This is a genomic window from Arthrobacter sp. K410C (assembly GCF_059090105.1).
The window spans coordinates 57,113-112,086 of the sequence record NZ_JBNHFJ010000005.1 but is presented as its reverse complement, the minus strand read 5'-3'; the positions used below and the strand labels follow the sequence as shown (position 1 = coordinate 112,086).

At 67.4% G+C, this 54,974-nt stretch carries 49 protein-coding genes (2 of these 49 running past the window's edge); 23 read left to right on the top strand and 26 right to left on the bottom strand.

Annotated features, from left to right (window positions below):
* Positions 1-1,102, top strand: partial view of an ROK family transcriptional regulator gene (locus AC5RU7_RS09985; protein ID WP_494052088.1) — the 3' portion only. Its footprint begins 119 nt before the window's first position; the window shows 1,102 of its 1,221 coding nt (coding positions 120-1,221); its start codon lies off the left edge, out of view; the stop codon is at positions 1,100-1,102.
* A gap of 146 nt (positions 1,103-1,248) precedes the next feature.
* Here AC5RU7_RS09985 and AC5RU7_RS09980 read toward each other — a convergent pair whose 3' ends face one another.
* Positions 1,249-2,208: a D-2-hydroxyacid dehydrogenase family protein gene (locus tag AC5RU7_RS09980; protein ID WP_494052087.1), complete on the bottom strand. Its 960-nt coding sequence runs from the start codon at positions 2,206-2,208 to the stop codon at positions 1,249-1,251.
* Between the two features lie 141 nt (positions 2,209-2,349).
* Between AC5RU7_RS09980 and AC5RU7_RS09975 the strand changes: the two genes are divergently transcribed.
* The gene (locus AC5RU7_RS09975; RefSeq protein ID WP_494052086.1) at positions 2,350-3,543 is read left to right on the top strand and encodes an MFS transporter; all 1,194 of its coding nucleotides are present in this window, start codon (positions 2,350-2,352) and stop codon (positions 3,541-3,543) included.
* 260 nt (positions 3,544-3,803) lie between these two features.
* Here AC5RU7_RS09975 and aceB read toward each other — a convergent pair whose 3' ends face one another.
* Positions 3,804-5,456: a malate synthase A gene (gene aceB / locus AC5RU7_RS09970; protein WP_494052085.1), complete on the bottom strand. Its 1,653-nt coding sequence runs from the start codon at positions 5,454-5,456 to the stop codon at positions 3,804-3,806.
* 225 nt (positions 5,457-5,681) lie between these two features.
* Positions 5,682-7,013 carry an isocitrate lyase gene (gene aceA / locus AC5RU7_RS09965; protein ID WP_494052201.1) on the bottom strand — a complete coding sequence of 444 codons (1,332 nt, stop codon included), beginning with the start codon at positions 7,011-7,013 and terminating at the stop codon, positions 5,682-5,684.
* A 148-nt stretch (positions 7,014-7,161) separates the two neighbouring features.
* On the opposite strand from aceA, the gene AC5RU7_RS09960 reads away from it, so the two are divergent.
* On the top strand, positions 7,162-8,673 hold the full coding sequence (locus tag AC5RU7_RS09960) for a helix-turn-helix domain-containing protein (protein ID WP_494052084.1): 1,512 nt from the start codon (positions 7,162-7,164) through the stop codon (positions 8,671-8,673).
* A gap of 9 nt (positions 8,674-8,682) precedes the next feature.
* Here the strand turns inward: AC5RU7_RS09960 and AC5RU7_RS09955 are convergent, their stop codons facing one another.
* From AC5RU7_RS09955 to AC5RU7_RS09945, 3 genes are read right to left on the bottom strand one after another with little or no spacing between them, the layout of a single operon-like run.
* Positions 8,683-9,687: a TAXI family TRAP transporter solute-binding subunit gene (locus AC5RU7_RS09955; RefSeq protein ID WP_494052083.1), complete on the bottom strand. Its 1,005-nt coding sequence runs from the start codon at positions 9,685-9,687 to the stop codon at positions 8,683-8,685.
* On the bottom strand, positions 9,680-11,134 hold the full coding sequence (locus AC5RU7_RS09950; RefSeq protein WP_494052082.1) for a HAMP domain-containing sensor histidine kinase: 1,455 nt from the start codon (positions 11,132-11,134) through the stop codon (positions 9,680-9,682). The genes AC5RU7_RS09955 and AC5RU7_RS09950 overlap by 8 nt, the downstream gene beginning before the upstream one ends.
* Complete coding sequence (locus tag AC5RU7_RS09945) at positions 11,131-11,799, bottom strand: response regulator transcription factor (RefSeq protein WP_494010825.1); 669 nt, start codon at positions 11,797-11,799, stop codon at positions 11,131-11,133. Before AC5RU7_RS09945 ends, AC5RU7_RS09950 begins: the two co-directional genes overlap by 4 nt.
* 205 nt (positions 11,800-12,004) lie before the next feature.
* Between AC5RU7_RS09945 and AC5RU7_RS09940 the strand changes: the two genes are divergently transcribed.
* Both AC5RU7_RS09940 and AC5RU7_RS09935 read left to right on the top strand, forming a co-directional pair.
* The gene (locus tag AC5RU7_RS09940) at positions 12,005-13,426 is read left to right on the top strand and encodes an MFS transporter (RefSeq protein ID WP_494010824.1); all 1,422 of its coding nucleotides are present in this window, start codon (positions 12,005-12,007) and stop codon (positions 13,424-13,426) included.
* A gap of 231 nt (positions 13,427-13,657) precedes the next feature.
* Positions 13,658-14,929 (top strand): serpin family protein, encoded by a 1,272-nt coding sequence (locus tag AC5RU7_RS09935; RefSeq protein WP_494052081.1) that lies wholly within the window; start codon positions 13,658-13,660, stop codon positions 14,927-14,929.
* Positions 14,930-14,946: 17 nt separating this feature from the next.
* Here the strand turns inward: AC5RU7_RS09935 and AC5RU7_RS09930 are convergent, their stop codons facing one another.
* Positions 14,947-15,804, bottom strand: a complete 858-nt coding sequence (locus AC5RU7_RS09930) for a hydroxymethylpyrimidine/phosphomethylpyrimidine kinase (protein ID WP_494052080.1) — start codon at positions 15,802-15,804, stop codon at positions 14,947-14,949.
* A gap of 235 nt (positions 15,805-16,039) precedes the next feature.
* Between AC5RU7_RS09930 and AC5RU7_RS09925 the strand changes: the two genes are divergently transcribed.
* Positions 16,040-16,771, top strand: coding sequence for a queuosine precursor transporter (locus AC5RU7_RS09925; RefSeq protein WP_494052079.1), 732 nt, complete (start codon positions 16,040-16,042; stop codon positions 16,769-16,771).
* A 94-nt stretch (positions 16,772-16,865) separates the two neighbouring features.
* On the opposite strand, the gene AC5RU7_RS09920 is transcribed toward AC5RU7_RS09925, so the two are convergent.
* The 6 genes from AC5RU7_RS09920 to AC5RU7_RS09895 form a co-directional block, all read right to left on the bottom strand.
* On the bottom strand, positions 16,866-17,753 hold the full coding sequence (locus tag AC5RU7_RS09920; RefSeq protein ID WP_494052078.1) for a type IV toxin-antitoxin system AbiEi family antitoxin domain-containing protein: 888 nt from the start codon (positions 17,751-17,753) through the stop codon (positions 16,866-16,868).
* A 224-nt stretch (positions 17,754-17,977) separates the two neighbouring features.
* Positions 17,978-19,294, bottom strand: coding sequence for a tRNA guanosine(34) transglycosylase Tgt (tgt, locus tag AC5RU7_RS09915; RefSeq protein ID WP_494052077.1), 1,317 nt, complete (start codon positions 19,292-19,294; stop codon positions 17,978-17,980).
* A 106-nt stretch (positions 19,295-19,400) separates the two neighbouring features.
* On the bottom strand, positions 19,401-20,129 hold the full coding sequence (locus tag AC5RU7_RS09910) for an SRPBCC family protein (protein ID WP_494052076.1): 729 nt from the start codon (positions 20,127-20,129) through the stop codon (positions 19,401-19,403).
* Between the two features lie 48 nt (positions 20,130-20,177).
* Positions 20,178-21,239, bottom strand: a complete 1,062-nt coding sequence (locus AC5RU7_RS09905) for a DUF6707 family protein (protein ID WP_494052075.1) — start codon at positions 21,237-21,239, stop codon at positions 20,178-20,180.
* A gap of 88 nt (positions 21,240-21,327) precedes the next feature.
* Complete coding sequence (locus AC5RU7_RS09900; protein WP_459793545.1) at positions 21,328-21,867, bottom strand: NUDIX hydrolase family protein; 540 nt, start codon at positions 21,865-21,867, stop codon at positions 21,328-21,330.
* A 9-nt stretch (positions 21,868-21,876) separates the two neighbouring features.
* A complete protein-coding gene (locus AC5RU7_RS09895; RefSeq protein WP_494052200.1) occupies positions 21,877-22,614 on the bottom strand; it encodes a VOC family protein in 738 nt (245 codons plus the stop codon).
* Positions 22,615-22,722: 108 nt separating this feature from the next.
* On the opposite strand from AC5RU7_RS09895, the gene AC5RU7_RS09890 reads away from it, so the two are divergent.
* Together AC5RU7_RS09890 and AC5RU7_RS09885 are read left to right on the top strand one after the other, a co-directional pair.
* Positions 22,723-23,325, top strand: a complete 603-nt coding sequence (locus AC5RU7_RS09890) for a YdeI/OmpD-associated family protein (RefSeq protein ID WP_494052074.1) — start codon at positions 22,723-22,725, stop codon at positions 23,323-23,325.
* A gap of 208 nt (positions 23,326-23,533) precedes the next feature.
* Entirely contained in the window at positions 23,534-25,531 is a 1,998-nt protein-coding gene (locus AC5RU7_RS09885; RefSeq protein ID WP_494052073.1) for a glycoside hydrolase family 32 protein, read from the top strand.
* Here AC5RU7_RS09885 and AC5RU7_RS09880 read toward each other — a convergent pair.
* Positions 25,528-26,763, bottom strand: coding sequence for a glycoside hydrolase family 76 protein (locus tag AC5RU7_RS09880; protein WP_494052072.1), 1,236 nt, complete (start codon positions 26,761-26,763; stop codon positions 25,528-25,530). The genes AC5RU7_RS09885 and AC5RU7_RS09880 overlap by 4 nt on opposite strands.
* Positions 26,764-26,901: 138 nt before the next feature.
* Here AC5RU7_RS09880 and AC5RU7_RS09875 point away from each other — a divergent pair, with 138 nt between their 5' ends.
* Positions 26,902-27,762 carry an SDR family NAD(P)-dependent oxidoreductase gene (locus AC5RU7_RS09875; protein ID WP_494052071.1) on the top strand — a complete coding sequence of 287 codons (861 nt, stop codon included), beginning with the start codon at positions 26,902-26,904 and terminating at the stop codon, positions 27,760-27,762.
* Positions 27,759-28,970 (top strand): acyl-CoA dehydrogenase family protein, encoded by a 1,212-nt coding sequence (locus AC5RU7_RS09870; protein ID WP_494052070.1) that lies wholly within the window; start codon positions 27,759-27,761, stop codon positions 28,968-28,970. The genes AC5RU7_RS09875 and AC5RU7_RS09870 overlap by 4 nt, the downstream gene beginning before the upstream one ends.
* Here the strand turns inward: AC5RU7_RS09870 and AC5RU7_RS09865 are convergent.
* On the bottom strand, positions 28,967-29,809 hold the full coding sequence (locus AC5RU7_RS09865) for a DUF1684 domain-containing protein (RefSeq protein WP_494052069.1): 843 nt from the start codon (positions 29,807-29,809) through the stop codon (positions 28,967-28,969). The genes AC5RU7_RS09870 and AC5RU7_RS09865 overlap by 4 nt on opposite strands.
* 170 nt (positions 29,810-29,979) lie before the next feature.
* On the opposite strand from AC5RU7_RS09865, the gene AC5RU7_RS09860 reads away from it, so the two are divergent.
* The 4 genes from AC5RU7_RS09860 to AC5RU7_RS09845 all read left to right on the top strand — a co-directional run bounded on the left by AC5RU7_RS09860 (position 29,980) and on the right by AC5RU7_RS09845 (position 34,602).
* Entirely contained in the window at positions 29,980-30,669 is a 690-nt protein-coding gene (locus tag AC5RU7_RS09860) for an NADPH-dependent F420 reductase (RefSeq protein ID WP_494052068.1), read from the top strand.
* 5 nt (positions 30,670-30,674) lie between these two features.
* On the top strand, positions 30,675-31,220 hold the full coding sequence (locus tag AC5RU7_RS09855; protein ID WP_494052067.1) for a hypothetical protein: 546 nt from the start codon (positions 30,675-30,677) through the stop codon (positions 31,218-31,220).
* Positions 31,221-31,333: 113 nt separating this feature from the next.
* Complete coding sequence (ppc, locus tag AC5RU7_RS09850; protein WP_494052066.1) at positions 31,334-34,144, top strand: phosphoenolpyruvate carboxylase; 2,811 nt, start codon at positions 31,334-31,336, stop codon at positions 34,142-34,144.
* A gap of 152 nt (positions 34,145-34,296) precedes the next feature.
* Positions 34,297-34,602 carry a hypothetical protein gene (locus AC5RU7_RS09845; protein WP_494010806.1) on the top strand — a complete coding sequence of 102 codons (306 nt, stop codon included), beginning with the start codon at positions 34,297-34,299 and terminating at the stop codon, positions 34,600-34,602.
* Between the two features lie 18 nt (positions 34,603-34,620).
* Here the strand turns inward: AC5RU7_RS09845 and AC5RU7_RS09840 are convergent, their stop codons facing one another.
* The 3 genes from AC5RU7_RS09840 to AC5RU7_RS09830 form a co-directional block, all read right to left on the bottom strand.
* Positions 34,621-35,238 carry a DedA family protein gene (locus AC5RU7_RS09840; RefSeq protein ID WP_494052065.1) on the bottom strand — a complete coding sequence of 206 codons (618 nt, stop codon included), beginning with the start codon at positions 35,236-35,238 and terminating at the stop codon, positions 34,621-34,623.
* 238 nt (positions 35,239-35,476) lie between these two features.
* Complete coding sequence (locus tag AC5RU7_RS09835) at positions 35,477-36,190, bottom strand: AfsR/SARP family transcriptional regulator (protein WP_494052064.1); 714 nt, start codon at positions 36,188-36,190, stop codon at positions 35,477-35,479.
* 186 nt (positions 36,191-36,376) lie between these two features.
* A complete protein-coding gene (locus tag AC5RU7_RS09830) occupies positions 36,377-36,580 on the bottom strand; it encodes a hypothetical protein (protein ID WP_494052063.1) in 204 nt (67 codons plus the stop codon).
* A gap of 210 nt (positions 36,581-36,790) precedes the next feature.
* Between AC5RU7_RS09830 and AC5RU7_RS09825 the strand changes: the two genes are divergently transcribed.
* From AC5RU7_RS09825 to AC5RU7_RS09815, 3 genes are all read left to right on the top strand, one after another.
* On the top strand, positions 36,791-36,994 hold the full coding sequence (locus AC5RU7_RS09825; RefSeq protein WP_494010802.1) for a hypothetical protein: 204 nt from the start codon (positions 36,791-36,793) through the stop codon (positions 36,992-36,994).
* Positions 36,995-37,053: 59 nt separating this feature from the next.
* Positions 37,054-37,254 carry a hypothetical protein gene (locus AC5RU7_RS09820; RefSeq protein WP_494052062.1) on the top strand — a complete coding sequence of 67 codons (201 nt, stop codon included), beginning with the start codon at positions 37,054-37,056 and terminating at the stop codon, positions 37,252-37,254.
* An 85-nt stretch (positions 37,255-37,339) separates the two neighbouring features.
* Positions 37,340-39,682, top strand: coding sequence for a MinD/ParA family ATP-binding protein (locus AC5RU7_RS09815; RefSeq protein WP_494052061.1), 2,343 nt, complete (start codon positions 37,340-37,342; stop codon positions 39,680-39,682).
* A 43-nt stretch (positions 39,683-39,725) separates the two neighbouring features.
* On the opposite strand, the gene AC5RU7_RS09810 is transcribed toward AC5RU7_RS09815, so the two are convergent.
* Entirely contained in the window at positions 39,726-40,694 is a 969-nt protein-coding gene (locus AC5RU7_RS09810; RefSeq protein ID WP_494052199.1) for an RluA family pseudouridine synthase, read from the bottom strand.
* A 96-nt stretch (positions 40,695-40,790) separates the two neighbouring features.
* Between AC5RU7_RS09810 and AC5RU7_RS09805 the strand changes: the two genes are divergently transcribed.
* Positions 40,791-41,414, top strand: a complete 624-nt coding sequence (locus AC5RU7_RS09805; RefSeq protein WP_494052060.1) for an ArsR/SmtB family transcription factor — start codon at positions 40,791-40,793, stop codon at positions 41,412-41,414.
* Complete coding sequence (locus tag AC5RU7_RS09800; RefSeq protein ID WP_494052059.1) at positions 41,407-42,099, top strand: SRPBCC family protein; 693 nt, start codon at positions 41,407-41,409, stop codon at positions 42,097-42,099. The genes AC5RU7_RS09805 and AC5RU7_RS09800 overlap by 8 nt, the downstream gene beginning before the upstream one ends.
* Before the next feature lie 131 nt (positions 42,100-42,230).
* Here the strand turns inward: AC5RU7_RS09800 and AC5RU7_RS09795 are convergent, their stop codons facing one another.
* Entirely contained in the window at positions 42,231-42,806 is a 576-nt protein-coding gene (locus AC5RU7_RS09795) for a TetR-like C-terminal domain-containing protein (RefSeq protein ID WP_494052058.1), read from the bottom strand.
* Between the two features lie 94 nt (positions 42,807-42,900).
* Here AC5RU7_RS09795 and AC5RU7_RS09790 point away from each other — a divergent pair, with 94 nt between their 5' ends.
* Positions 42,901-43,449: a DUF4188 domain-containing protein gene (locus tag AC5RU7_RS09790; protein WP_494010796.1), complete on the top strand. Its 549-nt coding sequence runs from the start codon at positions 42,901-42,903 to the stop codon at positions 43,447-43,449.
* A gap of 60 nt (positions 43,450-43,509) precedes the next feature.
* Here AC5RU7_RS09790 and yczR read toward each other — a convergent pair whose 3' ends face one another.
* Complete coding sequence (gene yczR / locus AC5RU7_RS09785) at positions 43,510-45,054, bottom strand: MocR-like transcription factor YczR (RefSeq protein ID WP_494010795.1); 1,545 nt, start codon at positions 45,052-45,054, stop codon at positions 43,510-43,512.
* Positions 45,055-45,115: 61 nt separating this feature from the next.
* On the opposite strand from yczR, the gene yczE reads away from it, so the two are divergent.
* The gene (gene yczE / locus AC5RU7_RS09780) at positions 45,116-45,736 is read left to right on the top strand and encodes a membrane protein YczE (RefSeq protein ID WP_494010794.1); all 621 of its coding nucleotides are present in this window, start codon (positions 45,116-45,118) and stop codon (positions 45,734-45,736) included.
* Positions 45,737-45,755: 19 nt separating this feature from the next.
* Here yczE and AC5RU7_RS09775 read toward each other — a convergent pair whose 3' ends face one another.
* The 3 genes from AC5RU7_RS09775 to AC5RU7_RS09765 all read right to left on the bottom strand — a co-directional run bounded on the left by AC5RU7_RS09775 (position 45,756) and on the right by AC5RU7_RS09765 (position 53,438).
* Positions 45,756-46,586: an Fpg/Nei family DNA glycosylase gene (locus tag AC5RU7_RS09775; protein WP_494052057.1), complete on the bottom strand. Its 831-nt coding sequence runs from the start codon at positions 46,584-46,586 to the stop codon at positions 45,756-45,758.
* Positions 46,579-51,783, bottom strand: a complete 5,205-nt coding sequence (locus tag AC5RU7_RS09770) for an Lhr family helicase (protein ID WP_494052198.1) — start codon at positions 51,781-51,783, stop codon at positions 46,579-46,581. The genes AC5RU7_RS09775 and AC5RU7_RS09770 overlap by 8 nt, the downstream gene beginning before the upstream one ends.
* A 110-nt stretch (positions 51,784-51,893) precedes the next feature.
* Entirely contained in the window at positions 51,894-53,438 is a 1,545-nt protein-coding gene (locus AC5RU7_RS09765) for an FAD-dependent oxidoreductase (protein ID WP_494010792.1), read from the bottom strand.
* A 188-nt stretch (positions 53,439-53,626) separates the two neighbouring features.
* Between AC5RU7_RS09765 and AC5RU7_RS09760 the strand changes: the two genes are divergently transcribed.
* Entirely contained in the window at positions 53,627-54,088 is a 462-nt protein-coding gene (locus AC5RU7_RS09760) for a DUF4383 domain-containing protein (RefSeq protein ID WP_494010986.1), read from the top strand.
* 114 nt (positions 54,089-54,202) lie between these two features.
* Here AC5RU7_RS09760 and AC5RU7_RS09755 read toward each other — a convergent pair whose 3' ends face one another.
* Positions 54,203-54,598 (bottom strand): DUF4232 domain-containing protein, encoded by a 396-nt coding sequence (locus tag AC5RU7_RS09755; RefSeq protein ID WP_494052197.1) that lies wholly within the window; start codon positions 54,596-54,598, stop codon positions 54,203-54,205.
* On the opposite strand from AC5RU7_RS09755, the gene AC5RU7_RS09750 reads away from it, so the two are divergent.
* Positions 54,585-54,842 (top strand): hypothetical protein, encoded by a 258-nt coding sequence (locus tag AC5RU7_RS09750; protein WP_494010984.1) that lies wholly within the window; start codon positions 54,585-54,587, stop codon positions 54,840-54,842. The genes AC5RU7_RS09755 and AC5RU7_RS09750 overlap by 14 nt on opposite strands.
* A gap of 108 nt (positions 54,843-54,950) precedes the next feature.
* On the opposite strand, the gene AC5RU7_RS09745 is transcribed toward AC5RU7_RS09750, so the two are convergent.
* Positions 54,951-54,974 carry the 3' portion of a YcnI family copper-binding membrane protein gene (locus AC5RU7_RS09745; protein ID WP_494052056.1) on the bottom strand. The gene runs 738 nt beyond the window's last position, so 24 of the gene's 762 nt are visible here — the last part of the coding sequence; the start codon falls outside the window, past its right edge; its stop codon occupies positions 54,951-54,953.

Here is a 54,974-nt window from a genome sequence, read left to right as displayed (position 1 = left end):
CGGAAGCACCGGCCTTGCACGTTCCACCGTGGCATCCCGGATCGAAGCGTTGATGCTGTCCGGCCTGGTTGGGCCCGCCGGTGAGGCGAGCTCAAGTGGCGGCAGGCCGCCGTCGCGCTTTGCCTTCAACCCCTCGTCGCGCGTGGTCCTGGCCGTCGACGTCGGGGCAAGCCACGTGATCGTGGCCGTCACCGACCTGGACGGGAAGATCCTCGCCGAACAACGGTTGGCCCGGCAGGTGTCGGACGGCCCGGAAGCCGTGCTGGACCAGGTGGTGGGGCAGGGCAGGAAACTGCTCGCCTCGGCAGGGCCGAAGGCCGGCGGGCTTGCGGGCGTGGGCATCGGCCTGCCCGGTCCGGTGGAGCACGATACCGGAAAGCCGGTAAAGCCTCCCATCATGCCGGGTTGGGACGGCTTCGACGTGGTTGGCTACGTGCAGCAGTCCCTCCGCGTCCCTGTACTGGTGGACAACGATGTGAACATCATGGCCTTGGGGGAGCGGACCGCCCATTGGCCGGAGCATGGCAACTTCTTTTTCGTGAAGGTGGCCACGGGCATTGGCTCCGGAATTATCAGCAGCGGCGAACTGCAGCGCGGCGCCAACGGCACGGCCGGAGACCTGGGACATGTCCAGCTGGCGAGGGGCGTAGACGTGCAATGCGCGTGCGGGAATTATGGCTGCCTCGAAGCCCTGGCGTCAGGCCCCGCCATTGCCCGCGCTTTGCGGGAACAGGGGCTGGATGCGGCAAAGGGCTCTGATGTCCTCCGGCTCGCCTCGGACGGCAACCTACAGGCCATCCAGGCCCTGCGCCAGGCGGGCCGGGATGTCGGTGAGGTGCTGGCCACAGTGGTGAACCTCCTCAATCCGTCTGTGGTTGTGGTGGGCGGCAGCATCGCTGTGTCAGGGGAACACCTGGTGGCCGGCATCCGGGAAGTGGTGTACCGGCGGTCGCAGCCACTGGCCACCTCGCACTTGCGGATCGCCGTCTCAATCGCCGGCGACCAGGCGGCAATATTGGGTGCCAGCCGGATGGTCACCGAGTACGTTCTCTCGCCGGTGGCCATCGAGGCAACGCTTGCCGGAACAGCCGCTGCCGGCTGAGCAGCGGCTACGGCGCCATCAGCACGTCGATGAGCGGCCCGTCTGCTGGCTGGCAGGATACGCCGGAACCGCTTGGCCTCCCGCGGCACCGACAGCGTCGAGGTGTGGATCCCCGCCCGGCCCTCGTCGTACGAGGTACTTCAGCGTCAGCCGCTGATGGTGCGGACGGGGGAGCCGGCCAGCCAGGCGGTCACATCCTCGAACGCTCCGCCGTAAAACTCCCGGTAGCTCTCCTGGGTGACGTACCCAAGGTGTGGCGAGAGGGCGGTGTTGGGGGCAGCCAGCAGCGGATGCCCCGCGGGCAGCGGTTCCTCGTCGAACACGTCCAGGGCCGCACCGCGGATCCAGCCCTGGCTGAGCGCCCGGATCAATGCATCCTGGTCCACCAGCGGACCGCGGGCGGTGTTCACCAGGATCCCCTCGGGGCCCAGCAGCCGCAGTTCCGCTTCTCCAACCGTTTTCTCGGAGCGCGGGGACAACCGCAGATGGAGCGTCACCACATCCGAGGCGCGGAAAAGCTCTTCCTTGGACACCAGTCGCGCCCCGGCCTCTTCCGCCGCCCCGGCGGTGAGGTTCTGGCTCCACGCCACGACGTCCATCCCGAACGCCCGCCCGTACCCGGCCACCCGGCGCCCGATCTTCCCCAGCCCCACAATGCCCAGGGTTTTGCCGGCCAGCTCAAACCCCACGGTTGACTGCCAGGTTCCGGCCCGCAGCGAGTTTTCCTCCGCCGGCAGGTGCCGTGCGGCGGCGAGCAGCAGGGCCCACGTCAGTTCGGGGGCGGCGGTGGGCGAGCCGGGCGTGCCGCACACCGTTACCCCGTGGTCCGTGGCGGCGGCAACGTCAATGGACGCGTTGGCCATCCCCGTGGTCACCAGGAGCTGGAGGGCCGGCAGTTTCTCGAACACCTCACGCGGGAATGCCGTCCGCTCACGCATGGCAACCACAATGCTCACGTCAGCCAGCGCCGAGACCAGGGCGTCGCGCGAGGCAAAGGGCTCCCGGAACGTGGTAACGGAGACGCCCTCGGCTTCAAGCGCTGCCCAGTCCGCGAAGCCGTGCGCCACGTCCTGGTAGTCGTCAAGGATGGCAAGGCGGTGCTGCATGGCGGTGTCCTTAATCCCGAATTTCCTGGCGTGATGTTCATCGTATGGCAGGGCGCCCTCGGCACGGCCCGAAACCCCGCACCGGTGGGGCGTGATAGCAATGGGAGTGATGAAACCCCCGGTTACCCAGCACTTTGCCGCATGAGCGGCCGGTCCCTCGCCCGCATTCCCGCCAGCTGGATCCTGCTCGCCTGCATCGGTCTCCTCGCCTTGAATCTGCGGGGCCCCTTCGTGGCGGTCGCCCCGGTGGTCGGGCTGATGCAGGCAGAACTGGCATTTTCACCGGTCATGCTGGGGCTTCTGACCAGCATCCCCGTCCTCTGCTTCTCGCTGGCCGCGCCGCTGGCTTCCCTCGCGGCGAGGAAGTTCGGTGCCGAATTCGCGGTGACGCTGACCATCCTCGGGGTCCTGGCAGGCGTCCTGGTCCGCTCGGCCGGCGGCCCGGCACTGGTGGTGGCCGGAACGGTGCTGATCGGCGCCGCCATCACCGTGGGGAACATTGCGGCGCCCCTGATCATCCGGCGGGACTTTGCCCCGGCCCGGCAGGGAACCGCGATGGGGATCTACACGGCGGCGCTGAACGTCGGCTCGTTCCTCACCTCCGTGGTGACTGCACCGCTCGCGGACCTGGCCGGGTGGCGGTTTGCGCTGGGCGCGGTGGCCGTCCTGGCCGTGGCGGCCATTGTCGTCTGGACCCTTGCCGTCGGGCCCCGCAACGCCTTCCTGGTTTCCGGCGCGGACGGCACTGACACCAGGCGGCCGCCCGTCAGCGGACTCGGCTGGATTACCGCCGGACTGACGGCCGGATTCGGCGGCCAGGCCTTCTCCTACTTCGGCGTCACCGCGTGGCTCCCCAGCTACCTGCACGACGAGCTTGGCATGTCCGTGGCCGAGGCCGGCGCCGCCTCCTCCATCTTCCAGATCCTCGCCATCGTGGGCGCGCTGGGCGTCCCGTTTGCCGCCAAATATTGGGGCCCGACGGCGGTGGCGGTCACCGTGGGTGCCTTATGGCTGACCGTTCCGGTGGGGCTGCTGCTGGCGCCACAGCTGTGGTGGCTGTGGTCCGTCTTCGGCGGCATCGCCCAGGGCGGAGGCATCACGGTCATCTTCATCGCCATCATCCGGCTGGCACGCGACCAGGCCTCCGCGGGCAAGATGTCCGCCACGGTCCAGGGCCTGGGCTACGCGCTCGCCGCCGTGGCGCCGCCCCTGCTGGGTTTCGTCCACGACGTTTCGGGTTCCTGGACTCCGGCGCTGCTGGTCATTCTGGCCTCGGTGCTGGCCTTCTGCTTTGGGACCACGCTCTCCGTGCGGAAGGTGCCGAAAGGCCGGTAGCGAGGTCCCGCCGTCGTCGTTCTTTCTCCCCTCCCAGGACGCCCTCTCACTTGACCCGCTTAAAGCAGGGACGCCCGCTCAGATGATGTGCCTAAACCAGAAACGCCCGCTCACTTTCTTGAAGGAAGTGAGCGAGCGTCCGGAATAGTCGCGCAGCAAGTGAGCGGGCGTGCGTGGTTGCTCCGCCGCCGGGCCCGCCCTCCGGATTTCGGAGGTGCCTGTTGCGATAGGGCGTGCCGGCCCGGCGGACGGAAACTCTGTCAGGCCGCGGCGAGTTCCTCAACGGTCGCCTTTTCGCGGGTCTCGGTGAGGTAGCGGGCGTAGGCGGGCAGGGTGAGGAAGGACGGGAAGTCCTGGGCGAGGGTGACTTCTTCGAAGATGTCGCGGGCGTCTTCGAAGCGGTCGCCGTCGAAGCGCTCGAGCCGGGCGAATTCCTCGTCGAGCAACTGCTCCACCCATTCCTTCGTGATGATCTCGCCGTGGTCGGTGATGGCGCGGGCGTAGATCCACTGCCAGAGCTGGGAGCGGGAGATTTCGGCGGTGGCGGCGTCTTCCATGAGGTTGTGGATCGCTACTGCGCCGTTGCCGCGGAGCCAGGATTCGATGTAGCGGATCCCGACTTCGATGTTGTTCCGGATGCCCTGTTCGGTGATGGTGCCGTGGAGTGAGGCGATGTTGATCAGGGCGCGGTCGTCCGGGGTGACGTCATTGCGGAGCTTGTCGAGCTGGTTGGGCTTGTCGCCGAGGACGGTGTCGAACACCTCGCGGCATGCCGGGACGAGGTCGGGGTGGGCCACCCAGGAGCCGTCGAAGCCGTCGTTGGCCTCGCGGGTCTTGTCCGCACGGACCTTGCCGAAGGCGTTGGCGTTCGCCTCGGGGTCCTTGCGGTTGGGCACTGCAGCGGCCATGCCGCCGATGGCCATGGCGCCGCGCTTGTGGCAGGCCCGGACGAGTTGTTCGGTGTAGGCGCGCATGAAGGGTGCGGTCATGGTCACCTGGCCGCGGTCGGGAAGGACGAAGCGGGGGCCGCGGGTGCGGAAGTTCTTGATGATGGAGAAGATGTAGTCCCAGCGGCCGGCGTTCAGGCCGGCAGCGTGGTCCCGCAGTTCGTAGAGGATCTCCTCCATTTCGAACGCTGCGGTGATGGTCTCGATCAGAACGGTGGCGCGAATGGTGCCCTGGTCTATGCCGAGCAGGTCCTGGGCGAGGATGAAGATGTCGTTCCAGAGCCGGGCTTCGAGGTGGTTTTCGATTTTCGGCAGGTAGAAGTACGGGCCCTTGCCCTGGGCCAGGAGGCGGTGGGCGTTGTGGAAGAAGTAGAGGCCGAAGTCCACGATGCCGCCGGCGACGGGTTCGCCGTCGATGAGCATGTGCTTTTCGGGCAGGTGCCAGCCGCGGGGGCGGACCACGATGGTGGGAAGGTCCCCGGCAGGGCGCAGCTTGTATTCCTTGCCTTCCTCGGTGGTGAAGTCGATCCGGAGTTCCAGGGCGTCGGTGAGGTTCAGCTGGCCCTTGATGACGTTGCGCCAGGTGGGGGTGGAGGAGTCTTCCATGTCCGCGAGCCAGACCTTGGCGCCGGAGTTCAGGGCGTTGATGGTCATCTTCTTGTCCACCGGACCGGTGATTTCTACGCGGCGGTCCTCCAGGCCCGGGGCCGGGGGAGCGACCCGCCAGGACGGGTCGTCGCGGATGTGCTCGGTCTCCCGCAGGAACCGGGGATCCGCGCCGGCAGCAATTTCGGCGCGCCGTGCCCGCCGCGCCTGCAGCAGTTCCTTGCGCCGCTCAGCCGTTGCCCGGTGCAGCTTCGCAATGAACTCGAGCGCGTCCGGAGTCAGCACCTCGTTCTGCCGGCAAATGGGCTGCGCGGTCAGGGTGATCCCATTGATGGTGAAAGAGTCGGTGAAGCTGTTCATTTCAAGTCTCCTTAAAGGCGAAAAGGGAAGTTCGACGGCGGCTGGCGGCACTGTGGCGACATATGCACGAGGGCGAGGAGCCGGTGTCGCGGCAGCCTGCGTAAAAGGGGCCCTGCGTCCCGGTCCATCCTCGCTCAGCGAGGTCGGACCGGGACGTGGGGAATAGCAGGCAGAGCGATGCCGGTCCGAAGGCCGGAGGCGACAACCGCCGTCGAGGGTTGGAAGTTAGTGGAATTGGCCCTCTTCGGTGGATCCCACGAGGGCGAGGGTGGACGCGTTCGGGTTGAGCGCGGTGGAGATGGTGTCGAAGTAGCCGGTGCCGACTTCGCGCTGGTGCTTGGTTGCGGTGTAGCCGCGGGACTCGGAAGCGAATTCCTTTTCCTGGAGTTCGACGTAGGCGCTCATGCCTTCCCGGGCGTAGCCGTGGGCGAGGTCGAACATCGAGTAGTTCAGGGCGTGGAAGCCGGCCAGGGTGATGAACTGGAACGTGAAGCCCATGGCGCCGAGTTCGCGCTGGAACTTGGCGATGGTGTCGTCGTCCAGGTGCTTGCGCCAGTTGAACGACGGCGAGCAGTTGTAGGACAGCATCTGGTCCGGGAACTCGGCCTTGACAGCTTCGGCGAACTTGCGGGCCAGTTCCAGGTCCGGGGTGCCGGTCTCCATCCAGATCAGGTCGGAGTAGGGGGCGTAGGCCTTGGCGCGGGCGATGCAGGGTTCGATGCCGTTGCGGACCTTGTAGAAGCCCTCGGCGGTGCGTTCACCGGTGATGAACTCACGGTCGCGTTCGTCCACGTCGGAGGTGATGAGGGTGGCTGCTTCGGCGTCGGTGCGGGCGATGACCACGGTGGGGGTACCGGCGACGTCAGCGGCCAGGCGGGCTGCGTTCAGGGTGCGGACGTGCTGCTGGGTGGGGATCAGGACCTTCCCGCCCAAGTGGCCGCACTTCTTCTCCGACGCGAGCTGGTCCTCCCAGTGCACGCCGGAGGCGCCGGCCTGGATCATGGACTTCATCAGCTCGTACGCGTTCAGCGGGCCGCCGAAGCCGGCCTCGGCGTCGGCGACGATCGGGACCAGCCAGTCCTCGACGCTCTGGACGCCTTCGGCGAACTCGATCTGGTCGGCGCGGAGCAGGGCGTTGTTGATCCGGCGGACCACGGTGGGAACCGAGTTGGCCGGGTAAAGGGACTGGTCCGGGTAGGTGTGGCCCGAGTTGTTCGCGTCTGCGGCGACCTGCCAGCCGGACAGGTAGATGGCCCGCAGGCCGGCCTTGACCTGCTGCACTGCCTGGTTCCCGGTCAGGGCGCCCAGGGCGTTGGTGTAGCCGCCGGTCTTGTGCTCTTCGGTGAGCTGCTTCCACAGCTTCTGGGCGCCGCGCCGGGCCAGGGTGTGCTCTTCGGAGACGCGGCCGCGGAGACGGACGACGTCGGAGGCTGAGTAGTCCCGGGTCACACCTTCCCAGCGGGGGTTGGCGGCCCACTCGAGCTCCAGGGCGGCGGCCTGCGCGCTTGCAGTGTCCTGGGCGGACGGCTGCTGGGTGGGCTCAAATGCTGCAGTCATCATTGATCTCCTAGATTGAGCTCCGGAATTCGGTGGGTGGGAACCTCGTCGTTGAGGTTCCCACCGGTTTTCCGGTGCGGTGTTCTTTCCGTGTGAACTACTTTTCAGCACTTTCAACCCCCTTTCTAGCTAAAAAGAGTGGAAAGAAATGCACTTCTTCGCGTATCCTGCAGAAATGTCGCCTTCAAGCTGGAACAGGGACGTTTCCCAGCCGTCGTCCGTCCCATCCACCGACCTTGATGTCATTTCCCTGGGCCGCCGCGTCCGCCATCTGCGCAAACAGGCCGGGCTGACGCTCGATGACCTGAGCGCCGCCGTCGGGACCGCGCCCAGCCAGCTAAGCCTGATCGAGAACGGAAAGCGCGAGCCCAAACTCAGCCTGCTCCAGCACCTTGCCGGCGCCCTCGGCGTGAGCATTGACCAGCTGCTCGGAGCGGAGCCGCCGAGCCGCCGCGCAGCGTTGGAAATCGAGCTGGAACGGTACCAGCGCGGCCCCCTCTATGAGTCCCTGAACCTGCCCAAAATCCGCATCAGTTCGCGGCTGCCGCTGGATGTCCTGGAAGCCCAGGTGGGCCTGTTGCAGGAGCTCGAGCGCAAGATGAACGAGCAGGTGGCAACCCCGGAAGAAGCGCGCCGCGCGAACGGGGAACTGCGGGCGATGATGCGGGAGCGCGGCAACTACTTTCCGGAGTATGAAGCCGAGGCGCAGAAGGTCCTCAAGGAGGTGGGCTACACCACCGGCCCGCTGAGCCAGCACGTCATTGCCGACATTGCCGCGCACCTTGGTTTCACCCTGCACCACGTCGGCGACCTGCCCCATTCCACGCGCTCCGTGACTGATTTGAAGAACCGCAAAATTTACCTGACGCAGAGCCAGCGGCAGGACCACGATCCGCGCTCGGTCCTGCTCCAGGCTCTGGGCCACTACGTTCTGGGCCATGAGACACCCCGCAACTACGGGGATTTCCTGGCCCAGCGGGTGGCAACCAACTATTTCGCCGCCGCCCTGCTCCTGCCCGAGCAGGCAACGGTGGAATTTCTGCAAAAAGCCAAAGCTGCCAAGGAAATCGCCGTGGAGGACATCCGCGACGCCTTCGCCGTTTCCTACGAGACCGCTGCCCACCGATTCACCAACCTCGCCACCAAACACCTGGGTATCACCACCCATTTCCAGAAGACGCACCAGAGCGGCATCATCTACAAGGCCTACGAGAACGACGGCGTGAACTTCCCGCAGGACCATACCGGCGCCATCGAGGGCCAGCCGTCCTGCAAGGCGTGGACGTCGCGCGCCGTGTTCGATGTGCCGGACAAATTCAGCGCCTACAGCCAGTACACGGACACCCCCTCGGGCACCTACTGGTGCACGGCCCGCACGGAACGCTCGGCCACCGGCGAGTTCTCGCTGAGCATCGGGGTGCCCTACCAGCACGTGAAGTGGTTCCGCGGGCGCGAAACCACCGCCCGGGCCACCTCCAACTGCCCCGACCCCACGTGCTGCAAGCGCCCGCCGGAGGCCCTCACCGCCGAATGGGCCGGTAATGCCTGGCCTTCAGCCCGCGCCCACTCGCACCTCCTGGCCGCGATGCCGCCGGGAGCCTTTCCCGGCGTGGACGAGACGGAGGTATACAGCTTCCTGCAGGCCCACTCCGGAAGCTGATGGCGCCCTTTATCCGTGCAGCGCCCGGTAGGCGTCAACCGCGGCCGGATGGAGCGGGATGCCGGCCGTGTTGATCAAGGTTTCCGGGCTGAGGAACTGGACGCCCAGGCTGGATTGCGGGATCAGTTCGCCGGCGTGGTGCACCAGCAGCTGGACGGTCCGTTCCACCGTGGCGGCATCCAGATCCGCCCGGCACAGCAGCAGGTTCGCGGCGCCCACCGTCCAGACCGCCGGCACGCCGGGATAGCTGCCCTCGGGAATGAGCACGCGGTCATACTGCGCCCCGTGCCGCTTGCGCAGCTCCGGCAGCAGCGCCGAAAGGTCCAGCAGTGCCAGCGGCACCTCCTGCTGGGCGGCGGCAACCGCGGCGGTGGGCACGCCGCCGGACCAGAACAGGGCATCCACCGTGCCCGCCTTCAGGGCGGCCAGGCCGTCGTTCAGCCCAAGGCTTACGACGGTGACCGTCCCGTCCGCGGTTGCGCCACCCGCCGTCCGGGCATCCAGGCCTGCTGCCGCAAGGATCCGCGGGGTGGTTAGGGAAGTTCCGGATCCCGGCTGGCCGACAGCCACGGTCCGGCCGGCCAGCTGGGACAGATCCACAATTCCGCTGTCCCCGCGCACCACACAATGGACGTAGTTTTCGTAGACCTTGCCCAGGGCCGCCAACGGTACCGCCTCCGTGCCGGGTTCCGGGGCTGCGGCTGCCGCATCCGCAAGAGCGACCCCGAACGTGGCCCTGCCGCCACGGAGCTCGGCCAGGTTGTCCAGGCTGCCGCCGGTGGACACCGCCTCAGCCTTGTCCGCCACGCCATGGCGCTCCAGGGACGCAGCCAGGAGGGTGGAGAACTCAAGGTAGAACCCGCCCGGCTCGCCGCCGGCCACGGTCAGCAGGCCGGGACGTTGTCCCGAGCAGGCGGCCAGGGCTGCCGGCAGCACGGCGGCCGCCGCCGCTGCCAGGACGGTCTTGAAGAGCACCCGCCGGGAAGGAACCAGCGCGGGAAAGCAGTCATCCATCGGCCAGCCCTTTTTCCGGGCCGGAAGCCGGGCGGGCAGCAACCGAAGGAGCTGCCGGGAATTCCAGCCGGGCGGACAGGCCGTGGGGCGCCGCCTCAGCGAGCACCAGCCGGCCGCCGTTGGCTGCGGCGAGCTCGCCCACAATGGTCATCCCCAATCCCGTCCCTGGTACCGGTGCATGGCGTGGTGCGCGCCAGAACCTCGTTGCGGCATGGGTTCGTTCCTGCTCGGAAAGGCCCGGGCCGTCGTCGGAAATTTCCACTATGACCCGGTCCCGCTGCCGGCGGACCGCAGCGGTGACCGTGGCCCCGGCGGCATATTTGATGGCGTTGGTAAGCAGTTCCCCCACCATCTGGCCCAGTTCCGCCGGGCGGCAGGCAACCTCCACCGGCGGCGCGGGCGCCTCGGCCAGGACCAGCCGGCACCCCGCACGCCCTGCGGCAGGAGCGGCGCGCTCAACTTCCCCCTGCAGGACCTGGAAGGGGTCGGACGGTTCGAGGGCCGGCCGGGAACCAGCGCTGAAGGGCCGCGCCGAATCCTCGGAAGCCCGGTGTTCCGCGGCCGCAAGCTTCAGCACCCCGTCCAGGATGTCCTCCACCCGCTCCAGTTCCGCCATCACATTCTCTGCGGCTTCCCGCTCGCGGGCTGTCTGGAGTTCTAGCTGCAGCACATCCAGCCGCAGCCGCAGTGCCCCTATGGGGTTCCGCAGCTGGTGTGAGGTGTCCGCAATCAGTTGGCGTTGCGACTCGATGCTGGCGCCGACCGTGCGCGCCATGGCGCTGAAGGACCGGCTCAGTTCGCGCAGTTCGGGCGGACCGTCCTCCGGCAGGCGGCCCGCACGCCCTGTCAGTGCCAGCTCGGTCACTGCCGAGTTCAGCCGGAGGACCGGCCGCAGCACCCAGGAGGTGACCCGTGCGGCAGCCAGCAGGAGGACCGCGGCCACCGCGACGGCGGCAGCCCCCACCAGGAGCCAACGCTCACGGAGCTTCTGGCGCGCCGTATCCAGGTGGACGTCCAGGACCACACCGCCCAGGACCTGGCTGGCGCTGCCGAACGGCCGGAAGATCAGTTCGGAGCCGGACCCGAAGGGCCCCAGCGGGGCAAGGGCCGTATCGGTGACATTGAGACCGGCCCGGGACAGCGCGTCCTGAACATCTGCCCGGTCTCCTGCCAGCCCGCCTGACGCCAGGATGCCCTGCTGCAGCCGCACCACAACCCCCTCCCCGTAAAGGCCGGAGTAGGTGTCCATCTCCCGTTGCAGCCGCACTGTGTCCCCGTCGGCGGCAGCGTCGAAGGCCACCTGCGCCAGCCGGTTCAGGGATGCGGCCCTGTTGATCTGGACTTCCTGGGTGAGTTCGCGGGCGGCGCTTCCCAGGATGGTGCCCGAGACCAGGAAGACCACCATCAGGCACAGCACGCTGAGGACGCCGAGAACGCGCAGCCTCACCGGCTCTCCGCTTCCACCCGGTAGCCGACGCCGCGGACATTGATGATGAACCCGGGCTTCTGCAGCTTGGCGCGGAGCCCGGTGAGGTGGACATCGAGCGACCGGGAGGAAGCCAGGAACGCGTCGCCCCACAGGGCGTCAAGGATTTGCTCCCGGGTCACCACTGACCCCGCATTCCGGGCCAAGAGAGCCAGCAGGCCGAATTCGGTAGCCGTCAGCGGCAGCAGGGCCCCGTCCTTCGCAGCGGTCCGCCGGTCCAGGTCCACCTCCACGTCATCCAGGACAATGGTGTGCGGGGTGCTTCCGCTGCCACGCCGCATACGCCTGGTCACTGCTTCGATCCGTGCCAGCAGTTCCACGAGCTTGACCGGTTTGACCAGGTAGTCGTCAGCGCCGGAACGAAGGCCGAGCACCACGCTGCGCTCGTCGTCGCGCGCTGTCAGGATCAGGATGGGGCAGTCGGTAACCTGGCGGAGCTTCCGCAGCACCTCCAGCCCGTCCATGTCCGGAAGGCCCAGGTCCAGGAGGATCACGTGGAAGTTCCGGTGGGCCAGCAGGGCGTCCGCGCCACGCGACACCCTGGTCGCTTTCAGGCCCGCCGTCGCCACACCGGCCGTGAGGGCGCCGGCCATGGCGTCGTCGTCCTCGACGATCAACACGTCCATTGCCATCTTCCTTGTCCTTTGCCGGGGTTGAGCCGTCCCCGCCTTTGGAGACTACCTTCTGGCGGGCGTTTTTTCCCGGGCGGGCCTGAATCCTAAGGAAGTGTTAGGAAAGCAGCCGCCGCGTTGGTTGTGCCGTGCGTCACCCATAGTTTGGTGGGGGTCCTCCGCGCTTTCGGAAGACTGTTCACGCAAGGAAGGTTCATTGATGAGCACCGAACAAGCAGCGCCGCCGAACAGTGCGGCCCACCCTGGGGCACCCCTCACCGAAGCAGCGCAGACCCGCCGGGCCGTGGGCAACATCCTCAAAGGCTCCGCCGGCAACCTGGTGGAGTGGTACGACCTCTACGTCTACACCGTCTTCGCAGCCTACTTCCAGGCCCACTTCTTCAATTCCAAGGACGACCTGCAGGCCGGGCTGGAGGCAATGGCTGTCTTCTCGACGTCGTTCCTCATGCGGCCCATCGGCGCCTGGTTCTTCGGCCGGTACGCCGACCGCAACGGCCGCAAGGCAGCCCTGACCCTCAGCGTGACACTGATGTCCGCGGGCTCGTTCGCCATCGCCGTGCTGCCCACCCAGGATGTCATCGGTATCTGGGCCATGGTGCTGCTGGTGCTGGTCCGCCTGCTGCAGGGCTTCTCTGTGGGCGGCGAGTACGGCACCAGCGCCACCTACATGTCCGAAGCCGCCACGTCGCGCCGCCGCGGCTTCTTCTCAAGCTTCCAGTACGTGACCCTGGTGGGCGGCCAGATGCTGGCCCTGCTGGTCCTGGTGATCCTGCAAAACACCGTCGGCGGTGAAGCGCTCAACGAGTGGGCCTGGCGGATTCCGTTCGCACTGGGCGGCGTGGCAGCCTTGGTGGTGCTGTGGCTCCGCCGGTCCATGGAGGAAACCGTCTCCGCGGACCAGATCCGTGCGGCTCACGTCCAGGCTCCGGGCGAAGCCCAGCCGGGAACGCTCAAGCTGCTGTTCACCAGCCACTGGCGGCCGCTGCTGATTTGCATCGGCGTCACGCTGGGCGGAACCGTGGCGTTCTACACGTACACCAACTTCATCCTGAAGTTCATGAACGATACGTCCGGCATCGCCAAGACCGACACCTCAGTGATCAACTTCTGGGCACTGTTCATCTTCATGCTGCTGCAGCCCGTCTATGGCCTGATCTCGGACAAGATCGGGCGCAAGCCGCTGCTCGTCTGGTTCGGCATCACCGGCGTCCTTTTCACCTGGCCACTGCTCTCCACGCTCTCCGGCACCAAGGACCCCTTCACCGCGTTCCTGCTGATGATGGGCGGACTGCTGATCGTGGGCGGCTACACCTCCATCAACGCGCTGGTGAAGGCGGAGCTGTTCCCGGCCTCCATCCGTGCCCTGGGCGTGGGCCTGGGCTACGCGATTGCCAACTCGCTCTTTGGCGGCACGGTCCCGCTGATCGGCGCGGCGTTGCAGAAGGCAGGCCAGGTGGAGCTCTTCTTCACCTACGTCACCGCCGCCATCGCCATTTCGCTGGTCGTCTACATCTTCGCCCTCAAGAACAAGAAGGCCACGCACCTGGACAGGGAACAGGGCGACGCCTGGGCCGCCGCAAAGACGGACGACGCCGGCACCCTGGCAGGTGCCCACCGCTAGGTAAGGCGCGGCGCCGGTGGTGTTCGACGCCGGCGCCGCGTGCCGCCGTCGAACGCGCCCGGCCGGAGTGATGCGCAGGGGGCCGTCCGGCGTCGGGGCGTGACCGAAACGACCGCAAACCGTAACCCTTCCGGCATCGTCCGGCAGCCCGCCCCCTGCTCTACTGGAACCATCCGGTCCTTGGCGGCGGTACTGCCGCGGCCTACCTGCCTGGGAAGCACAGGGGAAGACATGAACGTTCCACGGCGTGCGGTGCTGGCAATGCTGGGGCTTGTGGCTGTGCTTCCCGCTTGCGCGGCCGCGCCCCCGGAGCTGGTGACGGCACCTGGGGTGGAGCGGGTCTCGCTGGACGCCGCTGCCTATCCTGCTGAAATTGGTGCCCTGCGCACCTCCGCCTACACGCTGGGTGCGGCCCTCCTTGCCGACGGCGGGGACGGCGCCGCCGGTAACGTCGTCGCAGCACCCGGAAGCCTGCTTACAGCGCTGCTGATGCTTCGGTCCGGAGCGGGCGGCGAGGCGGCCGCGGAACTTGACCGCGTCCTCGCCCTTCCCGGAGCACGCCGCGACGAGGCAGCGAACGCCTTGCTCGCCGCCGTCGAAATATATGACGGCAATCCCGGCGCCGTTGACGAAGACAATCCGCCACGGAACCCCGTCATCCACCTTGCCAACGGGCTCTTCCTGGACAGGCACACCCCGGTGAGCGAGGGCTACCTGGCCGGCCTGGCCCGGCACTACGGTGCGGGCGTCCACATGGTCGACTTCCGTGACCGGACCGCAACTGAACCCGCCATCGACGCGTGGGTGGACAGGAACACGGGCGGGCGCATCAAGAAAGCCCCGGCCAAGTTCGACCCCAGGAACACCTTCAGCCTCCTCAATGCCATCTATTTCGCCGCGGCCTGGAACACCCCCTTCGACCCTGCCGACACCACGGACAGGCCTTTCACCACCGGAAACGGCGACGTGGCGAGTGTTCCAACAATGAGCCAGGCAGTGGGGATGAAGTACGCCGAGAGCGAGCGGTGGCGGGCGGTGGACCTCCCCTATGCGGAGGGAGCCGTGATGCGCCTGGTGCTGCCGGCGGCCGGCACCCCCGCCACACTGTCTGCGCACGAGCTGGCCCGGATCGGCGAGGTGCTGGAGTCCGCCCCGGTCCAGCCCGTCCGCATCACGCTGCCCCGCTGGGACCACAAGAGCAGCTTCGACCTTCGGAAGGTCCTGGAAGCCATGGGCCTGTCCCGCACGCTCACCACGGAGACGGACTTCGACGCGATTCAGCCCGGGCTGAAGCTGACGCAGGCCGCCCAGGCCGCCAACATCACCGTGGCGGAGAAGGGGACTGTGGCGGCCGCCGTCACGCAGCTGAATGGACGGGCCGTCAGTGCACCGCCCGAGCCCGCCGTGTCGATCGCCTTCGACCGGCCGTTCCACTACCAGATCGTCCACGGCGGAACGGGGCTGCCGCTCTTCATGGGGAAGGTGACCGACCCGCGTTCGTGACCGGGCCGGGCGGGCGGTTAGCGCGGGCCGCCCTGCCAGAGTGCGTCAAACGGCGCGCCGGACGCCACGCGGTTCTGGATCCCGGCCGTCACGAATTCCTTGGCGGTACGGGCGGCTTCCAGCGGTGACGAACCCTTGGCCAGTTCTGCTGTGACGGCGGCGGCAAGCGAGCAGCCCGCACCGGAGACGGCCACATCGCCCACCTTCGGCGCCCTCAGGACTTCCAGCGTCTGGCCGTCATGAAAGACGTCGACGGCGTCCGGGCCAGCCAGCCGCACCCCGCCCTTGGCCAGCACTGCCGCGCCGCTGAGCTCATGGATGCGCACGGCGGCTGCCTTGAGGGATTCGACGTCGGTGATTTCCAGTCCGGACAGCGACTCCGCCTCGAAGTGGTTCGGCGTCACGAACGTGGCCAGCGGCAGGATCTGCGCCTTCAGGGCCTGGTCCGTGTCCAGGGCGTGGCCTGGCTCCTGGCCCTTGCAGATCAGGACCGGGTCCAGGACCACATTCCCAAAGTCGTTGTCCTTCAGTGCACCGGCAACAGTGGCGATGGTGGCAGGGCTGCCGAGCATCCCGATCTTCACCGTGTCCAGCACGGACGGCGCGCCCGAGGCCGGCCCGTAGGCCGCGGTGGTTGCCTCCAGCTGGTCGGAGATCACCTGCTGGTCCACAGGCACGAAGCGGTGGTTCCAGCTGTCGGCGGGATTGAACGAGACGATGCAGGTCAGGTTGGCGATGCCGAAGACGCCCAGCTCCTGGAAGGTCTTGAGGTCGGCCTGCGCACCGGCACCGCCGGTTGCTTCGGAGCCGGCGATGGTGAGCACCACGGCCGGGCTGGTGACGTGCGGCATTGCATCAGCGGAAACGGAAGTCATGCACCCATCCTGCCATCCGGCGTCGGCCGTTTTCCTTGTGTGGCAGTACAGCGGCGGCTGACCGGGGGTGTTCAGGGCCACAAGGGGAGCCGGCCTGCCCGAGCCTCGAACAGAGGGTAAGTTCGGCTCGAACCTGCATGCGTGCAGGTGGGAGAATGGGGCGACAGTGCTAATACAGCCGGTGTCCCGCTAGCAGTTCCGGACGCCGAGCGAACCACTACGAAACGGACTTCCCATGCCATCTGCCTCCGGCCAGAATGCCCTGCCCGAAACCTCCGCCGCTTCAGGCGCCGCGCGCTTCGCCTCCATCGGGTCCCCGTACTTCGGCGTCATGCTGGCAATCATGGCGGTGGTGCTGATCCTGTCCAACATCGGCGCCTCCAAAGGGGTGGTCCTTGGGCCGATCATCACGGACGGCGGCTTCTTCCTCTTCCCGCTGGCGTACATCCTCGGCGATGTCATCAGCGAGGTTTACGGCTTCAGGGTGGCGCGGAAAGCCATCGTCACCACGTTTGCGCTCTCGGTGTTCGCCTCGCTTTGCTACTGGGTGATCATCGCCCTTCCCGGATTCGACGACGAGTTCGGCGCCTCCAAGCAGGCCGCCCTTGAGGGTGCCTTGGGTCCGGTGCCGCAGATCGTGCTGGCCTCGCTGCTGGCGTTCCTTGCCGGCCAGACCATCAACTCGTGGATCCTGGTGCGGATGAAGGCCCGTACGGGGGAGAAGTCCCTCTGGGCCCGGATCATGGGCTCCTCGGTGGCGGGCGAGTTCGTGGACACCTTGATCTTCTGCAGCATCGCAGCGTCGGTCATCGGAATCACCGACTTCGGAATGTTCGTGAATTACGTAGTGGCGGGCTTCGTGTACAAGACCCTGGTGGAGTTCATCCTGGTCCCGGTCACATCGCTGGTGATCGGCTGGATCAAGAAGCGGGAACCCAGCTACGGGGCGGCCAAGATCGTCGCGTAAGCCCTCCGCCCCCTGATTCGGCTAGCCGGAACGCGCCCAGCCCGCCGGGCGGCTCCGGCGGGCTCGTGGCAATCCGGCGATTTCGACGATGGGGCTATCGCCGGAGCGCGGTCAGGATCCGGACTTTGAACTCCTGCTCGCGAAAGAGGTCTTGCCATTTCACGCGCACGAATTTCCAGCCGTCCTCCGTCAGGGCATTCTCCCGCTGCCGCTCCAGGAACAACACATCGGCCGTCGGCTTGTAATCGAAGTACTTGGTTTTTCCGTCAAATTCGAGGGCAACTTTCTTCTCCTTCCACGCGAAGTCCAGACGGTACCGGCCTGCCCGGGTACTGACCTCAACCTGCGGTTCGGGAGCAGGCAGTTTCAGACGGGAAATGAGTTCGCGGGTAAGCGTTTCACCAGCCGATTCGGACCTAGGATCGGCGTTGGCCAGTGCCTTACGGAGGTTCCTTATACCGCGGCGCCCATGGAATCCCTCTGCCATGCCATGGATTAGCGACAGATCCGCGCCTAGCCTCAGGGCGTGATCCATGAGCACCAGGGCCTGCTGATAGTTCAACATCATCGCGCAGTCCACCACGGTCCGTTCGAGCGACGTGACCCGCAGATTCTCCATGACCGTAACGTCGGCGTCCGTGTAAGGCATGGTGTGCCCGCGGACATCTGGACCGAGGCGTTCGCTGGAAGGCTGGACCCGCAGCAGGATATGGACCACATCGCTGACGTTCCAGAGGAATAAACGGTGGAGTCGCGCGGCCGATGTGTGGCTGTAGACATAGTCTCCCGAGGACGTCGTGAGCGTTCCGTGCGCGTGGGCGTAGATCAACTGCAGGCTGCGCAGCGGGGCCGACTGCCTGTCCCACAGCTCTCCGCGGATATAGCAGCCATAACGAAGCCGGACCAGCTTCCCGTGTTTCAGTAATAGTTTGATGGCCCGCGAATTGAGGCCCTTTTCCTGCAACTGGGCCGTGCGCCACATGTTTCCGGTGCTCGGAAGCGCAGGAAGCGGGACTGGCTGGGACTGCATCATCCATCCAGACTGCTGGGCCGTGGCTGGTTCTGGCAGGCGCCGTGGTCGCCATGTGGAAAACCCTGCTCGCTGGAACGGATCCAGGTCGCCGGAGCGCTCCAGCGGGATGGCAGCGTTCCGGCGATCTCGATGCGGGAAAAGCGGGAGGGGCCGCTCCCGCTAAGCTGCGAGGGCTAGGAGTAGTACCGGGCCAGGGTTTCGGCCTTGAAGTCGAAGAACGTCCCGGCCTCGATCGCCAGCCGGGCGTCGTCCACCATCTTCACCACGAACCGCTCGTTATGGATGGAGATCAGGGTGGCGGACAGCATCTCCTTGGCCTTGAACAGGTGGTGGATGTACGCCCGGGAGTAATGGGTGCAGGCATAGCAGTCGCAGCCCTCCTGCAGCGGCCCGAAGTCGCGCTTGTATTTCGCTCCGGACAGGTTGAACCTCCCGTGCGGGGTGTAGAAAGCGGAGTTCCGCGCAACCCGGGTGGGGGAGACGCAGTCGAAGGTGTCGGCGCCGTTCTCAATGGCGGTGAAAATGTCGTCCGGCTCGGAAATGCCCAGCAGGTGGCGCGGCTTGTCCTCCGGCAGTTCCTCGTTGCACCACCGGACGATAGTGCCCAAGTTCTCCTTCTCCAGGGCACCGCCAATCCCGTACCCGTCAAACGGCATGGCGCCCAGGTCCCGGCAGGCCTTGCGGCGCAGGTCCTCGTACTGCGCGCCCTGGATGACGCCGAACAGGGCCTGGTACGGCTTCCTCTCCCGTTCGGTGGTGAGCCGGAAGTGCTCGTCGATGCAGCGCAGCGCCCACAGCCGGGTCCGTTCCAGGGACTCCTCCTGGTAGCCGCGGGAGTTCTGCAGCGTGGTCAGCTCGTCGAAGGCGAACATGATGTCCGCACCGATTTGGTGCTGGACCTGCATGGAGATTTCGGGGGAGAACCGGTGCCGGTCCCCGTTCAGGTGCGACTTGAACCAGACGCCGTCGTCGTCAATATGGGCGAGCCGCTCCTTGCCGGGTGCCACCGCGTCGTCCGGCCCCGAGGCGTCCACCGACTTCATGTCAATGACCTTCTTGAACCCTGAGCCGAGGCTCATCACTTGGAACCCGCCGGAGTCCGTGAAGGTGGGCCCGGGCCAGTTCATGAAGGCGCCAAGCCCGCCGGCCTCGTCCAGGATGTCAGCACCGGGCTGCAGGTAGAGGTGGTAGGCGTTGGCCAGCAGCGCCTGCGCCCCTAGGTCCGCCATGGATTCCGGCAGCACCGCCTTGACCGTGGCCTTGGTTCCGACGGCGATGAAGGCTGGCGTCTGGATCTCGCCGTGGGGAGTGGTGATGGTGCCGGTGCGGCCCAGGAATTCGCCGCCGTTGTCCGCCGCCTGGGCGGCAGTGGGCGCGCAGGATTCAGCGAGCCGGGTGCCCACGGTGAAGGAAAACCCGGACTGCTCCGGCAGGTGTACGGGGGGCTGCGCGGAGGCCGCAGACGGAGCGGAACTGGGGTTGGCTGGCACCGTACCAGTGTGCCAGCAATCGGTACAGCGCCAGCAATCAGCGGGGGCGCCGGCAATCCATGCAGCGCCAGCAGTTAGTAGGGCGCCGGAAAACCAGCCAGGCCCGTCAGCTCACCGGCTCGGACGCGGAGTAGTTTTCGGCCCGCCAGGAGTCCCAGGACGAACGGATGGAATCAAGCTTTGCAGCTCCAAGGTCATAGGTGGAGACGATGACCATGGACCCTTCACCCTCCTCACGCACGTCCTTGATGGCGGGATGGTCCGCCACCACCAGGAGCCCCTCGCCGTGTTCCGCGTAGTTGTGGACGGTGAGCCCCACCTGGTGGCTGGTGCGGTACCAGACCTTGCCGCTGATTTCTTCCCCGGTGCCCAGGCGCAGCTGGTATGGCTCACCGGGTGCCGGCAGGTCCGTCAGCCCGAGCTTTTCGATCGCCGACCCCTGGCCCTCGGTCAGATGCAGGAATAGGGTGTGGCGCTTGCCGTGCGGGTGGCGTTCCAGCGCGAACCGGAGCTGCTGCAGGAACGTTAGCCAGCCTTGGGTGATGTCCTCGTCCCAGGCCGCCCACTCCGAGTTGTGGTCCAGCGCCCCGCGCGTCACGCTGACCTGGGTGCCGCCCGGAACGGGATGGAGCTCGAACGTGTCGCCGCCGTGCACGGTCAGGCTGGTGTGGTCCGGGGCTTCTTCCACGTCGCCGGAAAAGTAGATCTCCTTGATTTCGGCATCCAGGTCCTCGGCCTGCCAGCCGTGCCATTGGGCCACCTTGGACGGTTCACGCAGCATGGTCCAGACCTGCGGTGCATCGGCGTTGATCACTACGCTGAGATTGTTCGTCATAGCCCCGAATGTACAACTCCGGCCCGGCCCCGGGTAGGGGCAATTTGCTCAGGAGCGGACGGCCTCAAGTTCGTTGCTGATCCGTCGCTCCAGCTCGCCCATGCCGATGGTCTCGGACCCGCCGTGCGCCCTCAGGAACAGCAGGGATTCGAGCCGGAGCAGCCGCCATTCCCGCTCGGCGTCGTGGTTCGAGTTGTCGATGGACCGGAAAATTTCCTTGTCGTACAGGTTGGGCTCGTTGAGCGAGCGCTGCCGGACTTTGGCCGCCATCCGTGCCTTGAACGGGTCCGTTTCATGGCTTTCGGGCGTCCGGATCAGTTTTTCGTAGACCGCTGCCCGCTCATTCTGGCCGTCCTGCCGGCAGATGTAGCTGGCCAGTGCCAGGGAGGCCTCCACCGATGTCCAGCGCCCGGGGTTTCCGTCGTACGGGAGGACGGTGAGGAGGTCGGCAACCGCCAGCGCGCCCTCGGCATCCTTGAGGGTGACGAACAGTTCGTGCGCGAGGTCGCTGAGGTCCTTCAGGCAGCTGCCGGACTTCAAATTGATGCCTTTGGACAACCGGTCGGTCAGCAACTGGACTCCGGTGGCGTCCGGATGCGCATGCGCGGCGGCTTCCACGACGGACTCGGGGGTGCCGTCCGGGGCCGGGATCAGTGCGAGCTCTTCTTCGCTGGGAACATTGGCGGCCGGCGGAACCGGCGGCAGGGGAGGCACGACGACGGCGGGCGCCGCAGACGTGATTGCCGCCTCGCCGCCGGGCTGCTCCTGCCCGGCTTCAGCCCGGTGCGCCAGCCCGGCCTGTGGACCTGGTTCTTCCGCGGGCGCATCCTCCCTCGGCGCGGCGGCCAGCGAAAGGTGCGTGGCGCCGTCGGACGCTGTGGCGGAACCTGGCTCGATGGTGGTGACGGTGGCGCCCACGGCAATCCGCAGGGTTCCGCCGCCGGCAAGGCTTGCGAGCACCAGCGCGGGAGACCCGAAATCGTCCCGTTCCAGCTCAACCGCCTGGATCTCCGCCGTCCGTTCACCGTCGGGCAGGAGGATGAGGCTGCCGGTGGTCAGGGATCCAGCCTGCAGCTCACGATGGTTCCGGGCGGCTGGTGTTTCGGTCATGGGAGTCCTTAAGTTCTCTTGCGGTCCGCCGTCCAGTCTACAAAGGCGGGCGGCTTATTCGCGGGACCCCCAGGTTCCGGCGGGGTTGTCAGGAGCCGACGCCGGCGAATGCCAGGGCCTGGCGGATCAGGCCGCCGCGGCCGCCGGAAAACTCCATCTGGACGCCGGGGCTGAGGACTTCCTCGGGGGTCATCCAGGTCAGTTCCAGGGCATCCTGGCGCGGCTCGCATTCTCCGGTCACGGGAATGACGTAGGCCAGCGATACGGCGTGTTGCCGGTCATCGGTGAAGCCGGTCTGGGACGGGGCCGGGAAGTATTCGGCCACCGTGAAGGGGACCGGGCTGATGGGCAGCTGCGGGAACGCCAGCGGCCCGAGGTCCTTTTCCATGTGCCGGAGGAGGGCGGCGCGGATGGTTTCGCGGTAGATGACGCGGCCGGACACCAGGGAGCGGACCATGGTCCCGTCCTCGTCGGCCTGCAGCAAGGTGCCCACTTCGTTCACGTAGCCCAGCGGATCCAGCCTGACCGGCACGGCCTCCACGTACACCATGGGCAGCCGCCCGCGCGCCTCAAAGAGGTCTTCTTCGGAGAGCCAGCCGGGATTCGGGTCAGGTGTGCGCACGTTCATGGTCTATTTCTACCCCATGGGACGGTGCTGGGAGATCCAGACTGTCGCGGGCACGGAGGGCGCGCCGGGCCCGGCCGCGTCCGGGTTGGCCACATGGAGGGTGCTCCCGAAAGCCTCCTCGGTGAGGCTTGCCTCAAGTCCAGCGGCGGTGAGCCGGTCCCGCAGCGGGGCCAGGCCGCCGTCGTACTCGAAGCCCAGTCCGGACCGCGGCGGCCCGGACGCCGGGCGCACCAGGAGGACTCCGCCGTTCTTCGCGGTGAAGTCCGCGGTTTCGTCGTTGTCCGGCACCGGCCGCGGCCGGGCGCCGATGTGCTGCAGGGTGCGGGCGGCGGCGTCGGCCTCCTCCGTGAACCAGACCCCGACGACGGCGAGCGCCGGGTCCGCGCCCGAGTCACCATCGACGGTGGCGGCTTTGTCCGCCAGGAAGGTGAACCCGTCAGGCGCCGTGATCCGGCAGGCTTCGCCGTGGGATTCGGTGACCAGCTCGGCGGGTGTTGCTCCGTCGTCCTGGGCCGCGAGGTTGGTGCGGCGGGCGAACTCGGCCAGGTCGCCGGCTTCCACTGCCAGCGCCGTGGTCCCGTCTTCCGCAGCCCCCTGGGGAACCTCGTGCAGGGCCAGCCTGCCGGCACCGGCGTCGTAGACGCGGAAGCCGCCGTCGCCCTCCGTCAGGACCAGGCCCAGGGTGGTCAGCAGCCGGTCCCAGGACTCGATGTTGGACGTGTAATGCAGGGGGCGGACGCGAAGCATCGGTTTGTCCTTCATCTCGGCAACAGTGCGATGAGCCCCATGATGCCACGGGCGGGGCGCGAAGGGGATGGGGCTTGTGCGCCGGCAAAGCACGGGCAGAATAGGCGCATGGCCATCGAACTCGAGGAACTGCTGGTGCCCGATGCTGCCGCCTGGCGGAGCTGGCTGGAGGCGAACCACGGGAGCAGTCCCGGAGTGTGGCTGGTGCTGCACAAGAAGGGCGGGCAGGTCACCGAACTCGACTACGCCGCGGCCCTCGATGAGGCGCTGTGCTTCGGCTGGATCGACGGCCAGGCCCGGCGCCGGGATGACGAAAGCTCCTACCAGCGGATGACGCCGCGCGGTCCCCGCAGTGCATGGTCGGCCCGGAACGTCACGTACGTGGCGCGCCTGGAGGAAGCGGGAAAAATGACCGACGTCGGCCGGGCCGCCGTCGACGCCGCGAAGGCCGACGGACGGTGGGACAAGGCATACGCGGGGCAGGCGACGGCGGAAGTCCCCGCGGACCTGGCGGCTGCCATCGCCGCCGTTCCGGCAGCCCAGGCCATGTTCGATGTCCTCACCAGGACCAACCGGTTCGCCCTGATCCACCGGACGAACTCGGTGAAGCAGCCTGCCACCCGTGAGCGCAAAATCGCGGGTTTCGTGGAAATGCTGGCCCGGGGCGAGGCCCCGTACCCGCAGAAGCAGCGCCCAGGCGGAGCCGGGTAAACCCTTATTGGGTTTTTGTCCAGAAATGGTGACTTCCAGTGCCCGAAGGGCCGCATATCTGGACAAAAGCTCCTCCCTTAGGGAGGGATGTGCGCGACACGATTGGGGTTCCGGATAACGAACCGGTAACATTAATGGCTCACTTGCACTGGTGCCGTTCCCCGAGCCGGGGGACGGCACTTGCGCGTTCAGCGACGGATTGAATTTCATGCCCCGACATACCCTCGGACCGGTACTTCCCGCCCTCAAACGCTTCGCCGCCAACCGCCGCCTCCTGGTGTGGACGGCAGCTGCCGCGGCTGTCCTCGTCCTGGCAGTCTCGCTGGTGCTCGCCGGCAACGCCAGGCCTGGCCCTGCCGCCACTGCCGGACGCGTGCTTGACGCGGTGGCGGCCGCCCAGGCCGCTGCCATGGACCGCAACGGCGGCTATGCCTCCCTGTGGCTCAAGGGCAATGATGCGACCCTGGCTGAACGCGGTGGGGCCGTTCCAGCAGAAGGCGCCGAGGATGTCCGCGCCATCGAGTGCGGGACAGGGTGGCTGGCGGGTGTCCGCGTGGAAGGCAAGGTTTTCCTGCGGAGCAGCGCGGCCTCCGATCAGGTGGAAGAGGACGCTGAGGCAGTCCGGCTCCCCGAGTGCATCAGCCCGGAAGCCCGGGATGCCCTGCTCATGGACCTGGGCGCCGGCAAGTCCTGGCCGAAACCGGACACTTCGGCACTCGAGGCGCCGGCGGAGGACCCCGGGTTCCGTCCCGCCTACCACCTGACGCCGGACCAGCGCTGGATGAATGACCCCCAGCGGCCGTTCTTCCTGGACGGGCTCTGGCACTACTACTACCTCTACAACGTGGACTACCCCGAGGGGAACGGCACCGAGTGGTTCCACGCCACCAGCACGGACCTGGTGCACTGGAACAACGAGGGCGTGGCAATCGAGAAGTTCCGCAACGGCCTCGGGGACATTGAAACGGGGTCCGCCGTGGTGGATACGGAGGGCACCGCAGGCTTTGGCAAAGGGGCCGTGATCGCCGTCCTCACCCAGCAGCATGACGGCGTCCAGCGGCAGTCGCTGTTCTACTCCACGGACAACGGCTACAGCTTCCAGAACTACGAACAGAATCCGGTCATGGAGAACCCCGGCGCCGAGCACTGGCGGGATCCACGGATCGTGCGGGATGAGGCCAACAACCAGTGGCTGATGCTGCTCGCCGAGGGCCACAAAATCGGCTTCTACACGTCCACGGACCTCAAGGACTGGACCTACGTATCCGCGTTTGAGCGGGACGGCCTCGGCATCCTGGAATGCCCGGACTTCTTCCAGATGGACGTGGACGGCGACCCCGCCAAGCGCACCTGGGTGCTGGCCGCCAGCGCCAACGGCGCGGACGAGGGCCGGACCACCGGCCTGGCGTACTGGACCGGCGACTTTGACGGGAAGGGCTTCGCACCGGACGGAGGGCACCAGTGGCTCGACGGCGGATCGGACTTCTACGCTGCCGTCACCTGGGACGATCCGCGCCTGACGGACGGGCAGCGCAAGGCCTCCCGGCACGCCATCGGCTGGATGAACAACTGGGCCTACGCCCGTAACCTGCCCACGGACAACTGGTTCGGGGCGGCCTCCGTGGTGCGTGACCTCCGGCTGGAGTCCGACGGCGGCCGCCCGGCCCTGGTGTCCACACCCACCTCCGCGCTGCGGTCGCTGGAAGGCGAAGCGGCGCAGGTGCCGGCCGGGCCCCTGGCGGAGGAATCCGCGCTGGCCGTACCGGAGAGCGGCGCCTACAAGGCCGAGCTCGAATTTGAGCGGCCTGCAGACCACACTGGAGAGGCGCGGATGCTCCTGCAAAGCGGCGGCAGGACCTACGCCACCGTGGGCTACGACTTTGCCAGCGGCAAGGCCTTCGTGGTCCGGGACGATGCCGTGTCCGCAACCATCAAGGACAGGGACGACCTGCCGGCGGGCAAGGGCGCGGTGGATCCCGTGTACCGCGACGTGCGGGCGGTTGAAGGTCCTTCCACCGGCGACACTGTCCGCCTCACCGTCTACGTTGACCGCTCCTCCGTGGAAGTGTTCGTGGACGGCGGCCGGCAGACCCTGACGTCGCTGGTGTTCCCGCCCGACGGCGCGAAGGAAGCGCGGCTGGCAGCCGAAGGCGGGCAGGTGTCACTCAAGGGCGGTTCCGTGACGCCGCTGGCTGGGATCCGCTAGGAACCGGGGATGGCTGCAGCAGCCTCCAGCGTCATCCAGGCCTGCAGTTGGGTGGAAAGCTCGACGGCGGCGCCCGGCGGATACGTCTGCTCCGCCGGCCGTGCGGCATGCATGGAGAAGACGCTCCGGCCCGGACGGCTGCCGGGCGCTGCTCCGGCGTCCAGCGTGCGCCGTCCGTCCCATAACGCCTGGGCGGTGTCCGTCACCAGGCGCGCCGCCGTTGCGCGGGCAGCCTCCGGAAGCCTGCTGTCGGTGGCGGCCAGGGTCAGGTAGCGGCAGAGGATCCCGGTGAACAAGCCGCCGTCGCCCGTCCCTTCGCAGTGCAGCACCGTGCGGGGTCGGGCGTCGCCCGCATCCAGGGCCGGCACGGTGAGGTGCCGGTCCACGGCGTCCACCAGTTCCGCCGCCCGGGCAAGGTTGGCATCGCCGCCCAGTTCCAGGAGGGCGCCCAGCACGGGCCCCTGGTTGTAGGTGTAGACAGCCCGGTCCACCGTCACGTTCCCGGCGGCATCAAGCCGGGCGCCGTCGAGGTACAGGCGCTGCTCCGGGTCGAAGAGGGTGCGGTCCAGCCAGTCGAGCAGTGACTGTGCCTTGGCGCGCTGCCCGGTGCGGGCGTAAAAGAGCGCTACCGGAGCCGTGGCGGGCGTGTTCTTGAAGTCCCGTTTCTTGCTCCAGAACACCCCGCCGCCCAGGTCATCCGTGCTCGCGGCGTCAAACTGCAGCACCAGGGTTTCGCGGACCCTGGCATTGCGGCGGCGGCCCGGCTTCCGTGTCTCCTCGGCGAGGGCCTCCAGGCGGAGCGTCGCCAAGGCCAGCCAGGCCATGTCGTCGTAGTAGTTGTTGACGAAGGTGAATGCGTTGCGCAGCCGGATCCCGGTCACCAGCCTGGAAGCGAGTTGCCCGGCGCTGGGGTTGCCCGGGCCGTTGAACCGTGCCGCCGGTGTTGCCCCGCTGCCCAGTTCCCGCCGGCCGGTGTCCACCAGGCAGTCCACGTAATGGGCCTGCCACCAGTAGTGCCACGGGCTGGCCAGGGCGGCGCCGGAGGCCAGTCGCCGCAGGACATGCCGCCAGGCAGGGCCCGACTGTACGGGCGGCCGGGGGTTCCATGCCACGACGGCCAGGTGCGTGCCTGGCAGGAAGAGCAGTTTCCGGCCGAATAGCGCCGTGATGGACCGTGCGGCATGGGTGGCGCGGTCCTGCCAGGCCGAACCAGCGGTATCGCGGGAGGTCATGGGTTCCACCCTAACGGGGCGCGCACGGACCGGGCGGGAACGGCCGGTGGTGCGCACCGACCGGCTCTTCAGTTAACATTCACTAACTGATACGCTGCGGCTGCACCCGCGGTTGAGGGGCCACATCAAGGAGGATGGATGGACATTGCAGGCAGCGTCGCGCTCGTCACCGGAGGTGCGTCCGGCCTTGGTGCCGCCACCGTCCGCACCCTGTTCGACGCCGGCGCCTCCGTGGTGATCCTTGACCTACCGTCTTCCGCCGGGGCCGCCCTCGCGGACGAATTGAACAAGACTGCTGCCACAGCCGACGCCGGGCAAGCCAGGCCAGCCCCCGGCGGCCCTGGCGGCTCTGGCGGCTTGGGCGGCACCCGGAAATCCGCCGTCTTCGCCCCCGCGGACGTGACCAGCGAAGCGGAGGTGCAGGCCGCCGTCGACGCCGCCGGCCGGCTCGGGCCGCTGCGGATCGTGGTGAACTGCGCAGGAATCGCCACTCCCGGCAAGGTGCTGGGGCGTGAGGGAATCCTGCCGCTGGAGGCGTTCAACCGCGTTGTCCAGGTCAACCTGCTGGGAACCTTCAACGTCCTGCGCCTGGCCGCCGCAGCCATGGTGGCCACCGAGCCCGCCGTCACCGAACTGGGCGGTCCAGAGCGGGGTGTCATCATCAACACCGCCTCGGTGGCGGCGTTCGAAGGCCAGATCGGCCAGCCGGCCTACGCTGCGTCCAAGGGTGCGGTGGCCGCGATGACCCTGCCCATCGCCCGGGAACTGGCGCGCTCGCTGGTGCGGGTGGTCACCATCGCACCCGGAATCTTCGAAACCCCGATGATGGCCGGCCTGCCGCAGGAGGCGCAGGACTCCCTGGGCGCGCAGGTTCCGCATCCGTCCCGGCTTGGCCGGCCGCAGGAATACGCCCGGCTGGTGGCCCATATTGTCGACAACGCGATGCTCAACGGTGAGACCATCCGCCTGGACGGTGCTATCCGGATGGGTCCCAAGTGACCGCCCCCGCAGGAGGCAAGGTGGACCTGCCCGCAGCCGACTTCTTCGACGTCGAGTCCCTGCTGAGCCGGCCGGAACGGGACAAGCTGGCCGAGTTGCGGGCGTTCCTGTCCGCCGAAGTCGCGCCGTATGCCGTGGACTGGTGGAACAAGGCAGAATTTCCCGCCCACATCCTGCCCAAACTGGCCGCCCTCGAACTGAGCACGCCGGCCCAGCGCGGCTACAGCAACCTGTTCGCGGGACTGGTCATCGCGGAGATCACTCGCGTGGATACGTCCCTCGCCACGTTCTTCCTGGTCCACCACGACCTCTTCGTCGAGTCCCTCTACGCGTTCGGCAGCCAGCAACAGCAGCAGCGCCTGCTCTCCGATGCATCAAACCTGCGCATCACAGGTGCCTTCGCCCTCACCGAGCCGGAGCACGGCTCGGACGTTGCGGGCGGGATGGAAACCCGTGCCCGGCGGATATCGTCAACAACCGGCAGGACCGACGGCGGCGGGGACACCTGGGTGCTGAACGGCGCCAAGCGCTGGATCGGCAACGGGACGTTCTGCGACTACATGCTGGTGTGGGCTCGGGATGAGGCAGACGGGGCCGTCCGCGGCTTCATCGTGGACGCCACCCTGCCCGGAATCAGCCGGACCAGGATCGAGAACAAGATTGCGCTGCGGACGGTGCAGAACGCGGACATCGTGTTCAAGGACGTCCGGGTGGCCGAATCGGACCGGTTCGCCGCAATCAGCAGCTTCGACCACACCAAGGAACTCCTCCGCAGCTCGCGCATCATGGTGGCGTGGCAGACCGTGGGGCAGCAGCTGGCCGCGTTCGACGTCGCCCGTCAGTACGCCGTCGAACGGCACCAGTTCGGCCGCCCGCTGGCGCAATTCCAGCTCATCCAGCAGCAACTGGTCACCATGCTGGGCAACGCCGTGGCCAGCATGGGGATGATGGCGGGGCTCGCCCGGCTGCAGGACCAAGGTGCCGCGAACATGGCCCAGGTTGCCCTGGCGAAGTCCTACCTCAGTGCCCGGATGCGCGAAACCGTGGCCCTGGGACGGTCCATCCTGGGCGGCAACGGCATTGTCACGGACTACCAGATGGCGAAAATCTTCTCTGATGCCGAGGCCATCTACACATATGAAGGCTCGTTCGAGATCAACACCCTGATCGCCGGCCGCGCGGTGACCGGCATGTCCGCCATCGCCTAGGATTCCAGCAGATACGGCAGCTTCTCACCTGCCTCCACTCGGATGTCCAGGCTGTTGTTCTTCACGGGCATGGGGCAGGTGCCGTAGGGGGTGAAGGCGCTGGGGTAGTTGATGGCCCGGTTGAAGTCGAGCACCACGGAACCGTCGGGCCGCGGCCGCGGTATGGAGAGCTTGCGCCAGTCGTCCGTGGTGTCCCCGTTGGTCTCGTCATGGAACGTGACCGTCAGCGCGCCGAGTTTCTCCTCCTCTGCCTGCAGCCGGAACTCATGGGGGCTCCCGGGAAGCCGGAACACCACCTCACCAACACTCCGGTGGACGCCGTCCACCAGCGGGTTGGCGGTGGCGATGGGGACATCCACCGGCTCCGGGTAGGGCTCGAACCGGCCCGTCACCTCCCAGTCGGGGTTGTAGGCATAAGTGGGAACGCCGTCGAACCCGGAGGACACCGGGGAGTCCGAGTCCCTGGTCCGGATCGCGTACCGCCCGGCCCGCATGGCCAGCTCCACCACCACCTGGTCACCGTCCGGTCCGCCGAACCGGACCCACATCAGCGATTCCTCGTCGGCGAGCGCGGCCGTGACGGTGCCGTCCACCGGCTCCCCGGTCTCCACGAGCGCCAGGCCGTCGGCCGGCACCGCGAGGAGTGACGCCGTCGCGCCTTGGCTGGACCCGGTGCCGTCCGTTGACCACAGGCCGGGAGCCAGTTCGACGGCGGACGGGACGTCCTCCAGCCACTGGAAGGACGTGAGTGTCAGCCAGCCGTGGCGGGCCGCCAGGGCCTTGTCGCGGTTGGTGCGGAAGCGCTGCCAGCGCTCGATGGAGGCGGTGGGGATGTCCATGGTTCCTTCCGGTTGTCCTGCCCGGCTACAACTGCGGCATGCGCCCGTTCATTCCGCGGCAGGGGGACGTTCCTGCTTGCCGCGGGCGGCGGGCGGAGTACCCTCGGAACCAGCAGTCACCGGGCAAGTGCCGGCCGCCTGGATGGGCCCGGCAAACAGAGGGAGATGACATGCGGATGGCCGTCTTTGGCACCGGAACGGTGGGACGCGCGCTGGCGGGCGCCCTGGCTGAACGGGAGCATGAGGTGACGGTGGGGACGCGGGATCCGGGCGAAACCGCCTCCCGCACCGGGCCGGACCGGATGGGCAGGCCCCCTTTCAGCGAATGGCAGGCCCGGCACCCGGATGTTGGCCTGGCGGATTTTGCCGGAGCCGCAGAGGCCGCCGAACTGGTGGTGAATGCCACCAGCGGGGCGGGGACCTTGGCGGCGCTCGGTGCCGCCGGCGCCGCGCGGCTGGCGGGCAAGGTTCTGGTAGACGTGTCCAATCCGCTCGACTTCTCGCAGGGTATGCCGCCGGTCCTGAACCCGGTCAACACCGACAGCCTGGCCGAGCGGATCCAGCAGGCGTTCCCCGCCGCACGGGTGGTGAAGACGCTCAACACCATGAACGCCGCCCTGATGGTGGATCCCGCCCGGCTGGCCGGCGGCGACCACTCGGTATTCCTGTCCGGCGACGACGCTTCGGCCAAGGAGACTGTCCGGGAACTGCTGGGGTCCTTTGGACACCGGGACATCATCGACCTCGGTGACATCACCACGGCCCGGGGAGCGGAAATGTGGCTTCCCCTCTGGCTGCGGCTTTCCGGCGTATTGGGCACGGCGTACTTCAACATAAAAGTCGTCCGCGGGGTTGAATAGGCTGCGTGGACATTCTTGCCGGAATCAACAGTGAATGGTTGAAGGCGCTGAGCTGGATCGCAGCGCTGGTGTGTGGTGTTGCGGTACTGCTGTGGCGGCCGCGCCGGCCGGACCTGGCGGCGCTCGCCGCCGTCGTCACGTTTGTGGCCGCCAGCACGGGCGCGGGCATCTACGTGCTGAACCATCTGGGTGACGGCCGCTGGGGTGGAGACCAGGAAGCCCGGCTGGACCCGCCGGAGCTCTCCGGGACCCCGGTGGTGGGGGAGTTCCTGCGCCCGCTGGACGGGGCCCTGAACTCAATGGCCGACGGCGTGAACGACTTCGTGGACTTCCGGGCGGCGCTTCCCGTGGCGCTGGAGTATTTCGCCGCGGCCGGCTGGGCGCTGGCCCTCCTGGTCCCCGTAGGCGCAGCGGTGCTTGCCGTGAACGCGGCGGTGTCCCGCCGTCGTAATGCGGAGGCAGCTGCCGCCCGTACGGAATTGGCGGATCTACGCGCCGAACTGGAGCGCGTGAAGCGCCACGTAGGTTACCCGGCAGATGACATTATCTGAGACAAATTGCCTTGTGGACGTGCCCTGCGGGTACCATCTTTAGCTAGTAACGTGGCTCACAGTATCCAGCGCAGTGTACGAGCCAAGTCCGAAACCCTCGAGAGATTGCTTTTATGGCTCACACTGCAACAAATCCCGAAACCGACCTTGCCGCCGAACTGAGGGCGGACGTCCGGCGTGTGTCCACGCTGCTGGGTGAATCCCTGGTCCGCCAGCACGGGCCTGAACTCCTGGACCTCGTGGAGCAGGTCCGGCTCCTCACCAAGGAGTCCAAGGAGGCAGCCCGCGGCGGCGCCGACGCCACCGGGCCCTGGAGCGCGCACGACGTCGTTGCCCAGGTCCGCGAACTCCTCGGCTCCCTGCCCATCGAGCAGGCAACCGACTTGGTCCGCGCCTTCGCGTTCTACTTCCACCTCGCCAATGCCGCCGAGCAGGTCCACCGCGTCCGCGGCCTGCGGACCCGCGCCGAGAAGGACGGCTGGCTGGCCAAGACCGTTGCCGAGATCGCCGGCCAGGCCGGGCCCACTGTGCTCCAGGAAGTGGTCAACGGGCTGGATGTCCGGCCCATCTTCACTGCACACCCCACGGAAGCGTCCCGCCGCTCCGTGCTGGACAAGATCCGCAAGCTTTCCGACGTCCTCGCCCAGCCCACCGCCGAAGGCACCACGGCCCGCCGCCGGCAGGACCGGCAGCTGGCCGAGATCATCGACCAGATGTGGCAGACCGATGAGCTGCGCCAGGTCCGGCCCACCCCCGTTGACGAAGCCCGCAACGCCATCTACTACCTGGGCGGCATCCTCACCGACGCCATGCCCGAGATGCTCACCGAACTGGCCGAACTGCTGGGGGACCACGGCGTCACGCTCGCGTCCAAGGACGCGCCCATCCGCTTCGGTTCCTGGATCGGCGGTGACCGCGACGGCAACCCCAACGTCACCGCGGCCGTCACCCGGGAGATTCTGCAGATCCAGAACCAGCACGCCATCCGGATCAGCATCGGCATGATCGACGAGCTGATCTCCATCCTGTCCAACTCCACGGCCCTTGCCGGAGCGGACCGGGAACTGCTGGAGTCCATCGACGCCGACCTCAAGAAGCTGCCCGGCCTGGACAAGCGGGTCCTGGAACTGAATGCGCAGGAGCCGTACCGGCTGAAGCTGACCTGCATCAAGGCCAAGCTCATCAACACCGGCAAGCGGGTGGCCGCCAACTCCAACCACGAGCACGGCCGGGACTACAGCGGAACCGGCGAACTGCTGGCCGACCTTGAGCTGCTGGAACTCTCGCTCCGCAACCACTCCGCCTCCCTTGCCGCGGATGGTGCGCTTGCCCGGGTCCGCCGTGCCATCGCATCCTTCGGCCTGCACCTGGCCACCCTGGACATCCGGGAGCACGCAGACCACCACCACGACGCCGTCGGCCAGCTGATGGACCGGATCGGCGGGCCCGGGCTCCGCTATGCCGAGCTGAGCCGCAAGGAACGCTTCGAGGTGCTGGGCTCCGAACTCGCCTCCCGCCGGCCGCTGTCCGGCCACCCGATCAAGCTCGACGGCGCCGCTGACGGTACGTACGACGTCTTCCGTGAGATCCGCCGTGCCCTGCGCATGTACGGCCCGGACGTCATCGAGACCTACATCATCTCCATGACCCGCGGCGCGGACGATGTCCTGGCTGCCGCGGTCCTCGCCCGCGAAGCCGGCCTGGTCAACCTGTTCGGCGAAAAGCCCTACGCAAAGATCGGGTTCGCGCCGCTGCTCGAGACCGTGGAGGAGCTGCGCGCCTCGGCGGAGATCATCGACCAGCTGCTCTCGGACCCGTCCTACCGTGAACTGGTGCGGCTGCGCGGCGACATCCAGGAAGTGATGCTCGGCTACTCGGACTCCAACAAGGAGTCCGGCGTGCTGACCAGCCAGTGGGAGATCCACAAGACCCAGCGCAAGCTCCGCGACGTGGCAGCCAAGCACGGGGTGCGGGTGCGCCTGTTCCACGGCCGCGGCGGCTCTGTGGGCCGCGGTGGCGGGCCCACCTACGACGCCATCCTGGCCCAGCCCAACGGCGTCCTGGAGGGCGAGATCAAGTTCACCGAACAGGGTGAAGTCATCTCGGACAAGTATTCCCTGCCGGAGCTGGCCCGGGAGAACCTGGAGCTTTCCCTGGCCGCCGTGCTGCAGGGTTCTGCCCTGCATCGGGACCCGCGCACCTCCGAGGACCAGCGGGAACGGTACGCGCACGTCATGGAGACGATCTCTGACGCCGCGTTCGACCGGTACCGGAAGCTCATTGACCACCCCGACCTGCCGGCCTACTTTATGGCATCCACACCGGTGGAGCAGCTCGGATCCCTGAACATCGGCTCCCGCCCGTCCAAGCGTCCCGACTCCGGTGCGGGCCTGGGCGGCCTGCGGGCCATCCCGTGGGTGTTCGGCTGGACCCAGTCCCGCCAGATCGTGCCCGGCTGGTTCGGCGTCGGCTCCGGCCTGAAGGCCGCCCGGGAAGCCGGCAACGCGGCGCAGCTCGCCGAGATGATGGAGCACTGGCACTTCTTCCGGTCCGTGCTGTCCAACGTGGAAATGACCCTCGCCAAGACGGACCTGGACATCGCCGGCTACTACGTGGACACCCTGGTGCCAAAGGAACTCCACCACATCTTCCGCACCATCCGGGAGGAGTACGAACTGACTGTCGCCGAGGTGCAGAACCTCACCGGCGAGCACGTCCTGCTGGACGCCCAGCCCACGCTCAAGCGGTCCCTCGAAGTCCGCGACCAGTACCTGGACCCCATCAGCTACCTTCAGGTGGAGCTGCTGCGCCGCGTGCGGGCCGAGAGTGGAAGCATCAGCGGGGCCGAGATCGACGAACGGCTCCAGCGTGCCATGCTCATCACCGTCAACGGGGTGGCCGCCGGCCTGCGCAACACCGGCTAAACCCGCGCTCACTTCTGGCGCGTTTCCCGGCAATGCCCGCTCACTCCCAGGTCGGGGAGTGAGCGGGCGTTGCTCTTTTGGCCGCCACAACTGAGCTCGCGTCTCTCGATCCGCCGCCACAAGTGCGCGAGGGTTTGGATAGGGTGGAGGGCATGCCTTCGTTCCAGACGCGCCTGAAGATCACCGGGCTCCGGCCCGGCAACCCGCCGGAATCGGTCATGGAAACCGCCGTCGAGGTCCTCGGAACGCGCCACCACGTCGAGTCCCACCAGCTGCAGATCGCCGGCGGGGTGCCACAGCTGAACCTGCGGTTCCTCGTGGAGGCGACCGAGGACAGGGGCGAGAACCAGCAGGCGCGGGAATCGGCAGCGATGATGCGCGACGCCGTCGAACGCGTCGCCCTCACCGGCCAGCTCAGCGTGCTCCGCCGCAGCCGCGGGAAGTGGTTGCCGGTCTAGGCCCTGCCGGCAACGGCGTCAGGCCATCGGTCCTGGTTCCTCCACGGGTGACCGGTTGCCGCGGCGGCGGGTAACAATAATTCCGACGACGGCGCCGACCACCAGGCCCAGCACCACCCCGATCAGAGAGCTCGCCCAGAACGGCAGACCGGTTGCGGACCCGGTGAAGTAGCCCAAGCCCACCAGCCAGCACGCCCACAGCAGGGCACCCAGTCCCGCGCACAGGCTGAAACCCCGGACCCCGACGCTGGCGATGCCGGCTGCTGCCGAGGTGGCAAGGCGGCCGCCGGGGATGAACCTCGCGCCGATGATGGTGCCGTACGTCGATGAGCGCCCCGCCTTGGCGATCGCATCGTGGATACCGCGGTGGAGGCGGCGGCCCCACTTCCACCGGTCCAGCACGTGGCTTAACTTCCGCCGGAACAGCTGGAAGACCACCATGTCACCGATCCAGGATGCCAGCGCGGACAGGAACCCCACCAGGAAAACGTTGGTCCGGCCGTCAGCAGACAATGCCCCGCCGGTGATGACCACCATTTCGGACGGAACAAGCGGAAAAATGGCATCGCCGAGGACTAAGGGGATGATCCAAAAATAGATCGCAGCCCCCCAGGTGTCAGCGCTGCCGAAGTCCATGGGCACAACGTACCGCACTTTTATCTGCTGTTGCCCAGATGCTGGCCGGCGAGGACTTACCAGTATGGCCAACGGTTCGCCAGCAGGACCCAACCGCCCCTGACCGTCATCGCGGCAAGGGAAATTGCGATGTCCAGGCCGGGCGCGGCATAGGCGCAGGCGGCGGGCGCCCGTCTGCCCGGTTGCCCGGCATCAGGTTGAATGCGTCCATGCTTTCCCCTTGCCTCTACGGACTGGTTTAGCGCGGATGGAACGCAGACAGAAGCCCGGACAGCTGATGGGACGGCTGGACACCGAGTTCGGCCTCAAGCCGGTCGGCAACCATTGTGTAGGCGCGAACGGCCGCTGCCCGGTTCCCGGCAGCGAGGTGCGCCTGGACCAGGAGGAAGTGGGCCGATTCACGCAGCGGTTCGATGCTCACCGCCGACAGCGCAGCGATGACGGCCCGTCCGGGTTCGTTCGCGGAGAGGTACTGACGTGCCAGGAACTCCAGCGCACTGAGCCGCAACTGCCGCAGCCGCTCCTGCTCGAACACCACCCAGTCCTCGTACCAGCCGGGCAGCAACTCGGCCCGGCTCAGGTGGTCCAGGTAACTGTCGGGAATGTGGACTCCGGGTTGTTCCCGCAGGGTTGCCACATGCCACTGCAGGGCTGCCACATCCAACTGCACAGATTCGTCCAGTTCGAGGGTGGCGGCACCGGCACGGAGGAGGTGCGGGAACGAATGGGAGATGCACCATACGGTGCTCCGCAGGTTGCCGGCGGCCTGTGTTTCGCTGCTTTTCGGCCAGAGCAGCCCGGACAGGAAGCTCCGGTGCCGGCAGCCCAGGAGCCCAACGCATGCGATAAGCCGCTGTTCACGGCTTGCCACCGTCATTGTCGTGTTGCCCCGCTGCAGCCGCCAAGCCCCCAGCAGGCTCAAGTGCCATTCCTGTGCCAGCGCCACTGTCATGCCGATCCCCTTCAAGCGGCGAACACTTGATCCCCCAGACACCATCGTGACATCTGCCCTGATCGTGTCAATACGGTTTAGTTACAGAGGGGGGAGGGTGCGTGACTACCTAACCGCATGACAAATGGGCCTACTTGTCACATACCAGGAAATTTCGGGAATTTTGACGCGGACGGCGGGAACGGTTCAAACCTTCGTGCTGTCTTCATCCTGTTGCAGCAGGTCAAGCCAGCGCCGTACTGCAAGCAGGATGTCATCTGCATTACCGGCCGCCTCCTCCATTTCGCGGTCATTTCCCGGGCGGCTGGAAATAAGGCGGGCCCGGAGGGAGTGGTTTTGCGCTGGTTCCACCCAAGCTCGAATTACCATCGTGCCTTCTTTGTCCGCCATAAACGGGCGCCTGCTTTCCTTGGTGATGGTCTGGTTTCCCGGACAAATTACCGCCCGGTATCACCATCCTAAACGCACGATTTCGGTGCCTGCGCCATAAACCCCGGCAGCACCTATCGCAGAAACAACGCGAAAATAACGGGACAGTGACGAAGCCGCCACGGTCGCCCGCGTTGACTGATCGCGAGACGTGGAGAGGGGGTGATTGACATGACGGAACTTACAATTCAGGACCTGGATGGCCAGCAGGTGGAGCTGCTGCCCGCGAGGGAAACCCTGTATTCGTTTGGCGACACCTTCAGCCTGAACCTGGCTGCTGTTGATGCGACCAATACTTCTGCCGCACTGAACGTTGCTTCACTGTGGTCGAATGCACACAGCATCGCACTTCAGAGCGTCCACGTTAGCCAGTAGCAATTCAATGACCACTACATTCATGCCCGGGTAATGCCCGGGGAGAGGGGTAAGGTGCCATGGCGGCATCAACCGCGCTATCACCCGCGGAACTCGACGCCGAAGTTATGGAGTTGCTGCCCGAAAGGGAAACCATGTTCTTCGACATCAATATCGCACCTGTGATCGCTGTGAATCTGTCGTTCGCGATTAACGCGGGCACAGTCAATTCCGTCGCGAACTCGGCTGCGCTCCAGGAGATTCTGGTCCTGCAACAGTAGGCCGGCTTCATCCGCATTCCGGCGGGCACGCCCCAATGCCGGGGCGTGCCCGCCGCCTCAACCACTCAATGTATCGGTGGGAAATGTGACAACAACACCGGAGGCCGCTTTTAATCAGCGCTGGTCGCTTGCTCCCGGAGTCAGGGTCCTGGGCCAGGTTGAAGGCTCCGGACTGAAGCAGCGCAGCTATTTGGTGCAGCGCGGGGATGGGCAAATAGTCCAGCTGTCGGAACTGTTGCACCTGGTGATGCTCGCCGTGTCGGCGGACAAACAGCTCTCGGAGGTGTCGCGGGAAATCAGCGACACCTACGGCCGGGAGTTGGACGTCAGCGGGCTCCAGCACCTTCTCGTTCAGCGGCTGGCACCCATCGGGCTGGTCCAGGATGTTGCGGCAGACACCACAGGCATCGCGGGGCCTCCCACCGCGGACCCGCTGCTGTCAATCCGGCTCCGGGGGACGCTCCTTTCCGAAAAGACGGTCAATGCCCTGGCCCGGTTCCTGTCACCGCTCTACTGGCCTCCGGTGGTGGCCGTCGTGCTGGGGGTCTTGGCCGCCGTCGACATCCTGGTCATCCTCCAAGGCGACTTCCTGGCATCGCTGCAGCAGGTATTGCTGACGCCTGCACTGCTGCTCGCCCTCTTTGCAGTGCTGATGGCGGGAGCCGTGATCCACGAACTTGGCCATGCCACGGCCTGCCGGTATGGCGGTGCGCGGCCCGGGGTTATCGGCGTCGGCGTCTACATCGTCTTTCCCGCCTTCTTCACCAACGTCACCGACTCCTACCGGCTGGGCAGGGCGGGCCGGCTCCGCACCGACCTCGGCGGGCTGTACTTCAACTGCCTGTGCCTCCTCGCGTTTGGCGCTGCCTACTTGGCCACTGGGCAAGGGTTCTTCCTGCTGGCGGCCGCCCTGATGCACCTCGGGATGGTCCAGCAGCTGGTACCCACGCTGCGATTCGATGGCTACTTTGTCCTGGCCGATATCGCCGGTGTGCCGGACTTGTTCAACCGGATCCGCCCGGTTCTCGTAAGCCTGCTCCCGGGCCATCCGGCGGATCCGCGGGTCACGGAGCTGCGGCCGTTTGCCCGGCGGATCGTCACTGCCTGGGTTGTCCTGGTGGTGCCACTGCTGCTGCTGGCGCTGGGCTGGATGCTGCTGAACCTGCCCCTGATCCTGGAGCAGACCGCAGTTGCCATTCGCCGGCACGCCGGAATCGCAGCCACGGCCATAGGGGCAGGGGACCCCGCCACAGCCACGCTCGCCGTTCTGTCCGTTCTCCTGCTGGCCCTGCCGGTGGCTGGCCTGGCGATCCTCCTGTACCGGCTGCTTCTGGTCCTGCTCAGTGTGGTCCTCCGCTTAGCCAGGCGCGTACGGGCGCCGCGGACGGTCAAGGCAGCACAACCACTCCAGAAAGGAAGCCAGGTCATGGCCATCGACCTACCCTCTGCGGCCACGCGCGCTACCGATGTCCCTCCTGCTGCAAGGCACGACGCCGTTCCCACCCTTCAGGATTTCCTCGCTCAGCGGCCCGTCCCCCCGGCAGTGCTGGCCGAGGAAGGCTGGCAGGGCGCCATCCGCCGGCTCAGCGGCAGTTCCCTCAACCCTGCCCCCGGCCGCCGTGAGCGCATCCACCTGCAAGCAATCGACGACGTCCAGCGCCGGCTGGACGGACCCCGCACCGTGGTGGTGGTCAACCCCAAGGGTGGTGCACACAAGACCACCGCAACCCTGCTCCTCGCCGCAACCCTGGGAATCCACCGCGGCGGCTACACACTCGCCTGGGACAACAACGAAACGCGCGGCACGCTCGGGTGGCGTGCGCCGGCAGCAGGGCACACCGGGACCGCTGTTGACCTGCTGCAGGAGGTGGACCGCTTCGAAGACCCCGTCCTGGGGCGGATCGGGGACCTCGACAGGTACGTCCGTTACCAAGGTTCGACGCAGTTTGACGTGCTGGCCTCCGACGAGGACGCTGCCGGTGCGGCCACCATCGGCGCCCGCGAATTCGACCGGCTGCATACGGCGCTGCGCCGCTTCTACCGGGTCATCATGGTGGACACCGGCAACAACATGCGCTCCTCCAACTGGGAGGCAGCGGTGGCGGCGGCGGACGAGCTGGTCATCGTCTCCACCCTCCGCGAAGACACGGTGGCCAGCGCCGTCTGGCTCATCGACGGCCTGCGTGAGCGCGGGTACCACGCGAAGATCGCCAATGCTGTGACCCTGCTCGCCGCGCCGTCCCCGCAGATCGACCGGGACCTTCACAGGAAGGCCCGCAGCCACCTCGCGGGCCTGACGAGGAACGTCCTGGATGTTCCATACGACCGGTCCCTTGTTTCGGGAGCGCGCCTGAACTACCAGGCGCTGCAGCCGGAAACCCGCGAGGCCTGGCTGCACGCCGCAGCCGCCGTGGTGCGCGGCCTCTGAGCGCGATGCCCTGGCCGCAGGCGCCTTTCCATCATCAGCCTCCTTAGGCGCGCGCCCGCGCAGCCTCGCTGAGTTCCAGTCCGCTGCGGTACTCCACCGGCTTCCCTGAGACCGGGTCTACGAACCTGATGCCCCGGGCCAGGAGCTGCAGGGGCCTGGTGTAATCGTCCGGGGCCTTGTCCAGCAGGTCCGGATAAAAGGCGTCGTTGACAATTCCCAGTCCCAGGGACGCCATGTGTACCCGCAGCTGGTGCGTCTTGCCGGTGTGCGGTTCCAGACGGTACCTGGCGAGCCGGCCACCGCCATCGGTGCCCGGAGCACCCACCGCAGGGCCGCCGTCGAACGTTTCCAGCCGCTCAATCCGCGTTTCGGCGTTGGGTTCGCCTTCGACCACCTCCGCGAGGAGGTAGCTGCGGGACTTGGTCATCCGATTGCGCACCACAACGGGAAATTCGACGGCGGGATGCCCGGGAGCGGGCTCGGCAGCGGACACGCACTCGTATTCCTTCTGCACCTGCCGCTTCTCGAAGAGCACCTGGTACTTCCCGCGGGTCTGCGGATTGGTGGAGAACAGCAGCACCCCGGCGGTCATCCGGTCCAGCCGGTGCATGGGAATGAGGTCCGGCAGGCCGAGCTGGTTGCGGAGCCGCACCAGGGCCGACTCCTGGATGTACGTGCCGCCGGGGGTGGTGGGCAGGAAGTGCGGCTTGTCCACCACCAGCAGGTGCTCGTCCTGGTGCAGGATGCTGATGTCCACGGGAATCCGGGTCTCCGGCGGGAGCGTGCGGTAATACCAGATGAAGGTGTGGTCCTGCAGGGGAGTGCCGCGGTGCAGTGGAACACCGCCTTCGCCCACTATCTCGCCGGCGTCGAACCGGTCCTCGATGCCCTGGGGGTCGATGTGGCCCCATCGGTGCATCATGTAGTCCATCGCGGTGTCCCAAGGACCCTCCTCCGGAAGGCGCAGGCGGGTGGCGTTGACGCCGTCGCGCACGGGGAGGGGGGATTGCATCACCGGTCCATTCTACTTTGCGGGCCCGAATCCCCCTTCCGCAACCGACGATAAAAAGTTCTCGACAATAAAAGTTGTCGGTAAGAGGATGGATGCATGTTGGACATCGAAGTGATCGAGGACCCGGCGGCGGCCGCAGCGTCGCTGGATCCTATTCGCACCCGGATCCTTCGGGAGCTGGGCACGCCCGGGTCCGCCACGCAGCTGGCCGTGAAGGTGGGGCTGCCCCGGCAGAAGGTCAACTACCACCTCAAGGCCCTCGAAAGGCACGGGCTGGTGGAACTGGTGGAGGAGCGGCGCAAGGGCAACGTGACCGAACGCGTCCTCCAGGCCACGGCCGCCTCCTACCTCATCTCACCCTCGGCGCTGGCCTCCGTTTCCCCGGACCCCCGCCGCTTCGCGGACCGGTTCTCGGCGTTCTGGCTGCTCGCCCTCGCCGGGCGGATGGTCCAGGAGGTGGGAAAGCTGATCGCCGGGGCCGCGGCAGCCCGCCAGAAGCTCGCCACATTCGCCATCGACGGCGAGGTCACCTTCCGTACCGCCGCTGAGCGCGCCGCGTTCGCTGAGGAACTCGGCGTGGCGGTCACGCGGCTGGTGGACAAATACCATGACGGTGATGCCTCCTCCCGCGGGCGGCGGCACCGGCTGGTGGTGGCTTTGCACCCGGTACTCAAAACAACCAATCAGACCCCCTCAGGCAAGGAGCAGGACAATGACTGACAACCGCAACTTCGAGATCGTCTACGACACCGAACTGCCCGGTACGCCAGCCCGCGTGTGGGAGGCCGTCACCACGGGGACCCCCGCATGGATGTTTCCCACGGACCAGTGGCCGGACGTCAAGACCGTGAACGAATACCCCGCCCACCTGGTGTCCCGGATGGACGGCCCCGACGGCTGGTTCAACCAGCTGGAGCATGTCCTGGAACCGCTCGATGGCGGACGCGCCCGGCTGCACTACGTCCACAGCGGAATCTTCGCGGACAACTGGGACGAGCAGTACGACGGTGCCAGCCGCCACACGGAGTTCTACCTGCACACGCTGGCCCAGTACCTGCAGCACTTCGATGGCAAGCCGGTGGTCTTCACCGATGTCCAGGGGCCGGCCGCCTCCCAGGTCCCTGACGGGTTCGAGCAGCTCCGCAAGGCGCTGGGTGTCGAAGCCGCCCGGCAGGGTTCCGCCGTGGATGTGGAGCTCGACGGCGTGGGGCGGCTCATGGGCGAAGTGGACTTCACGAACGAGCACTTCCTGGGCCTGCGCACCTCCGACGCGATGTTCCGGTTCTTTTGCCGCAACGCCTGGGGCGCCCCCGTGGGAATGACCGTCCACGACTTCAGCGGCACGGGGGATTCGGAAACCACCGCCAAGGCGTGGAGCGGCTTCCTGGAGCGCGTGTACGCGTAGCGGCGGCCCGACCGGTTTCGACGCGCACAATCGGATGTGACCCGCACATTACCTGGCGCAGTGGAAATATCCGCCGCGGCAGGTAATTTGCGTCGGGCGGAGGAATTGCCGCGTCGAAAGCGGTTGGACGGTCAGGCGGCCCAGCCGCGGCCGATGGCTTCCAGGGCCAGACTGTAGACGTCTTCCCAGGGTGCGTCCGGCGGGCCCACCTGGGCCACTTCCAGGCTGATCAGGCCGTGGACCTGCGCCCAGATGGCCATGGCCACCATCTCCGCTGGCGCAGGACGCAGCGTGCCGGCTGCCTGGGCTGCGGAGACCGCCCCGATCAGTGGATCCATCGCCCCGGCCGCGGCTTCCGGGCTGGGCTTGCAGTCCGCGTAGGCCGCCATGGCTCCGCCAAACATGAGCCGGTACAGTGCGGTATGTTCCAGAGCCCAGCTCCGATAGGCAATTCCGAGCCCCCGGAGCCCTCCCTGGGCCGCCTGTTCCTGGGACTCACGGAATGACCGGAATCCGTGGTCCATGACAGCGGTCAGCAGCTGGGATTTCCCCCCGAACAGCGCGTAAACAGCTGTAGTGGACGTGCCTGCGGCGGCCGCCACGTCGCGGAGGGTTAGCCGCGACGGACCTTCACGGTCCACGAGGTCGGCAGTCATTTCCAGCAGTTGCTGTTTGAGGGAATCGGTGTGCATTACAGGTCTTGCCATGGGGCCAATTCTTTCATAACGTTGTTACATAACAGCGTTATGAAATGCAGCGGAAGTCAAAATATCCGTCCGCTTCCCCTTGAAGGAGCCCCCCATGGCGCAGGAAGTCTTTCCGGGCCGGTACACCGCCGACCCCGCCCGTGATTCCGTCACTGTTTTCCTGATCGGCATGCGGGCAAACCGCTGGTGGAAGCTTGGGGCCGTCGGAAAGGTCGCCTCGGCCATGCCGCCGATGCTCCGGCACCTGGCCTCCGACCCTCAGTCCGGAATGCTTGGTTTTGAGCAATGGCTGGGGCGGACCACGGTCCTGGTCAGCTACTGGGAGAGCCCGGAGCATCTAAGGAAGTTCGCGGCGGACCGGGAGGCTCCGCACCTGGAACCCTGGCGGCGTTTCATGAAGGAGATGGCAGGACGCGGCGACGTCGGCATTTGGCACGAAACGTACCAGGTGCCCGCTGGCGGGATCGAGGCGGTCTACAGCGGCATGCCGCTGTTCGGGCTGGCCAAAGCCACCAGCCATGTTCCCATCGGGCCCGGAAGCAATACCGCAAAGCAGCGGATGGGTCGCGCCGCCCCGCGGAATGACAAGGCAGCTGACCGGGCGGCAGCAGGAGCCCAGCCGCCTGCCTCCCCAACCAGGTAGCGCCAACTGCGGTGATGGGCGTCCGAAACGACGCTTGGCGCTAGCTACTTGCGGTGGCGCTCACGCGATCGCCACCGCCGGGGCAGTGGTGAGGGTGCGCCGGAGTTGGGGAGCGGCGTTGAGCTTGTCCTGGGCGGCGCGCAATGCCAGCACCGCAGTTTCCAGCTGCTCAGGCGGCAAGGTGAAGGGCACCCGCAGGAACCGTTCGAACGCTCCGCCGATTCCGAACCTCGGCCCGGCGGCCAGCCGGATGCCGAACTCCGGCGCCAGGACTGTCAGCGCGGTGCTGGACGGAGCCGGCAGCCGGCACCACACGGACAGGCCGCCGGCGGGCACGGGGGTCTCCCAGCCGGGCAGATGCCCGCGCAGCAGCTCAAGCAGCGCTGCCCTGTTGGTCCGCAGCGCCGCCAACCGGGCAGGGAGCGGTTCGTCCATGGCCCGGACCAGGTGTGCGGCCGCGAGCTGCTCCATAATCGGACCGCCCAGGTCAACGGTGGTGCGCGCAGCCGCCAAGCGCCCGATCATGGCTTCGGAAGCCCGGATCCAGCCGGTCCGCAGGCCGCCCCAGTGCGATTTGCTGAGTGAGCCGATTGTGACCACGTTGGGGCTGAAGCCTGCCAGGGGAGTGGTGCCCACGCCGTCGAGGTTCAGTTCGCGGAGCGTCTCATCCGCCACCAGGACCGTGCCGGTGGCCGCGGCGGCGCGGACCAGCCTCCGGCGCTGGGTGTCGGGCATGGCCATGCCGGTGGGGTTGTGGAAGTCCGGCACCATATACGCGAGCTTGGGGCGCTGCTGGGCCAGGACAGTTTCCAATGCTGGCAGGTCCCAGCCGCCGGGTGCAAAGGCGACGGGAACGGGCCGGCACCTGGCGGCCCGGATTGCGTCCAGGGCGTTGGGGTAGCTGGGGTGTTCCACGAGGACCCGGTCCTGACGGTCCGCCAGGGTGCGGAGGACTATGGTCAGTGCGTGCTGGGCGCCTGACGTCACCATCACCTGCCCCGCATGGGTGGGCACACCGGCGGCCGTGTACCTGTCTGCGATCGCCTGGCGGAGCGGAAGCAGGCCGATGGCGTCGTAGCCAAAACCCGGCAGCAGGGCCGGAAGTTCGGTCAGTGCGGCGGCGAAAGCCCGGTGCACGACTTCGCCGCTGGCCGGCAGCGCCGAATAGGCCAGGTCCAGCAGCCCTTCCGGCGCTGCCAGGCCCGGGGCGGAGATGGCCCCGGCCCCTTTCCAGCCTGTCCCTGCTCCACCAGTCCCTGTCCCGCCAGCCTCTGTCCCACTGGCTTCCTTGAGTTTGGCGGGGCCGAAAATCGCCGGTCCGAACGGGTTCAGGTCGGGGATCCGGGTCCTGCCGCGGCTGCCTTGTCCGCTGCTGAGGAAACCCTGTTCCCGGAGGATCGCGTAGGCGGCCGTAACGGTGGTCCGGCTGACACCCAGGGCCGCGGACAGCGCGCGCTCACTGGGCAGGGCAGTATCAAGGGGCACCCTGCCGTCCAGGATGAGCAGCCGGACCACATCGGCCAGTTCCCGGTACGCCGGTCCGGCCCCGCGGTTCCATGGCCCCAGAAGGCGGGCGAGCGCTGCTGAACTCAGGGAAGGGGCCATATAGCCAGTGTCTCAAACTGGCTATGTAATCAAAAGCCAGTTGCGTGGGAGGGTTGATCCCATGATGACCCGCAGACTGATCCAGCTCTTCACCGGCCTCGCCATGTACGGCATTTCCCTGGCAATGTTCATCCGGGCCGGGCTTGGCCTGGACCCGTGGGACGTCTTTCACCAAGGGCTGGCGAACCGGACCGGGCTGAGCATCGGCATGGTGGTCATCATCGTGAGCTTCCTGGTGCTCCTGCTGTGGATCCCCCTGCGGCAGTGGCCCGGCTTCGGAACCCTTTGCAACGCCGTCCTGGTGGGCGTCTTCGCCGACGTCGGGCTGGCCCTGATCCCCACCGTGTCCCAACTTTTCGGCCAGGTGGGGATGCTTGCCGGCGCTGTCCTGCTGAACGGCATCGCCTCCGCCTGCTACATCGGTGCCCGCTTTGGCCCCGGGGCCAGGGACGGGCTGATGACCGGCCTGGCCCGGCGTACCGGCTGGTCCGTCCGCCTGTCCCGCACACTGATCGAGGTGACCGTCCTGGCCGTCGGTTGGGTCCTGGGCGGTTCGGTGGGCGTGGGAACCGTTGTCTACGCACTGGCCATCGGACCCCTGGTGCAGCTGCTGCTGCCGCGGTTCATGGTTCCGGCCGCAGTGCCGAAGACTGCCGGCGCTTCACCTGCCACCGTTTGCTGAGCCCTTTGCCCGCCCTGGATTACCTCGGTTCCGGCTGGCACCGGGGGCAGAAGTAGATGTCGCGTTCCTCGTCCCCGTTCGGCTTGCCAAGCAGTCCGCGCCGGACAGGGGTCCCGCATTTCAGGCACGCCTGGTGCTCGCGGCGGTACACCCAATAGCCGGGCCGGCCGGCCATCCGTCCCACCGGCATGCCGCGGGCGTTGAGGATGGTGACGCGGCGGCCGGGCCCGAGGTTTACCTCCAGCAGTTGCTTGGCGTCCGTCATCATGGTCCGTACGTCCGCCACCTCAGCAACAGGAGTGGCGGGGTGGACGCCGGAGAGGAAGCAGGCCTCGCAGCGGTAGATGTTGCCGATCCCGGCGAGGTTCCGCTGGTCCAGGAGTGCCACGCCCACCGGGACAGCAGGCGCTGAACGGATCCGGCGTTCGGCCTCGTCCAGGTCCCAGTCCGGGCCCAGGAGGTCCGGGCCGAGGAACCCCACGATGGAGTCTTCGTTGTCAGTGGCCACCACTTCCACAATGCCCAGGGAAAAGCCGACGGCGTCCGCGGCTGCCGTGCGCAGGACACACCGGGCGGTGTAGCCGGGTTTCCGCCACCTGCCGCCCGCAGGGTAGATCTGCCAGGTGCCCTCCATCTTCAGGTGTGAATGGATGGTGAGCCGCTTGCCGTCGGGCCCCACTACCCGCATCAGGAGGTGCTTGCCGCGGGGCACCACCTCGGCCACCGTCCACCCGGCAAGGTTCAGGGTGGCGAAACGGGGGACACGGAAGTCTGAGGCCAGCAGGGTCTGCCCGGCCAGGGCCTTGTGCAGCTGGTTGGCTGCCCGCCACACGGAATCGCCCTCAGGCACGGATCCTCAGCCCCTTCGGGGTGGAGTAGGCTCCGGCGGAACCGAGGGCGGCCGCCACCGGGGTGTCCAGGATGCCGTGCCCGTTGACCTTTTCCATGACCAGCTTGTCCACGGCGCCACGGGTCACGACGCCCACCAGGGCGGTGCCCGCGGCGGCCAGGACGGCAGCATCATCACTAAAGGCGAGAAGGGTCTTGCCGCCCCGTTCCACGTAGAGGACAAGTGCTCCGTCCACAAGGACCACCAGCGCCCCGGCCTTCCGTCCAGGGCGGTGACCGGTTCCGGCGTCGTCCTGGAGGGCGGGCCAGGGAAGGGCCGCGCCGTAGGGGTTGGCGGGGTCGGTGGCGGCGAGGGCCAGGGCAGCCGGCTCCGGTTGGGCGAGCTGGGTGTCCTCGGCGTAGGAGCGCAGCCGGTCAACCGTGGCCGGCACGGCGAACTGGGCCGCCCCCAGATGCTCGATGAAGTAGCCCCGCCGGCAGCGCCCCGCTTCCTCCAGCCGGGCCAGCACCTTGTACATCAGGCCGAAGCCGCCCAGGATCTGCTCGGCCATGACCGAACCCCTGGTGACAACGCCATATCGGTCCAACAGGAGCTCGGCAGTGGCCCGGGCATGGATGGTGGGATCGAGTTCCGGTTCCGGCAGCGCGGACCAGCGCCCGGCTGCCAGGGGTGGAGTTGCCGCGGCGCCCGAGCCGCCGAAGCGGCCACCGGCAAGGCCCGGCGACCCCATCAGTCCGGTGCCGTGCGAACGCCCCAGCCTACTGAGCCGAGGTGCCCTCGCCCGCGGTGCGCGTGCCACCTGCCGATGCGCCGTATGGCCGCCGGCGATCAGCGCACGGACGGGGGCGAAGGTGTCGCCTGTGATGCGGCCGGCCCACGCCAGCTCCCAGAGCGCAGTCACCACGTCCTGGTCGCTGAGCACCGAGTCCATGCCGCCCGCGATGTCCGTCAATTGGCGGAAGAAATAGCCGCCGCCGTTGGCGCGCAGGTGGTCGAGCAGGCGTTGCCCGGCGTCGCCCGGCTGGTACTCCGGAGCGGGGTTCAAGGTGAGCTCCGCCGAGTCCGCAAGGTGCAGGCTGATCCAGCCGTCATTTCCCGGCAGGGCTCCGGCCCCGGACCACAGGACCTCCCCGGTAGCCATGAGTTCGTCCAGCATGGCCGGCTGGTAGTTGGACACCCGGCTGGCCAGGATGAGCGGCTCCCAGGCGGACGCGGGGACGGGCACCCCGGAAAGCTGGTCAATGGCGGTAATGATGCCGTCCAGGCCGCGAAGCGACGGCTGGCCGCGACCGCCGCCCGGAACGCGCACGTGCTGCCAGGCAGGAAGGAACCGGCCGTAGGCGGCGGCATCCACCGGTTCCACTTCGGCCCGCAGTGCCGCCAGCGAACGGCGGCGGAGCTTGCGCAGCACCTCGGCGTCGCACCATTCGCTGACGCTGGCGTGCGGGAGTTCCGGTGCTGCGTGCCCAACCGCCGGCAGGTGCGCCGTTTCGGTCGGCGCGAGCTCCTCGTCCTCTTCTTCCCCCGCAACATCAAGGTCGTCATCGCCTGCAAGGTAACCGGCGGCGGCTTCGTCGTCGTCGGGCTCAAGCGGCCCGGCGTCCAATCCTTCGGCACCGGCACCATCGATGCCTGCCGGCAGGTCGGCACTGCCCGGCTGGGCTGCACTGCCCGCGTGGACTGTACTGCCCGGTGGGGCCGCGTTCGGCCGGAACTCGCCTTCCACTACCCGTCCGTCCGCGGCGAGCCGCTTGAGGGCGGTGCCCACCACCGCCACGCCCAGTCCCAGCCGCGCTGCCGCTTCAGCAGCCGTAAACGGGCCATGGGTGCGGGCATAGCGGGAGACGAGATCCCCGAGCGGATCCGCCACCGGCTCGATAAAGGCCAGGGGAACGCCCATGGGCAGAGGCACGCCCAAGGCATCGCGCAGCCGGGCGGCGTCCTCAACGGCGGCGAACCGTTCAACCCCGCCGATGTTTACTTTGATGGCCCGGTTGGCGCGCTGCAGCGCTGCCAGGTGGGCCGTTGCGGACCCAATGCTGCCGTGGGCTGCCTCGGATGCACCCCCGCGGCCGTCCAGTCCCGCGGCGAGCTCGGCATCCGTTGGTTCAACGTCACCATCTGCGGCAGCCGGGCCGGCGGCATTTTCCCCGGGTGCGTTGTCCTCGCCCTGCAGCCTGGCCGCCACCTCTTCCGGCGTCAGCGGCCCGAGCAGCCGCAACAGGTCGGCCACGCCCTCGAGCCCCCGTGCCCTCCGGTCCGGGGCCAGCCGCTGCAGCTCCCGCTCGGTGGTTTCGATGACCCTTGCGTCCAGCAGTTCCCGCAGTTCCACGCGGCCCAGCAGCTCATTGAGGAGCGTGGAGTCCAGGGCCAACGCCGCGGCCCGCCGTTCCGCCAGGGGTGAATCGCCCTCGTAAAGGAACTGGGCCACGTACCCGAACAGCAGGGACTTGGCGAACGGCGACGGCTGCTGGGTGGTGGTCTGTACGATCCGCAGTTCGCGCCGTTCCACGGAGGCGGCGATGTCCTTCAAGGCGGGGAGGTCGTAGACGTCCTGCAGGCACTCGCGCACCGTCTCCAGCACGATGGGGAACGTGGGGTATTTCCTGGCGACGTCCAGCAACTGCGCTGAGCGCTGCCTCTGCTGCCACAGCGGCTGCCGCTTCCCGGGCGTCTGGCGGGGGAGCAGGAGCGCCCGCGCAGCGCATTCCCGGAACCGTGACGCGAACAATGCACTGCCGCCCACCTCGGCGGTGACAATCTGTTCCAGCTCTTCCGGGTCGAAGAGGAACAGCTCCGCGCCCGGAGGCTCGTCCTCCATCATGGGCACGCGCAGGACAATGCCGTCGTCGGCCGCCATGGCGGAGCCGTCCAGGCCGTACCGCTGGTGGAGCCGCTGCCCCACGGCGAGGGCCCAGGGTGCGTGCACGGGCATGCCGAACGGGCTGTGCAGGATGACCCGCCAGTCGCCTAGCTCGTCATGGAACCGCTCCACCACCAGGGTGGTGTCGCTTGGCACCACCTCCGTGGCCTGCTTTTGCTCCGTCAGGTACTGGATCAGGTTGTTGGCGGCGAACTCGTCCAGCCCGCTCGCCTTGCAGCGCTCGGTGGCGGGGCCGGCGTCGGACGCGGACAATTCGCGGACGAACGCGCCCAGCGCCCGGCCCAGGTCCACCGGCCGGCCCAACGAATCGCCCTTCCAGAACGGCAGCTTGCCGGGCTGGCCAAAGGCCGGGGACACCAGTACGCGATCGTGGGTGATGTCCTCGATCTTCCAACTGGTGGCACCCAGCGCGAAGACGTCGCCCACCCGGGACTCGTACACCATTTCCTCGTCCAGCTCGCCCACGCGGCGGCCGCCTTTGGGCGCGGGAGCCGGCTTGCCGTCACCGGTGGGGGAGGCGGAGCCTTCTACCTCGGTGCCAATGATGTACACGCCGAACAAGCCGCGGTCCGGGATGGTGCCGCCGGACGTCACGGCCAGGCGCTGGGCCCCGGGCCTGCCCTCGATGGTCCCGGCGTTGCGGTCCCAGACAATCCGTGGCCTGAGCTCGGCGAATTCATCCGACGGATAGCGCCCGGCCAGCAGGTCGAGGGTGGCCTCGAACGCCGAGCGGGGGAGCGAAGCGAAGGGGGCGGAGCGCCGGACAGTTGCGAACCACTCCTCGACGTCGATGCTCCCCAGTGCGGTGGCGGCCACCGTCTGCTGGGCCAGGATGTCCAGCGGGTTGGCCGGGATGCTGAGGCGTTCAATCTTGCCGTTCAGCATCCGTTCCACGGTGATGGCGGTGTGTACCAGGTCAGCGCGGTGCTTGGGGAACAGGACACCCTGGGAGACTTCGCCCACCTGGTGTCCCGCCCGCCCCACGCGCTGCAGACCGCTGGCCACCGACGGCGGCGACTCCACCTGCACCACCAGGTCCACGGCTCCCATATCGATGCCGAGTTCCAGTGACGAGGTGGCCACCACGCAGCGCAGCCGGCCCGACTTCAGGTCGTCCTCGATGAGTGCCCGCTGGTCCTTGGAGACCGAGCCGTGGTGCGCCCGCGCCAGCACCGGGTCCGCGCCCGCCGAACTGCCTGCCTGGGCCATCATGTGCGCGGGCGTGGCAGTGGACGCAAGAATGCCCGACGGCGGGACGGCCGGCCCGGAGCCGGCAGCTCCCGGCCCTTCCGCTGCGGGATCGTCCCAGCCGCCGCCGGCCGCCACCAGTTGCCGTTCGGCGTAGATCTCGTTGAGCCGGGCAGTCAGCCGTTCGGACAGCCGGCGGGAGTTGGCGAAAACGATGGTTGACTGGTTGGCCAGCACCAGGTCAACGATCTTCTCCTCCACGTGCGGCCAAATGGAGGCCTGCGGCTGGAGCCCGGAGGCCGGGCCGGAATCGAACGCCCCGGCGGCGCCCTGGAGGTCGGACATGTCCTCCACCGGCACGGACACCGTGAGGTCCCAGTTCTTACTGGCAGGCGGGGCAACAATCTCCACAGGTGCCGAACCGGCCAGGAACTGGGCTACCAGTTCCCGGGGCTCCACCGTGGCCGAAAGCCCGATCCGCTGGGCAGGCTTGGGCAGCAGGGCATCAAGCCGCTCGAGCGACACGGCAAGGTGTGCGCCACGTTTGGTTCCGGCCACGGCATGGACTTCGTCGATGATGATGGTGTCCACCTCGGTGAGGGTTTCACGCGCCCTGGAGGTGAGCATCAGGAACAGCGACTCGGGGGTGGTGATAAGGATGTCCGGCGGGTTGCTCAGCAACGCACGCCGGTCCGCCGCGGTGGTGTCCCCGGACCTGACGCCCACGGTGATCAGGGGAGCGGGAAGGTCCAGGCGCTTGGCGGTCTGGGTAATGCCGATCAGCGGGGAGCGCAGGTTCCGTTCGACGTCGACCCCCAGGGCTTTCAGCGGCGAAATGTAGAGAACGCGGGTCTTGCGCTTCGGAGCCCGGGGCTTCCTGCCCTTCGCCGGGCGCTTGGACGAGGCCGCTTCCTCCTCCGCAGGCGGCCCCGGGGCGGCAGCGGAGCTGAGGATCCGGTCCAGGGCCCACAGGAAAGCGGCGAGGGTCTTGCCCGAACCGGTGGGCGCCACCACCAGGGCATGCGAACCTGAGGAGATGGCGTTCCAGGCCCCGGCCTGGGCAGGGGTGGCTTGGGAAAAAGCGCCCAGGAACCAGTCGCGGGTTGGCCTGCTGAACTGGGCCATGGGCGCGGCTTCCACCGGACGCCTGCCGCCCCGGGAGGGCTCTTCCTGGTTCATGCCTCCATCATGCCCCAGGCCACCGACAGGACTGCCGGCGCCCGCGGAACCTGGGCTCAACCCTTCTTGTCCTGCGGCAGGTCCCTGGTGGCCGGTCCTTCCAGCAATGTGCCGTCGCTGGCGAATCGGGAACCGTGCAGGGGGCAGTCCCAGGTCCTTTCGTTGTCATTCCAGTGCACAATGCCGCCCAGGTGCGTGCAGACAGCCGAGAGCTTGCACGTGGTCCCGTCAACGGTAGAAACGGCCACCGGGCGGGTCCCTTCGCGGTACACCTTCCCTTCGCCTTCGGCGGGAACAACCGGCGCGGCCGCAGGAAGGTCCTTGCCCCGTTTCAGTGCCCTTGTGCCTTCCGTCTTCAGGCCTTCCGCCGCCAGCTGCCCCCATCCGGAGGCAAGCTTGGCTGCCACACCTGCGTTAAGGGCGACGGCGGAGAACGCCCCGGAGGGGGACGTGACCCGGTGGTGGATGGTGTCCGCCCAGGGCACATTGCCGCCCAGGATATCGGCGGAAATCGCCAGTGCTGCGGCGACTGAGTTGGTCATGCCCCACTTGTTGTATCCGGTGCCGAAGTAGACATGCCCCTTGCCGCGGGGAAGCTTGCCGAAGAACGGCATCAGGTTGGTGGCCATGTAGTCCTGTGCGGACCAGGCGTGCGTGGTCCTCGCGCCAGGATAGTGCTGCCGGGTCCAGTCGAGAAGCCCTTGAAGATGCGCCTTCTCGGACTCCGCCCGGCCCACGTGGTGCCCGTGGCCGCCCACCAGCAGGAGCCTGCGGCCGTCGTGTTCGTAATCGCGCAGCGAGTGCGTGGGCTGTTCCACCGAGATGTACATCCCGGCCGGCGGCTCCTGCCCCTCCTGCAGCTCAAGGGCTGCCGCATAGGACCGGCTGGGCTTCAGCTTGGCGAAGTACAGGCCGCGGTCCAGGACCGGGATGCCGGTGGCAAGCACTACCCGGTCCGCGCGCACGCTGCCCCGGCTGGTCCGCACCACTGACGGAAGGTCTCCGGCGACGTCCCGCAGCCGCACGCCGCCCACAACCGTGCCGCCCCGTCCGCGGATGTCCGCCACCAGCGTGTCCACTACCTCCATGGGATGGATCTGCGCCTGGTCGGGGAGGCGGACGGCGCCGTGCACGGCGAACGGCAGGCCGGCGTCGCGCACGTATTCCATGGCGAGCCCCGCCGTGGTTCCGGCGCTTACCTCCTCGCGCAGCTTTTCCGTCCCCTGCGCAGTTGCCGCATAGGTGTAGGCGTCGCGGCGCTGGTACGGTACGCCATGGTCGTCGAGGTAGCGCAGCAGCCAGGCCTGGCCTTCACGGTTGCCGTCAACGTAGGCCTGCACCTGCTTTTGGGAGTACTGGCGGGCAAGCTGGGACAGGAAGGTGCCCTGCAGCAGGGTTACCTTGGCCGTGGTGTTGCCGGTGGTGACGGCGCCTGGATGCCGCGCCTCGAGAACCAGGACCTTTTGGCCGGAGCGGGCCAGCAGCAGCGCGGTGACCAGGCCGGTCAGTCCTGCACCGGCCACCACCGTGTCGTACTTGGTGTCGGGCTCGAACGGATCGGAAGTGAAAGCCGCGCTGCGGTCCAACCAAATCGACGTCATGCCAATTCAACCTGCCTCCGGTCTCAGTGGCCTGGTGGGGCCAGTTTGTAATGGGTCCGTTATAGACCTGACCTATCGGTTCCGCAGTTGCTAAGTATACTTACTTTGTCGGGGTAGTCTATGGTCAGGCGCAGCCCGGCAGCCATGGAAAACGAAAACGACAAACAGCAGGAGAAATCATGACAAGCATGAGTTCCGACGGTCGTACCGTAGGCCGGACCAACATTCAAAAAGCAGCCCTCGCCGTGGGAGCGGTCTTCCTCCTGGTGGGTGTGCTCGGCTTCATTCCTGGCATCACCGCCAACTACGAGACCATGGGCTTCGCCGGGCACGAGTCCCAGGCGCTGCTGCTGGGCCTCTTCCAGGTTTCTGTGCTGCACAACATCGTCCATCTGCTGTTCGGCGCCGCCGGTATCGCTATGGCCCGCAGTGCCGCTCAGTCCAAGAACTACCTGATAATAGGTGGCGCCATCTACCTGGTCCTCTGGCTATACGGCCTGCTGATCGGTCTGGAGACGCCGGTCAACTTCATCCCTGTGAACATGGCGGCCAACTGGCTGCACTTTGTCCTTGGTGTTGGCATGCTTGGCCTGGGCTTTGCTCTCTCTCGCGGTACTGCCCGCGCCGGTCGCCCCACGACGGCCCACTAACAGGTACTGAAACACAACCGCGCAGCCACAGGTTCGCGGTACTTACAAGAAACTGCAGGCGGCCCGGCACATGCCGGACCGCCTGCAGTCGTCTGTAGGGAAGCCCCGGCGGAGCTACGCCGGCTGGAACGCCCCGATGCTGAGCAGCGTGATGCCGACGTTGCTGCATGCCTTGGTGGGCTGGGGCACAAACAGCGAGGCAGTGTCCTCCGGCGGGTAGATGCGGTAGCCGGCGGCGTCCACCATGGCGCAGTCCATGTAGTTTCCGGCCTGGGTGTAGCGCAGGACGGCCGTGCCGGTCTGGCCGGGTGCCAGGAGGACGTCCGTGACAGGTGTTGAATCCTCACGGCTGGCCGGCGCTCCGATGGGCTCCCCGGCGTTGTCCGCCGCCAGGGACACTCCCGCGTAGCCCTTGAGCAGGCAGGGCTCCGTGCCGCTGTTGGTGAGGTTTAGTTTCATATAGACGCTGCCCGCAGCGCCCCCGCCGGATGCATCGGTGGCCGCGGTCAGCCCCGCGGCCTTGCACAGGCCCGGTGCCGCAGGAGCGGCCGTTGCCGGAGCGGTGGCCGTCGGAGCGGCGGAGGACGGCGGAGCGGACGACGGCGGCGCAGACGTCGCGCTCGGGCTGGGCGCGCCGGTACCCGGCGCCGTCGTGGTCGCCTGGGTCTGCGGCTGGCTTGGACCGCAGGCGGTGAGTAGCAAGGCAGCCGCTGCGGCCGCCGTCGACATGGCTATCCCCTGGAAGATTCTCTGAGACCTCATGGCACAACCTTCGCGGCAGCGGTTGCCGGCGTCAACGATGCCGCGGGCCTGGCGGCGGTTTTGATGCCCGGATCGTGATGATCCGGGCACCAAACCTTGGCTACCTGGTGGCTGCGCCGTCCGT

What these genes read in the sequence shown, in the direction of transcription:
- aceA (WP_494052201.1), bottom strand. Translation starts at nt 7,013, where the DNA reads ATGACTGCAGCATTTGAGCCCACCCAGCAGCCGTCCGCCCAGGACACT.
- AC5RU7_RS09935 (WP_494052081.1), top strand. Translation starts at nt 13,658, where the DNA reads ATGAACGTTCCACGGCGTGCGGTGCTGGCAATGCTGGGGCTTGTGGCT.
- AC5RU7_RS09885 (WP_494052073.1), top strand. Translation starts at nt 23,534, where the DNA reads ATGCCCCGACATACCCTCGGACCGGTACTTCCCGCCCTCAAACGCTTC.
- AC5RU7_RS09800 (WP_494052059.1), top strand. Translation starts at nt 41,407, where the DNA reads ATGACTGACAACCGCAACTTCGAGATCGTCTACGACACCGAACTGCCC.
- AC5RU7_RS09845 (WP_494010806.1), top strand. Translation starts at nt 34,297, where the DNA reads ATGCCTTCGTTCCAGACGCGCCTGAAGATCACCGGGCTCCGGCCCGGC.
- AC5RU7_RS09770 (WP_494052198.1), bottom strand. Translation starts at nt 51,783, where the DNA reads ATGGCCCAGTTCAGCAGGCCAACCCGCGACTGGTTCCTGGGCGCTTTT.
- AC5RU7_RS09910 (WP_494052076.1), bottom strand. Translation starts at nt 20,129, where the DNA reads ATGACGAACAATCTCAGCGTAGTGATCAACGCCGATGCACCGCAGGTC.
- AC5RU7_RS09790 (WP_494010796.1), top strand. Translation starts at nt 42,901, where the DNA reads ATGGCGCAGGAAGTCTTTCCGGGCCGGTACACCGCCGACCCCGCCCGT.
- AC5RU7_RS09865 (WP_494052069.1), bottom strand. Translation starts at nt 29,809, where the DNA reads ATGGACATCCCCACCGCCTCCATCGAGCGCTGGCAGCGCTTCCGCACC.
- AC5RU7_RS09900 (WP_459793545.1), bottom strand. Translation starts at nt 21,867, where the DNA reads ATGAACGTGCGCACACCTGACCCGAATCCCGGCTGGCTCTCCGAAGAA.
- AC5RU7_RS09880 (WP_494052072.1), bottom strand. Translation starts at nt 26,763, where the DNA reads ATGACCTCCCGCGATACCGCTGGTTCGGCCTGGCAGGACCGCGCCACC.
- yczE (WP_494010794.1), top strand. Translation starts at nt 45,116, where the DNA reads ATGATGACCCGCAGACTGATCCAGCTCTTCACCGGCCTCGCCATGTAC.
- AC5RU7_RS09820 (WP_494052062.1), top strand. Translation starts at nt 37,054, where the DNA reads ATGGCGGCATCAACCGCGCTATCACCCGCGGAACTCGACGCCGAAGTT.
- AC5RU7_RS09840 (WP_494052065.1), bottom strand. Translation starts at nt 35,238, where the DNA reads ATGGACTTCGGCAGCGCTGACACCTGGGGGGCTGCGATCTATTTTTGG.
- AC5RU7_RS09930 (WP_494052080.1), bottom strand. Translation starts at nt 15,804, where the DNA reads ATGACTTCCGTTTCCGCTGATGCAATGCCGCACGTCACCAGCCCGGCC.
- aceB (WP_494052085.1), bottom strand. Translation starts at nt 5,456, where the DNA reads ATGAACAGCTTCACCGACTCTTTCACCATCAATGGGATCACCCTGACC.
- AC5RU7_RS09795 (WP_494052058.1), bottom strand. Translation starts at nt 42,806, where the DNA reads ATGGCAAGACCTGTAATGCACACCGATTCCCTCAAACAGCAACTGCTG.
- AC5RU7_RS09875 (WP_494052071.1), top strand. Translation starts at nt 26,902, where the DNA reads ATGGACATTGCAGGCAGCGTCGCGCTCGTCACCGGAGGTGCGTCCGGC.
- AC5RU7_RS09980 (WP_494052087.1), bottom strand. Translation starts at nt 2,208, where the DNA reads ATGCAGCACCGCCTTGCCATCCTTGACGACTACCAGGACGTGGCGCAC.
- AC5RU7_RS09805 (WP_494052060.1), top strand. Translation starts at nt 40,791, where the DNA reads ATGTTGGACATCGAAGTGATCGAGGACCCGGCGGCGGCCGCAGCGTCG.
- AC5RU7_RS09760 (WP_494010986.1), top strand. Translation starts at nt 53,627, where the DNA reads ATGAGTTCCGACGGTCGTACCGTAGGCCGGACCAACATTCAAAAAGCA.
- ppc (WP_494052066.1), top strand. Translation starts at nt 31,334, where the DNA reads ATGGCTCACACTGCAACAAATCCCGAAACCGACCTTGCCGCCGAACTG.
- AC5RU7_RS09925 (WP_494052079.1), top strand. Translation starts at nt 16,040, where the DNA reads ATGCCATCTGCCTCCGGCCAGAATGCCCTGCCCGAAACCTCCGCCGCT.
- AC5RU7_RS09765 (WP_494010792.1), bottom strand. Translation starts at nt 53,438, where the DNA reads ATGACGTCGATTTGGTTGGACCGCAGCGCGGCTTTCACTTCCGATCCG.
- AC5RU7_RS09975 (WP_494052086.1), top strand. Translation starts at nt 2,350, where the DNA reads ATGAGCGGCCGGTCCCTCGCCCGCATTCCCGCCAGCTGGATCCTGCTC.
- AC5RU7_RS09860 (WP_494052068.1), top strand. Translation starts at nt 29,980, where the DNA reads ATGCGGATGGCCGTCTTTGGCACCGGAACGGTGGGACGCGCGCTGGCG.
- AC5RU7_RS09890 (WP_494052074.1), top strand. Translation starts at nt 22,723, where the DNA reads ATGGCCATCGAACTCGAGGAACTGCTGGTGCCCGATGCTGCCGCCTGG.
- AC5RU7_RS09835 (WP_494052064.1), bottom strand. Translation starts at nt 36,190, where the DNA reads ATGACAGTGGCGCTGGCACAGGAATGGCACTTGAGCCTGCTGGGGGCT.
- AC5RU7_RS09810 (WP_494052199.1), bottom strand. Translation starts at nt 40,694, where the DNA reads ATGCAATCCCCCCTCCCCGTGCGCGACGGCGTCAACGCCACCCGCCTG.
- AC5RU7_RS09830 (WP_494052063.1), bottom strand. Translation starts at nt 36,580, where the DNA reads ATGGCGGACAAAGAAGGCACGATGGTAATTCGAGCTTGGGTGGAACCA.
- AC5RU7_RS09960 (WP_494052084.1), top strand. Translation starts at nt 7,162, where the DNA reads ATGCACTTCTTCGCGTATCCTGCAGAAATGTCGCCTTCAAGCTGGAAC.
- yczR (WP_494010795.1), bottom strand. Translation starts at nt 45,054, where the DNA reads ATGGCCCCTTCCCTGAGTTCAGCAGCGCTCGCCCGCCTTCTGGGGCCA.
- AC5RU7_RS09920 (WP_494052078.1), bottom strand. Translation starts at nt 17,753, where the DNA reads ATGTGGCGCACGGCCCAGTTGCAGGAAAAGGGCCTCAATTCGCGGGCC.
- AC5RU7_RS09945 (WP_494010825.1), bottom strand. Translation starts at nt 11,799, where the DNA reads ATGGACGTGTTGATCGTCGAGGACGACGACGCCATGGCCGGCGCCCTC.
- AC5RU7_RS09955 (WP_494052083.1), bottom strand. Translation starts at nt 9,687, where the DNA reads ATGGATGACTGCTTTCCCGCGCTGGTTCCTTCCCGGCGGGTGCTCTTC.
- AC5RU7_RS09895 (WP_494052200.1), bottom strand. Translation starts at nt 22,614, where the DNA reads ATGCTTCGCGTCCGCCCCCTGCATTACACGTCCAACATCGAGTCCTGG.
- AC5RU7_RS09905 (WP_494052075.1), bottom strand. Translation starts at nt 21,239, where the DNA reads ATGACCGAAACACCAGCCGCCCGGAACCATCGTGAGCTGCAGGCTGGA.
- AC5RU7_RS09940 (WP_494010824.1), top strand. Translation starts at nt 12,005, where the DNA reads ATGAGCACCGAACAAGCAGCGCCGCCGAACAGTGCGGCCCACCCTGGG.
- AC5RU7_RS09825 (WP_494010802.1), top strand. Translation starts at nt 36,791, where the DNA reads ATGACGGAACTTACAATTCAGGACCTGGATGGCCAGCAGGTGGAGCTG.